The sequence below is a fragment of the Thalassoroseus sp. genome (genome assembly GCF_984380535.1).
On the sequence record NZ_CFHRBF010000012.1, the window covers coordinates 230,686 to 277,435 of the forward strand.

The following is a 46,750-nucleotide window of genomic DNA, read 5'->3' on the forward strand; positions in this document are numbered from 1 at the left end:
TCGACGGCTTTTCCGCCAAGCTGCGACGCATAAAAACGATCGAACCGGATCGGACGGCCACCACGCTGGGTATGCCCGACTTTCCGTGTGAAAATCGCACTCGTCGCCTTCATGTCCCGACGACGCGAAATGAAAAATTCATCGCCAAGACGTTCGCAAAGCATGGCTTTCAACGCTTCCGCAGCACCGCTCAAACGGACGTTGCCAGCAGGGTCGACTGAGAACGACTCGGCTCCCAGCATATTCCCCTGATCGTCTTCGACACCTTCGCCGATCGCGATGACCACGTGCTTCTGCATATCGTAGAGTTCGCGGACACGTGCCTCGACGTGGTCGAGATTCATCCGTGACTCCGGTAGCAAGATGATATCCGGCTGACCGTAGGCCGATCCGAGTGCAATATAGCCGGAATGTCTGCCCATGACTTCGACAATGGCAATCCGACGATGACTTTCCGCGGTGGTCCGAATTCGTGTGATCGATTGAGCCACAACATAAACTGCGGTCGCATAACCCGGAACTGCGAAGTTGATGATCTCGCCGAGTTCGATTTCATCCCGATCACACTCGTAAACGTAATCAGTGCGACCGTCCGGCGAGGTAACACGCCGCCAAGCATTGCATTCGTCGATGTAGTTCAGCCCGAGATCGTTATCGATCGTCTTAGGTGCCAACACGCAGGGGAAATACTCAGTGAGCGGTTGCATGCCGCTGATCGTGCCGTCACCGCCGATGCAAATCAGGCCTTCAAGCTCTAACCGCGAAAGCCGCTGCATCACCTCTTTGAGTTCCGACTTTTTCGAGGGGTCGATATAAGTTCGCGATGCCCCTAGTAATGTGCCGCCCAAATGCGGATCCAATTCGGGAATTGTCGAGTACAACGGATTTAGCCGAACGTGGGGAACGCGGCTGTCGAGCATGCCGCCGAAACCTTTGACGATTCCGTAGACTTCAATCTCAAGCTGATTGGCCCGCTCGACTGCACCGTGAATGGTCGCGTTCAAAGCTGGCGTATCGCCGCCGGCGGTCAAGATCGCGATTCGTCGCATGTTGTCTCTCTCGTCATTCAAGGCCGGAATTCAAGCGCTCGCTATTGCAACGGATATCGCACAGCATATCGGATTCCAGCGGGGCGCGTACAAGTGAGCCGCCAAAATTTGCTGAAAACGCCAAATCCACGCATGTCGATGTGGATCAGCCTTTGACGACGGGATTGGTCAATGTGCCGATCCCGGTGATTTCGATCGACACGGAATCACCGTCTTCCAGCGTGAATTCATCGGGCGGAATGATACCCGTGCCCGTCAGGAGAATTGCTCCCTCAGGAAAACTGTGATCGCGTCCGAGCCAATCCACCAAGCCTTCCAAACTCCGAGCCAACTCGCCGAGATTGGTGTTGCCCTGGAAGACTTCCTGTCCTGCCCGAGAAATCCGCAAGGTGATTTCTGTGCCGGCGAGGTTCAGCGGTTCGTCCGGGTCAGCCACCTGCACACACGGACCAAGTCCGCAACATTGGTTGTAGACTTTCGCTTGCGGCAAATAGAGCGGGTTCTCGCCTTCGATGTCGCGAGCGGACATATCGTTCCCGATCGTGTGCCCGACGATCCGCATATCGGGACTAATCACCAAAGCGAATTCCGGTTCCGGGACCGACCATCCACTGTCGGCTCGAACACGAACCGGCTCACCAGGGCCGGACACCAACCGCGGAGTGCCTTTGAAGAACAACTCCGGCCGGTCGGCTGTGTAGACGCGATCGTAATGCGACGCCCCGGATTCGGATTCCTCCATCCGGGCTTTCTGACTCCGCTGGTAAGTCACGCCAGCCGCCCAGACTTCCTGACGATCGATCGGGGCCAACCATTGCACATCTCCCCAACCAACCGCATCTTCCGTTTGATCGATGAGAAACTTCGACAACCCGATCGGATCAGGGGCGTGCAGCACGTCACTGAAAGAACGCACATGGTCGACTTGGGTAAGATCAAGCAAACGCAGATGATCGTCCTCGACCACCGCCATCCGCAACTCACTGCTCGCAAGCAGCACCTTCGCTAATCGCATGTCATATTCCCCAAACCGGGATGTAGGCTTCAGCTGTTGTGTTCGGAAGCATACGACATGCAACGCCGCTCCTCAACCAATCGCCAACGAGTTCCCAGGAACTCCGCGTTACTTGGCGGCGGATTCATGCGAGACCTGTTGAATCTTCGCTTGCGACGTCAGGTAAGTCTGTCGCGAATGTTCGAGCTTCTGGGCAAATGGCACGACTTTGGCAAAGCCATCATGTCGACCGACCAACTCCGCTTGGGGACTCAGGACAATCGTCGCAGGAACGGCATGCACCCCGAGAATTTTTGCGACTCGTTCGTCTTGATCCAAATCCAGATGGACGGGAACGAACATGGAATTGACGTAGCTCGCCATCCGTGGGTCGCCAAGGGTTTCATCTTCCAACTTGTGACAGAAGTGACACCAGGACGCGCCGAACACAAGTAACATCGGTCGCCCGGTTTGCTGCGACAGTCGATGTGCCGCCTGAAGATTCGGCTGCCACTGGACGGTCGTAGGAACAGCGTTCGGAATAACTCCAACGGGTTTGGCGACAGCCACTTGCCCCGAAACTGGTTGGGGATTCGAAACGGTTTGAGCGAACGCGGACTGAGTCGTAGCGAACAGCGAGACCGTCAGCCCGGCGAAACAAATAGCGCGAACGGTTCGTCGATCCATGACGAAGTCCTTCCAGGGAGAGATGAGATTTTCGGAGATGAGAGAGACGCGAAGTCTACCCAGAAAATGCGAATTATGGCAACAGGAATTTTCTGTCCCCAGAACACGAAATATGCTCGCTAGTCGGGACTAGCGAGCATAATCGAAGTTGGTTCGCGGCGGGTGGAATCAGTTGCCACCTGGTCCGAAATTCAGACCGCCAGGCAGTCCGCCACCCGGAAATCCTCCGGGAAAACCGCCGCCCGGATTGCCAGTTGGCGGAGTCGCTGGCTTGTCGGACTTCGCTTGCACAAGTTCGTCCCGTGTAAATTTGAGCTTGTCGTAACTCTCGTTCGAAACGAGGTAGTACCAGTCCGCAAATCGTTTATTCATCGTCTCGGCTTCTTCACGCAAGCCGGCTAATTTTTCTTCGAACGTTTTTAAGTCTTCTTCGTAGCGTTCGACATCCTTTTGATACTGCTCCATTTGTTGCTGAGTCGGTTTGGCATCGGACTTTTCAGCAACGGCCGGTTCACCCGGATCTTGTGCCGGAGGCGAAGCTTTTGGTTCCTCGGGTTTCGTTGGACGACCCGGAACGAGCGACGGATCGAACGCAACCCGCACCATCAGATAACGACTGAGCGACGTTGGATTCTTCGGGTCTTCGTCGGCAGCAGGAGTGTCGTCATCGGCATCATCAGCCTTGGAGTCTTCATCAGGGGTGTCGGTAATGCCGACGTCCTCGTCTTCGGTCGCAGTGCCGGTCTCACCGACTTGAATCTGCCGACGGGTCCCGCGGAATGTTTTGCCGAAGTGCAGATAGTACTTCAAGCCATCTTTTGTCCCGACAACCAACTCCCCTCCCTCGCCATAGATCGCAAATTGCAAATCTTCCACGTTCTGAGGATTGTCAGCCGTATCAAGCAATACTGTATAGCCTTTGTCCTGCAACTGAGGCAACAAACCGCCAGACAGGAACCGAATCACCTCCTGCATCCCCACACCTGGCGGGAGAATCTCCTGATCGATCTTCAGATCTCCCGTCAGTCCGCCAGGTTTCCGACGAACACCTTCGTATTCCAACCCAGCCAAAGCCGAAGTAATGGTGTTGACGGCTGTGGTTTTGAGTTCTTTTTTCGGATCGTTCAGCCCTTCCAACTTCCACTGGCTGTTTTCTTTGTCGAGCGTAATGACATCTTCGTCGACTTTCTTAGGCATGACCCGTCCCGCCCCGACGGGAACCATATCGATCTTGGCATCTTGCTGAGAAATCAACGTCAAATCGCTGGATGTCAGTTGCAACAGATCGGGGTCGATCCAGTCGGCGAACTTTGTCGAGATGTTGTCCAATTTCAGTTCGACAAGGTACGTTTCGTCTTCATCAGGCCGACGAAGATAATACAGGCGATCGTTGTCGGCAGGATGTTTTCCGATGATATAGTCGGCGAGCAAATTCCCGTCGGCATCGGTCAGTTTGATCCGCTGCCCGCGACCGACGAGGACCGTCATGTCTTCGGTCAGTGGATCGACCACGCCATACCGTCGATGCGAGTTTTCCAACCGACCTGCAAGTGCTTCCCGTTTCACACCAATAAGCGAAGCGGCGACCTTGTAGAGTTCGTCCTTGGCTTCGGCGGGGTAATTGTTGTGGGACGGAATTCGCCAAACGCCGTCTTCGTATTCAATTTTGAAGCGGCTGATCGTCGCGAGGTTCTCGTCGTACTCGAAAATCTCCAGAGACTTCGCAGCGGTTGGGTCGTCAAACTCCGGGTAAAACTCTTGCCCGACTTTGACGAACCCCGCCACGTTTGTCGTTTGAGATTGCGTGTACGCACCGTAGGCAATTGCCGCACAAACGAGTGCGACACCCACATAAATTGAAGTTCGAACGCTTTCTTTCATTGCATGAATTCCTGGAAAGCTGCGTTTTGTTTTCTCGATCGTAAGGAGCGTCCGGCGATACGAATCGCTCCTTCGAATGAAATACCGATTGTTCGAGCGTGTATCCCTCGTGGCTTGCGTCCGACTGTTCTTAGAGTCGGCGTTGGTTGGGAATGTCTTGTCGTTCCCCCATCACTCGCAGGCCAAGGAAAATCATCCCGACAAGAATCGGCGGCACGACGGACATGGCAATGGCGTATGCCCGGAAGATGTTTTCGGTTTCGCGGATGCGACGTTGGTAGTAAGCCGTGATCCGTCGCTGCTTCGCTTGCATTTCCTGATCCGCTTGAGCACTCGCCACTTGAATTTCCCGATTCGCGTAGGCTTCGATCCGAGCGGATTCGTCTTCCTTCTCCAACTGCGACAGGTTCGGGTTTTCTTTGATCGCCTTTTGTTGCTCCTCGAATTGCTTCTTGATTCGATCGATCGTTTTCTGTCGATCTTTCTGAGCTTTGGATTCCGCATCCTGCTCGGCTTTGCGAAGTTTGGCGACTTCCTTCTCGATTCGCGTCAGTGTCGGTTGTTTCGGTTTGCGACGACGGATCGGAATTAAGTCCTCGACACCCGCCAACTCATCGACTGCGTTCAGGACGAAGGTCACGTTGTCGAAACTCAGTTCCGAGTTTTCTCGCCGCATTTGAAAGAGCCAATCGCCGATGACGTCGGTATCTGCGACGAAAATGGCGTTGACCTTGGATTCGATGTTCTTCTTGGAATCTTCTTTCGGTTTGCCTTTGACGCGAACGGCAAGTCCGTGCCAATGCCCTTCGTCGAGGACGTAGTTCACCGGACGCAACCCCCGAGCGAACTCAGGGTCACGCGGGTTTCGCAAAACGGTCATCGGTTGTCGTTGTAATGGCGAACCGACCTGCTCCGTGTACTCGTCCCACTCCAATACACCCGACTGACCGCTGGTTGCGATCAGGTAGTCCACCTCGACATCCTTTCGCCCCGCCAACGGCACAACCGTTCCCGAGTACGCCAGGAAAACCTGTTCCAGACCCTTCGTGATTTCACTTTCCGCATTCAACGAGAAGGCGTGAGCACGGGCATCGGCGAAGATGTATTCCACCGGCAGGACCTGTTCTGCAAACCGCAACGGGTTGTGCTGGTCCCAAACGAGTTCACCCGGTTCCCAACTAATTCCAAGCAACTCAAGCAATGGCTCGATTCGTCCGTATTGCACGGGTGGTTGGCCGGGCTGCGTTGGGGGTGCTGGCGGAATCATCGGCGACATTTGCACGACCGCCCGTTGTCGCATCGTAAAGTGTTCGCCATCCGGACCGAATTCCCGTTGGACAATTGGCCGAGGATAGACATACATCGCCGGAATTGGGTCATCGAAGATCAGTGTTGCCCCGCCGTTCTGGACCCACTCCGTCAGGTGGTTCAACGCGGGCTGTTCCAACATCGAAGGCATGACCGCGATGATGACGTCGTAACGTTGTCCGTAGACGTCCAACGCAACTTCCGATTCGGCTTCCTTCGACTTGTCGTCGGACTCTTCGTCTTTGGAATCATCATCCGCGACTTCAATTTCCTTCTCGACGGTATATTCCCGATCGTTCGACTCATCGAGAATCTTCCATTGCTCGCCCTTAGTGACGACATCAATGGTTACCGAGTCCGAGAGGAAGATATCGTTTTTGTCGAACTCCTGCCGAATTGTATCGCTCAGTTCCTTTTTATCGAGCGATTCGACGGCTTCAATATCGAGTGTGAAAAGCTTCTTAAGTCTGTCGATTTCTTGCGAGGCATCGACAGCTTCCACGTTGTATTGACGGCGGAGTTCCTGAACGATTTGTGAAGTCGGAATCGACCGGCCGCCGGGCGAATTTTGGCCCATCAACTGCAGTTGTGTATCGAGAATGCCAATCGTCAAACGCGTGGCATTTGAAACCGTTGCCAACGAGCGGGTGATCTCGTACTCCAACGGAGTCGCCCCGTCGCCAACGAACGGGAGCGTCACAGTGTCGTAACTACTCTCGAAGACCAAACCGAGATAAACGTCGCTTTGACTCACGCGACCGTCTTTTCGGCTGGAAACCGTGACCGGTGTAATGCCGAATCGCTCGGCTTGTTCGACCTCTTCGCTGAACGGCTCGACATCAATGAACTGCACATCGATTTTACCGCCGGCGGCTTTGTCGATCTGGCGAAGCAATCCCACGAGTTGTTTCTTCGCGGGCAGGTACTCACCGGGAACTTCCGGCGAAAGAAATGCTTGAACAATCACCGGGCGTTCGGCTTCGATATTTTCGATCACATTTTCCGTGCCCTGACTGAGCGTGTAATACTTCTGCGGGGTCAGGTCGGCTCGCACAGCAGCTTGGTAGCCGATGACATTCAAACTGACAATCGCCACCGTTACGGCGACAGCTCGGACCGCGTACTGGAATCCCATTCCCATGGATTGCCCGCGACTCCACAGTCGTTTACGGATCACGATGTAATTGAGGTACAGCATGATCGTGGCGAACGAGATGAAGTACAGCACCGACGACAAGGGAATCATCCCCAGACTGAAGTCGCGGAGTTGTTCTCCCACGCTCAGTGATTCTGCCAGTTGAGCATCTGGGAAAAGGTAGTTCGAGCTGAGGTGATATTCCAAATCGCCGGAGATGCCCGGAATAAACCGGTTCCAATCCCAGACGGCGAGCAGGCTGGTGTAGATTTCAGGCAGGTAAACGGGAATTGCACAAACTGCTGCCCCGAGCAAAAACGCCACCGGCGTGCTGCGAGTCAGCGACGACGCAAACAACCCAGCCGCCAACATTGCCACGCCCGCGAGCCAATACCCGAGGTATGTGGTGAAGAACAACCCAACCGATGGCGAACCAATCCAGGCGAGCATCACCCAAATCATCTTCGCGAAACCGAGCACAATCGTGTAAACCGCCAACACGGCGAGGTATTTGCCCAGAAGAATTTCCCGGTCGGTCGAGGGGATCGTGAAAAGCAATTCGTCGGTGCCGAGTCGACGTTCCTCGGACCAAGCGGTCATCGTGATGGCTGGCACGATGAAGAGCAGTAACTGCGGAAACTGTTGCGAAAGTTGGTCGAGCGTCGCCAGGTTATTGGCGAAGAACGTCGCATCGAACGCCAACTGTGCGGCGACGAAACAAAACGCGACAATAAAGAGGTAGCCAACCACACTGAGGAAGTAGCTCATCGTGTTTCGCAGGAAAACGGCCCGCGTCACATGGCTTTTCACCAGCGATATCACCACAAAGGCGATCGGCACCACCAATGCGGCGATCACCAAAGTCGAACTGAGTAAACTGAGCACGTTCATCGCAAACAAGACTCCGTCGGCTGACAATTGGGTCGGCGAAGAAAAAGCAAAGCAGGAAGTCATTCAGAGATTAGGGGGCGGTCAATTCGCGGAATTTCGATTCCATCGCCGCCGGCGCATCGCCAAGTTCCGTGGTTGGACCGTCGAAGATCACGCGGCCATCGTTGACGAGTAACACTCGCGAACACATTGCCTGCACTTCACTGAGAATGTGAGTCGAGAGCAACACGGTCTTCGATTCCGCGAGACTGCGAATCAAGTCGCGGGCATCGTGAGTTTGATTCGGATCGAGTCCGCTGGTTGGTTCGTCGAGAATGAGCACTTGCGGATCGTGTAACAGAGCCTGTGCCATGCCGACCCGCTGGCGATATCCCTTCGACAACTTTGAAATCGGCTTCGACCAGACGGAACGCAAACTACATTTCTCGGTCACGAATTCCGTGCGATCTCGCAATCGACTGCCGGACATTCCGCGTGCCAACCCCATATATTTCAGAAACGACTTCGGTGTCATCTCCGGGTACAAAGGGCCGTTCTCCGGGAGATAGCCGATCAGCTCACTGGCTTGAGCCCGTTCGACGCCGACATCAAAACCCCCGATCCGGGCGGTTCCCTCTGTCGGTGCGAGAAACCCGGTGATGAGTTTCATCGTCGTCGATTTTCCTGCGCCGTTCGGCCCTAGAAATGCAGCGATTTGCCCCTTCGGCACCTCGAACGACACGTTTCGAACCGCGACAAACGGGCCGTAGAACTTGGAAAGCCCGTCGGCGGAAATCATCGCTGTGGATTCGCTCGTCATGGACATCCTCTGTGCGCTATTGTCGATTGTATTGCATCAAAGCTCGTCAGGTCGAATTCCGCCCGCCGGGTGTAATCGGCAACCCGCTCACCAGTGCAACACGGGTGATCGGGTTCGAAATTCGTCTTCCCCTGACAACCGATTGCCAAGGTCAAGATGCGTTGTGAAGCTCCCCCTCGATTGCCGAGAGCACTTCCATCAATCTTTTCCTATTACGCCTTTCTTTACTGGGCGCGTTGGCGGAAGTCCAGGGACTCCAAAAAAAAACCGGACGTTGTTTACGTCCGGAGTTGATTGATATGGTGTATCGAGCACCCGTAGCCAAGAGTCGGACCGCTTCGCCCCGATTCTCTCACGATGACTTTCGATTCGCACCTCTTGATGATTCCAAGGCAGCCCGAACTTATTCGGCTTGATTGACGGGAACCATCACATCGAGGCTGTATTGTTCGTCAAAACCACGCAGCCAATTTCCGAGCATTTCGCCTGCTTCGCTCGATGCAACTTGCTGCATGCCTTGTAGCCGCACGCGTTCTTGCGGAGCGTCGGCTTGGAAGTTGATAAAGGCTTGTCGGAGCGCTTCACGGTCCGTGGGTTGCGTGTACGCACGGGAATCGACTTTGGCCACATAAAACGCGGTGACATCCGCATTTGGAGCAACGCCGACGTCCCCCGGTTCCAGGTCCTGGAACACGGTTTTCATGAAACGTGGTCCGGCCTTGGGCACGGCATCCAGTTGGCTAATTTGCGGAGGAGACGCTTGAGGACTCCGCATGTTGAACGGCGCTGGTTCCATCCAAGCGAATGACCCGGTCGCGGTCACTTTGACCGGTTCACCACCGAGCTTCGTCTCAGCCAGGACCTCTTCCATAGCGGCATCCTTCGCATCACGGACTTTCTTCGCCAATGATTCGGCTTCTTTCTCGGCGGGTTCGCGGGCTTCGAGCATCTTGAATGCTTGAAGGACCTGATCGCGGACGTCAGCAAACTCGGGAACGCGACCTTCGGAATCGGCAATCTTCCAATAAGCGTAGCGACTTCCCTTTTCGACCGGTTCCCGTGTCACCAATGGCCCAGGCAAACCTGGGAAACTCTGAACACGCTTCGTGGAGTCGATGGCATGATGCGGCATATACAACGCCGTTGGCGGTTCTCGGAAAACCCGCGTGACGACAACCGGCCCCTCTTGCCGAGTGATCCGCAGTTCCGTCTCGATGCCTTCGACAAAGGAATCCGTTTCTTCCACTTTGGGTTGGATGGCCAGTGAAAGCGATTCCAACTGTGACTGCAGTTGACGCGGTTGGAGAAGTGGTGTCTCTCGGTAAGTCAGCCGATTTTTCTTGGCGAACTCTTTGAGTTTGCTGGCGATGGCGTCATGATCGGCTTCCTCACCGGCATCGACGGCCCGCGTAAACTCTTCTTGCAGGTCTTCCATCTCGTCTTCGACGGATTCCATCACTTTGTCGATTTCCCGTCGTGCCGCAATCGCCGCTTTGCGTTCGTTGATGTCTGTGAGGGTCGCTTTGATTTGTTCGCGAACCTCGGACAACGGCAAGAACGCCGGGACTTCAGCCATAGCCGGTCCGCCGGGGTTGCCTTTTCCAGCACCTCGCTCGGCGACCGCTGGACCATTGAACGGAGTTGCGTTCTCGGCTTGCTTACTCGCACTGCGTGGATTGCGGTACTTGGAACGATTTGCTTCGTAGTATTCGTTAATTTGTTCGTCTGTCACGCTTTCCGTCTTGCCGACAAAGTCTTCGAACTTGGCTTCCAGGTAGGCCAATTTGACACTTCGCAGCCGACCGAATTTCGGTTCGGGGGTCATCAGTTCCACTGGTTCGACCCACCCCAAATCGTCGTCGAAATAGCCGCGTGGAAATTGAGTCTTGTACTGTTCGAACAAGGCCGACAAACGGTCGTCCGTCGGTGTTTTTACAGATTTCGCAAACGCCGACACCGGCACTTCCGCGACGGTCAACGTTTGCGTCACCGCCATTCGCTTGTAGTAGTCCCACAATTGGGCCGGCGTAATTTGCGGTTCAGGCTGAATCAAACTCGCATAGAGCTTGGCTTTGATTTGGTATCGCAGGATATCGAACAAATCTTCATCGCTGATCTTCAGTTGCTTCCGAGCTGCGATAAAGTCTTCTCGAATCTTCTTGCCGAAATTTCGTGAGAGATAATCCGCGACGGCGGCATCCGAAATGCGAATGCCGATTTCGTCCGCTTCCTGAGCCATCACGAACTGACGGCCAACTTCTCGACGTTCCTCGGCTGGAGACAAATCACCGATCGGGCCGAAACTGAGACTGCGAACCATCCGTTCCCATTGTTGGGCCTGACCTTGGCCGGGGCGTCCGTAGACTTCCTCCGCCATAATCATAATGAACTGGTTGGCAATTCGGCGTTTGGCCATCAGGTCCTGCAGTTCGTCTTCATCGAGCGTGCCAACCGACGAGGACACCGCATACTGTTTTCCGAGCAGGGTCGGCAGGAAAAAGGCGAACAACAGCCCGACGCCCGCCCCCACGGCGGCATACAGCGATCCGTTTCCTTGCGGCGTGCCGAAGACCCAGAAAATCAACGCTCCCGCAGCCATCGCCAGCACGAACGGCAGATAAGTCAGCAGCGACCCACCGCCACCTTGGCCGTTGGGAAGAGCGTCGGCAATGATGAACGCGAACATCGCCAAAGCGGTCAGAGCAGCCATCAAAATTTTGTTTGTGCGACTGCCACTGCGGAAGTAACGGAAGGGCATCTTGAGTTCCCTCTCAACGAATCCGAGGAGCCGGATTCCGAGCGTAATGTGTGATCAACGAAGGGCGAACGTTAACGTAACCTGGAAATTACGTTGACGTACCGCCCAGGTCTCCAAAACGTGATTGTAGCTGGGATGACAGATGAAACAAGGGACATGCAACCTGCAGAACACGCAGAACTTCTGCACATCGCGAGGCCATCGATCAGTCCCCGAAATAATTGCTCTTGAAGACGATCGCGATAACAACCAATGCCACACCGAACAACGCAAACGCAATGGCAATCGGATTCCCGTCGAGCACGAGACCGATCATATCGACGAGAAAGGCCGGAACCACGCGATCTGACAAGACGTGCATCACTCTGCCTTACTCCCGTTCGTCTTCGTCGATGTCTTCATCCTTCGCCATCATGTTCTTGATCAGCGGAATGCCAAACACGACGCCAATCCCCAACGCAAGACAGCCAATCGCCACTGGATCGCCCTCGAAGACTTTCCGCAGAAGATCGCCTCGACGCGCAAACACAAAGGTAGCCGCAGTCATCCACATGATCCCAACCTCGCTGCTGAAGAGAAAGAGACAGACAACAACGCGAGTCAACTACTGGCGCTGCGATAGCTGCGAAGCGCCCGATGGAAGACCCACCGGGATAAGAGTAACCCGAACAGTGATGCACCGAAAGTCACTGCTGTCAGCCAACTCGGATTGATCGCCTTCGAGAGTAATACACGAGCGGGAATCGTGACGACGAGGAGAATCGGAACCACATATGTGAACGAGACTTGCAACACATCGCCGGCTGTCCAATCGGCGGTATCGGAAGGGGTGTCACCATTCGGTCCGCTGCCGTAAATGCTCCGGGGATAACGTGCGAACACGGTCAGATAAAACCAGAAGTCGTACAGGCTCTGATTCCGCCCCAACCAGATACTCGTGCTGGCGAGGATGATCATCAAACTGTAAAAGAACGCCACTCCGTTCCCAATGAGCAGCAAATACAACGCGACCTCCGTGAACCCAATTGGTTGGGGCAAATCGCCTTTTTGATCCATCAAAACAATCGAATAGACCAGCAAGCCGATCGCCAAACCGATCTGCCCGAGCATGGCGATGTTGATTTTCTCAAAGCTGATTAGAAACTGGGTGTCAATCGGTTTCAGAAGCGCAAAGTCGAGGTTGCCGGTGCGGATGAGTTCGCTGAAGTTCGCACAGTTCGGCATAAAGAAGGTTTCGACGATCGCGTTAATCAGCATTCCGGTCGCCATGAAGGCGTAATACTGTTCACGAGTCCAATCGTTGATCGTCGCAACTTGGCCGTAGATGATCTCGAACAATGCCAACTGCGCGACGAACCAGAACGCTCGTGTGATCAGCGTGATGACGAAGTTCCCCCGGAACGACATCTCCCGCAACAGCGAATTCTTGAAGAACGTCCAATAGACGGAGCCATAGTGTGGATGCATGTCGGGATTATCGAGGGCGACGACGGGAGCGTCAAGGAGATGATGTAGAGCGTGGAGGGTTGAGAGTAGAGCGTCTTTTCTGCCATCCCCACTCTCTACCCGCTACCCTCTACGCAAAAAACGCGGTGCCCCGTGGCGTTCACGGACGAACGTCAAATACGGTTCCAACCGCTCCAACTGTTCCTCATCGTCGCCTCTCAGTTTGTTCGATTGCAGACGACGCAGGCTGCGGTTGTAGTCTTCGATGGCCGTCGCTTGTTGTTCGGGGTTCCAGCGATGCCAGGGAATTTGTTGAGTATGAGCGGCGAACCAATCGTAAGCAGCGTTTCGACTGCCGGTAGTTCGCCAACCGTGATATTGCGACCACAGACTCCCCGGAATATACGCCAATCCGCCGTTCTGGTACTGCCAAACGTGACCGATCTCGTGAATCAACACGTACAGGCCGTTTTCGGTCAGATCGAGCGAATCGCCCATGAAGTGTCCCCAATCGGACTTCAAATGGACGGTGTTTCGCACGCCTTTCGGGGCACCGACAGAGACTAAGCCATCCCGCGTGATACGGATCTTTTCGAGGTTCACGCTGTCATGAAAAATTTCACGGGCGTACTCGGTTTCGAAGTCGGTCAGCTTGCGACGGGCGGTGATGAGGCGATCGCCAATGGCCGTTCCACCCACTAACCCCGCTGCTCCGACCGCGACACTTCCCGCAAGACCGGCGAGTAATCCGCCCGCAATCGTGCCGCCGGTTGCCAGACCCGCCCCCGACGTGAGACCGAAGAACACCGAACGACGTGTGGGGCTGGGCATAGCTGCTGATGATGGTGTGACGAGGCCTAAGGTGATGGGATGACGCAAGGTCTTATCATAACCATTGCGTGAGCTGGATGCATCAACGACCTGACACCTCAGTCTCCCCTCGTTGCAATCCGCATTGTGATTTCATGTCTTTTTCGATGAAGACGTTTCCATGGGACGCAGGACAAGAAAATGATCGTAGTAGTACTTCACAACGATGAAACTCAACGCGAGCCCTGAGAGGAAACCCAATTCCCACCAACCGCTGCCGATCTCACCAGAGAGGAGAAAGCCGCAAAAGGAACACGTGGTAACCGTCAAAAAAGCGATGCGGACCCAAAGCATCAGAGAGTTAGGATACTTCAAGGAACAGTAGCACTTGCGACACGTGAACCGTCCTGTCGCCAGCAGATACCGGTTCCAAGTCAATCGAAATTGATGGTGACAACTTGGGCATTGCATATTCTCCTCAACGTGATTCACGTTGAGAGTTCAACTAGAACTTTTCCTTGGAAATCGACGACTTCAATTCCGGCGACTTCATTGCGTTTTTTTTCTCGTCGTAGATTTCCATGATCGCAACGTGATCGGTGAAGTGCTTGATCGTCGAAAGCGTGACGAAGACCCCTCCAAACTCAACGAGAAACACAGCGAAAATGGGATGGACGTTGCCCGGCAACCCAAGGAGGCAGCCGAACCCGAAGCAGGCGAGAACAATGGTCAGCTGAATTCCAAGCGAATTGGAAGGTTTAACCTTCAACACCTGATAGCACTTCGGACATCGGTAACATGATCCGACACTTCGCAAGAAGCGGGACCACGTTAGCGGGAATTCATGGTTGCAATTGGGGCATCTCATGTCCCGTTAAACGTGATCCGCGTTCGAGATTCAACAACTATAGTAGTTTACTTTTGATCATAGCGGTTTCTGTCTCGTGGCGGTCGGAAAACGAAGGCTTTTCCGCGATCTTCACGGACACAGAAGACCGTAATACGGTCTATTCGCCGGCAAGCTGTTGGGCCTTTTTGGCGAGTTCGACGAATTCGCCGCGGTAGCCGTTGACGTCGGCCCCGGCGTTGTGGTCGGCTCGATTGATGACGTGCTCGTAGTGTGCTTCCTTAGCGTACTCGGAGTGCCGTAGTAGCAGACCAAATTCAGCGACGGCAGCGGCGAATTGGAAGTCGCCACTAGCTTCGTCGAATGTTTGACCTTTGTCGGTGAACGGTTCGCGGAACTCGGTGCTGGTGTCGCCTTCGGGTTCTTTGTACCGCAGACGCACGGTCAGCATTTCTTGACTCGCCGCTTCGTCATCATCGGTGGCTTGCTTCGGAACTTCCGCGACGGCCGGTTTCGCGGTTGCGTATTTCGACGCGTCGACAGACTTCGTCGGTACAGCCATGCCGGCCGGTACAATTTCATAGAGCGCGGTGACACTGTGACCGGCTCCGATTTCGCCGGCGTCTTTCTTGTCGTCTTTGAAGTCTTCCGCCCGGAGCATGCGGTTCTCATAACCGATGAGTCGATAAGCCGCGACGACGTTCGGGTTGAAGTCGACTTGAATCTTCACGTCCTTGGCGATCGTCACTAGTGTGCCACTCATCTGTTCGATGAAGACCTTCTGAGCTTCTTTCTCGGTGTCGATGTAGCTGTAATTTCCATTGCCGGCGTTGGTGAGTTTCTCCATTTTGGCGTCTTGATAATTACCCGACCCGACGCCACAGATGCTCAGAAAGATATCCGATTTTGCTTTCTTCTTGATCATCTCGACCAATTCGCTGTCGTTGCTGATGCCAACGTTGAAATCGCCGTCTGTGCAGAGAATCACCCGGTTCGTGCCGCCGGGAATCAGGTTGCGGGTGGCTTCGTCGTAGGCCAGTTGAATTCCCGCCGATCCGTGTGTCGAACCGCCGGCTTTCAGGGAATTAATCGCAGCCAAGATCGTGGTTTTCTCGTCACACGGCGTCGAAGGTAACACGACACGCGTGCCGTCGGCGTAAATAACAAGACCAACGCGGTCGTCCGCACCGAGTTCCCGCACCAGCATACTCAAGGCCGATTTGACCAGATTCAACTTATTGGAACTTCGCATCGAACCAGAGACGTCGACCAGGAACACCAAATTACTTGATGGGCGTTGGTCGCGTTCGATTTCCCGGCCTTTCAGACCGATGCGGACCAAGCGGTGATCCGGAGCCCATGCACAACCTGCCGCCTCCACATGCACGGCGAATGGAGCTTTACCATCGGTTGGCGGGGTATAGTCGTAGGTGAAATAGTTGACCATTTCCTCGATCCGCACCGCTCCGGGCGGGGGAATTCGACCTTGGTTCAACAGGCGACGCACGTTGCTGTAAGAGGCAGTATCGACATCGATCGAGAACGTCGAAAGCGGTTCGCGTTCCACGAGATGGAACGGATTTTCGACGATCGAGTCGTATCCTTCGGTGTTATGTTCGACCGGAGGTTCTGCGGAGTTGACCAGCGGAATTCCAAAGGCATTATCCGCATCGGACTTTTTGCCGCCTCGACTCAATGCGACACGATTTTCGACATCACGAACTCGGGAAAGTGGCATCTCCATCGCTCGGCCGGGTACTGCCGGTGAGTTGGCAACCGTTTGTGTTCCCCCTGCCGGCGAAGCCGTTGGAGCGGGTGCCGCTGCACCTTCCATCGGGTGGGATTCAGACTCAGCTTTTCTCGCGTAGGATTCGTCAGTTACTGGAGTGGAGGCGTCCATCGGCATATCACCGCTGGCAGGAGCCGATCCCACTCGCGCGTCGCCCGCTTCTTCCATTGCGGTCGCGTTTTCTCTGACAGCCTGGGCGTCGCCGGCCCCTTTTTCTCCGCAGCCGGTGATCATCGCACAGCAGACCAGCAGCACAGCCCCATGAGCCATCGATGTCTTGAGACGTGACATCTTCATCGCAAACCCTCCTCGAATGTGGGTCGTCAAAGACCGCCGATACGGAGGGCGATGGCGGCGGCCTGATTGGGATCGAAATACCTACGGAATCGAAACCGGATAGGACGCCCTCACCCACAGAGATGCGCCCGGGCCGCTGAAAATTCCCGATTATTCCCGAAAGTTTGAGATTCGATCGGGAGCATTCTTTATTTTCGAGTTTGAATGACTTTCAGCGTTTCGTTGGCGTCATAGTAGGTCGCTTCGATGACCTGGAACGTTTGCAGATCGATCAACGTTCGCATGTTCGGATACAGGACGTTCTTATTCGGCGACGCCAATCGCCAATCGAGTTCCACGGTCTCTTCGGTTTTTGAGAGCACGTCGATCCGAAAATTTGCCAGGATTTCATCGGGCGTGGCGTAAACCGGAATCGGTGACATGGGAAACGGCAAGCGAATGATATTCGGAGTCGTGCCAAGAGTTTTGGCAGAGGCGGGCGTGATCTTTCCCTGCATGAGCAACTGCGGGCCCGGGTACCAATGCGGCGTTCGATAGTGAATGTTCTTCTCGATATCATTCGCAAACGCCTGGAGGACCGAGGATGATTCCTGATGCCTTGCAGCCCAGGCGTCGAGGATCTCTCGCACTCGTGGATCGACCGTGGGTTTCTTCGGAATCGGTTTGGCTTCCGCGTCGGCTACGCGAATCAATCGGGGTGCGTTCTCGGCGACCATCACCGGAGCGGCATCGAAGCCGGGAGTGAGGGGGCTGGCATCACTTCGCCAGCGACAAACCACAGTGAGTGATTGCCGTTTCGGCTGACCAGCGAGATCAAAAAACTCGACTCCCACCGGCAACGGATTATCCGCCAGAAAAACGACTTCCACACGACTGAAGAACAAACCATCGACCGGATCAATCGGTTCGGCGGCGAGTCGAGTGGTGTTTTCATCGTGACTAACGCACTCCCAACGGAAACGGTCTGTCAGGTCTTTCGCATCGACGGGGCCGCTGAAACTCAGGACGGCATCAATTTCATGAGCCGAGTGCTCCGGGCCGCCGACTCGCAGGAGATGCTCGCGATCCAATCGGCCGGGTTTGCGTGTCTCCGCGGCGGCTTGTTCCCACTTCGTGAGGAATTTCTGCACGGTGAGTGGGGCATCGTCCGCGTATGCCAAGTTCGTCGGCAAAACGAAAACGGCAAGCAAACCGGCGGCAATCCATTGTCGCATGTGAGCACCTGTAGCGGTAAAGCTGAGGCAAATTTGGCAAGATAGGGCAATGTGAAATCCCGGTCCGGTCCCTGGACGGAAAATCGAGCGGCGGGAGTGTAGCGATGTTCCCGAAATGCGCGAATGGCATTTTTTTTCCTCAAGTTCCCGAAATTGCTTTTGAGTTTCCCATTGACCCGCAGTCTAACCCCCAGAACCTGTCCACAAACACGTCGTCCGACACGACCGGCGACACTTCCGGAGCGATCATGAGCGAGCCAGCGTCCGCCCGCGAATTCGATCGTCTGGTGCAAACCCATTTGGAGGCCACCTTGAGAATGGCCATCAGACTCACCGGCGACCTGCACTCCGCAGAGGATGTCGTTCAGGAATCACTCGTGAAAGCTGCGAAGTATTGGAAATCATTTCGCAAGGAAGCCTCGTTTCGCACGTGGTTGTATCGCATTGTCATCAACACCCTGCATGACTTCCGAGTCGTGGAAGGCCGAAGAAATCCCGTATCGCAGAGCTTGTCCGAACAACCGGTCGATCGGGCAAGAACCAATCCCGATCAACGCCTGTTACAGAACGAGTTGGCCGATGTGGTCGCCCAGCAAGTTTCCGCGTTGCCGCCGCGACAACGGGAAGTCCTGGTGCTAACGGCTTACGAAGGGCTCTCCATCGCCGAAACCGCCGCCACGCTCGAGATGTCGGAAGCCAACGTGAATTCCAATTTGCACGCAGCTCGCAAACGACTGCGAGAAGTCCTTCGTCCCTATCTTCAAGAGAAAGCGTGAGCCGATGAACGCCGAACATTTTGAAGATTTCGAAGAACAACCAACGGCCGATCGCGACCCGCTCGACGATCTACTTGCTGAAGCCCATTGGCCGGAACCGACGCCGCTTGTGGAAGAACGGCTGCAACGACATTGGCGGACACTCCGTCCGCGAGAATCTCGGTTCGATCGTCGCTGGCTTGTCGCCGCTGCGGCTGCGGTGCTCATCGGTGTTGTCTGGTGCGCTCGTTCGCACTGGAATGCTGCGAATCGCGTTCGCGTTCCGATCGCTGTTCCTGATCCGCTATCGCAACCAACTCCGCCACCGCCGCCGAAAATCGTGGGAACACCTCAGGAACTGCCGCCGCAATATTCGACAAGTCGACCGGCGAACCCAATCGAAATTGCCGTCTTGGATCGCGACAAAAAGAAGACAAAGAAGACAAAGAAGATCCGGAAGAAACGACCGATTGATCCGCTCGTCGTGGCAGCGAAACAAATGGAGCGATACCCCGGAGCGGTCATTGCGGAGAAACCGGAGACCACCATCAAAGACCACCGGGCCTTCGAGAGCCGGTTGCTTGCCCTCATCCCGAGAAGCAATCCCCAGCACCAACGGACTTTGTTGCGTCTCTTAAATTCGGTGGCGTCGCCACGTTCGACACCGCTGTTGTTAGCCTGTCGCACTCGCCCCGATCTGCAGCCCATTGTCGAACCGACATTACTACGAGTGGCAGATGCCAACACGTTGTATCGGCTTTCCCAGACAGAATTCGTCGCGACTCGTCAGGCGAAGTTTCTTGAACCATTATTGACTCACGACGATCCCCAGGCACCGGAACTGTTCCTTCAAGCGGTGATGTCGCCTCAAACACGACACGTGGCATTCGAGTTGGCGGCGATAACACCAAACCCGCCAACGGAAGCGTTTTTCGAGGCTTTGAATCACCGCCGGGCCGATGTTCGCACGATCGCTGCGTTAGTGCTAGGACGTGTCCTCGATGACACCGTCACACCACGGCTAGTGCAATGGATTCATCGTGAGCCCAGCCGTCACGAACTTTGGATCGCGTTGCTAGACCGTCCCGAACCACAAGTCAGAACCTTCATCGCCCAAGCCTGTCGTTCCCGACAAGTGTTTGCAACGGTGTCGTCGGCCGAACTTATGCGACAAGCGTTTGACCGCCCGGCCATCAAATCTCCGGTTATTTCCAACCGCCGCTATCTCCCAATCAGCCCCAGTTAAAAGGATGAAACCATGCGAATTCCCAGAATGACAGCGTTCGCCTTACTGACTGTTAGTCTCATTCAGTCCGGAGACTTGGCAAACGCTCAAGTCGACGAAAAAGCCAAAAAGAATGCAACGTCGAAGAACAGTTTCACCCCGTTCAGCGCTGGGAGTGAAGAACAGAGAGAAGGGTCGCTCGCAATTGTCCGCGTTTACAACATTGCGGATCTGCTGTCATCTCCGCCAAATTATCCCTATGAACCGGGTTTGCCGACGACAGGCAATGCACCTGCCGCCGCGGGCCTTGGCGGTTTTGGAGGGGGCGGCTTTGGAGGAGGAGGTGGTGGCGGAACTGGCGGTGGTGGCCAAGCTGCTGGCGGTGGTGCTGGCTTCTTCGCCGTCCCGACGACCCACCATCAATTCGGTGGCGGTGGACTTGGTGGCGCTGGTGGATTGGGTGGTGGTCCGGTAGAAGATGAAACGCTCGCGTTAGAAATCCTAATGGACCTGATCTTTGAAACGGTCGGCTCCAATTGGGGCGAAGAAGATGCCAACGGACGGGCCTATGAAATCCGAGACTACAAACAGATGCTTGTCGTTTCCCAGACCGCGAGCATGCACGAGCAGATCGAATCGTTCCTGCAAGAACTTCGCAAGCATAGCGGGGCAGACACGATGCTCACTGTGCAGGTCCATTGGCTCCCTATGGTCGAAGGCGAGACCATGGAAGAATTTCAGCAGGCCACCGAGGCATTGCGTCAGAAAGATGCTAAAGCGGCTGATGAGCAGCAAAAGTTGATCGCCGAACAACTCAAAGACGCCAGTTATTATGGCCGAATCACCTGTCATAGCGGGCAAACCGTGCATTTAGCTTCCGGCTCGCGACGGATGGTTATTCGAGGTGCGACTCCTAGTGTCGGTTTTGGTTCCGCCGCCTATACACCAGAAGTCGCCTACCCGCATATCGGCACGATCGTTCAAGTCAAACCATCCTTGAACGCTGAGAAAAACACGGTTTCGTTGGACATCTGGAGCACCGTCACCGGATGGGAAGAACCCGGCGAGCCTGTTCAACTCACGGCTGAATTCAATCGTGTCAAGAGCGATCAAGGCGAGACCGGCGGCGGGAAAGCTCAAGCGATGATCGACCGTGTCAATATGCCAACCCGGCATCTCGCCACCTCCGTTCGCTTGCCTCTCGGTGTACCCACGATTATTGGCACTCTGACGAACGATCAATCGCCAAGCAACAACGAGAAGCCGTCCACTCGGCAACTCGTGTTAGTTGTCGAAGTCACCGCGAGCGACTCGAAGTAAGCGTCGTAGCCATCTCGGTTGCGGCATGAGCATGAAGCCTGTTCAATGGGGAGAAACTTACGCCAGTTTCTTCCCATTTCTGATATGTGAGCGTTCCGTGATGAACCGACAAATCGTATGCACAACTTTGATCGCAGTGTTTTGCTTGTCTGCGACTCGGCCATTATTAGCCGACGACACGCGTGTGGAAGTCACCGCGAAGAAGCCACCGTCGACCACTTTGAACGGTTTGCCTTTGGTTTACCACACCGATTTTGAGGAGAACGCCGATCATTGGCATCCGACAGACCCGGAAGCTTGGAAGTTACAAGAACTCGATAACCGAGCGGTTTTCGCTTTGACCAAGAAAGTCAGCGACTACAAACCCAAAGTTCGCTCACCTTTCAATCAGGCCATTTTGCAGTCGGTCACCGTGACCGATTTTGTGCTGGATGTGCAACTCAAGTCCACGGAACCCGACTACAATCACCGAAGTCTCTGTCTATTCTTTGGACATCAAGATCCCTCGCACTTTTACTACGTGCACTTCGGCAAGAAGACCGACGACCACGCCAATCAAATCTTTATCGTCAATGATGCACCACGAACCAAGATCTCGACGAAGACAACACCCGGTACGAATTGGGACGATGAATGGCATCACGCGCGAATTGTCCGGGATGTCGAGAGTGGTTCGATCAAGGTTTACTTCGACGACATGGAAGAACCCGTCATGACAGCCACCGACAAAACCTTCAAGCACGGAAAAGTCGGTATCGGGTCCTTTGACGATCGTGGTGTTTACAGTCGTGTGACACTCTATGGCAAAAAGAAAGATTAAGCCGAATCTCATGCCCATTCGTCTGACCGAATGGGCATGAGTTCGAATTTTGGCTTCGTTCGCTACGGCTTGATGACCACTTTGACGCAGCCGTCTTGTTTGTCACGAAACGTTTGATAGGCTTCCGGTGCCTCGTCGATCGGAATGGTATGCGTGATGACAAAGGACGGATCAATCTCACCGTCGACGATTTTCTCGAGTAGCGGTTCGAGATATCGCGGCACATGCGTTTGTCCCATGCGGAACGTGAGACCTTTGTTCATTGCCGGCCCGATCGGAATGTTGTCGGCCTGCCCGACATATACGCCGGGAATCGAAACAGTCCCGCCTTTGCGACAACAAAGAATCGCTTCACGCAAGGCTTGAGGGCGATCGGTTTCCATGCCGACCGCGACTTTCACCTTATCGAGGAAGGCACTCAGGTCACCACTGGCATGGGCCTCCGCACCGACGGCATCGATACACCGATCCGGGCCGCGTCCTTTCGTCATTTCGAGTAGACGCTCTTGGACATCTTCTTTGCTGAAGTCGATGGTCTCCGCTTTCCCATGCTGCCTGGCCATTTCGAGACGTTCCGGGACTCGGTCAATGGCAATCACACGACCGGCACCGAGCATCCAGGCACTTTTGATCGCGAATTGAGCGACTGGTCCGCAGCCCCAGACGGCGACCGTGTCACCTGGTTCGATGCCACAATTCTCAGCCGCCATGTAGCCTGTCGGAAAGATATCGGAAAGAAACACGACCTTCTCATCCGGAATGCCAGCCGGAACCTTGATCGGCCCGATATCCGCAAATGGCACCCTCAGATACTCAGCCTGCCCGCCGGAAAATCCACCGAGCATGTGCGAATAGCCAAGCAAACCGGCCGGCGATTGACCCATGTTTTCGCGGGCGATTTCCGCATTCGGGTTGGAGTTGTCACATAAGGAATACAACTGCTGGTCGCAGAAGAAACACGAACCACAACTCAATGTGAATGGCACAACCACCCGATCGCCGATTGCGAACTTCGAAATCGCAGACCCAACTTCGACGACTTCTCCCATCGGTTCATGACCGATGATGTCGCCTTCTTCCATCGTCGGGACGTATCCATCATACAGATGCAGATCAGACCCGCAGATCCCGCTTGCAGTCACCTTGATAATGATGTCGCGCGGGTCTTCGATTCTCGGATCAGGAACGGTATCTACACGGACATCAGATTTTCCGTGCCAGCAGACGGCTTTCATGGTGTTTCTCTCCATGGTGTTGAACGAAATCGGTTCGAGGCACAAAACCTCTACCAGGAATCATTACAACGACACATGGATTGACCATCGGGAACCCTTGCCCATTGAAACGGGGGATTTCCCCAGGTGCTGCCGATATCCCATCAATCAGCGGCGATCACGTTCGAGTTTCTTGAGGTGTTCCGCGTATTGCTTGTCGAGTGTCTCGGAACCGATGCCAATCAACTGGGGCAACGTCGCGGGTGGTTCATACCGTCTCGGGTTGATGTTGTAGAGTTGCGAAAGATGCTCGACGAGGGCATCCCGATAACGCCCCCCATCATAGTGCATAAAGAAGTGCGCAAGCCCAGACGCCTGACTGTAGTTCCAACCAATCTGCGGTTGCGGAATCGATTGAAACTGTTGCATACCCATCGCCGAGAACTCATCGAACGGCACATAGTATTCGTCGACGAAGAACCGATACCGTGCCGCCGCGAAACGAATATAGTTTGGGTCGCCCAAACTCATTTGCCCGTTTTCGTTTCGATAGGACTCCATATAGCAGGCGATTCCTTCGGTGATCCAAAAGTGGGCCTGTTGCCCGACATGTCGCAACGCGGGGAGTGTCTCATACAGGAACTGATGAGTCGCCTCGTGATAGATGACCGAGTCGTCGGCTTCCTCATCATAGTAGAAGTACGCCACTCGATCGCCGTAATGATAAAACCCGGTTGTAATGCCGATTTGTGGTGTCCGAGCGATCAATCGGTCAACGTATTCTTCTCGCGATTTATAATAGTGGACCACAAACGGTTCTCGACTTCGCGGGGCGCGTCCGCCGGAACTTTCGACGAACAACTTCTTGAGTTGATCCGGCGAATAGAAATATCCCACAAACGTTTGCTGAAAGAACTCATAGAACTCTTCCAGCTTCGTCGCGATTTCAACGCCACGTTCGAGACTATGATTGGTTTTAATCAGGAAGTGCTCGGTGCGAATGTCCCAGGCGTGTCGGAAGTCTCGTCGAATTTCCGATTCTTGATCGGCAGACATCCATCGGCGATAGAACCGTTCGCCGTTTTCGTAGCGTTTAACGTCTTCGATCCGCAACCAACCGTAGGTCTCGTGCCACACTCGACGCTCGCGGGCCATTTTCGCAGCGAACGGTGTGACCCAACGATTTTCCAAGCGGACATAGCCTAACAAACGTCGTGCCTGCCGATGGTCGGGGAAGATTTCGGCCGTCTCTCGGACTAATCGGTAGGCAAAACTGGGGAACCCGGCATGCAACGCCGTCCGCGAGAGGCGATACATGTCGTCGCCAAACTTCTCGCGAGTGGTCCAAAGTTCGCGTCGCCAGACCTGCTCCTCTTTCGGAAGGTCACGGGAAATTGCCGGCGATACTTCGCTTGGCAATTTCGAGAACAGTAATTGCGAGGAATCGACAGGCTTCATCAGTCGCTGGATTTCGGCAACTGCGTTCGAAGCATTTCCCGCTTCGGCTTGCGGGAGAATTTTCGATAAAGCCTCCGCAAGTTCGTCTCGCAATCGTTGATGTTGCGAACGAAGACCGTCCAACTTTCGCGACGCCAGCGTATTGTCCGCATGAACCAGGTCGGCGACTGTTCCAAAAGCGAGCAACAGTAACGAGATACGAGCGAATGCAGAATTCATGGATTAATTCCGGGCTTTCGCGGAGTGCGGAGAATCGAAACAGCCCCAGACACTGCAATAATGACGCAAGACCACTGATCCGCTCACACAAATTCGGCTAGGTCTCAGTAAGTGTTGGGCACTGGGAAGTTCGTCGCATCTGATCGATATTCGTGATTTGACGAAATTTCACGTGGGATGCGAACAGGTTCGCCCCTGAAACGAGACAACCCACGTCGCCAAGTCGATTGCGGGATCGCCAACTCTTGACGTGTGTTCGTCCGAGGGACCTATCTATTCTACGTCAAGCCACGGATCGTCGGAACCCCGTTCCGAAGCGGGCGGTTCAGCGTGTTCCCAGAAGTTGTTCTCCGCAGTCGGCCCACCGCCGAGCCACCATCCCCACACAAGATAGTGAAACGCACCGATACCGAAAACAACAGCCACGACATAGAACAGTTTCGGCGTGATCATCAACCCCACGACCAACGGCGCTCCGACGACCGCGAGCAAGACCATCAACGCGAAAGGCGTCCCCGTGCGACTCTTGGCACGTTCTCGCTCACGACGACGGCGAGATTCACTGGGACGACGTGGCGGTCGCGGACGGTCGGGTGAATTCATGCGGATTCCATTGTCTTTTTCAGCTCGCCATGACTGTATTCCAAACTCTTCTTCAGATTTTCGCGGATTCGATCCTCGGTGAGCATCATCCCCACCATGCCCCCCGGCGGTTGAAACTCCACTCGATCCCGCAACTTCACGCCCCCCTCAGTGGGTGTCACGGAGTGCTCGTGCACATATTTTTTGAACAGCCCCTTGGTCTGTTGCTCGACAAACCGCTGATCGGGCTCGAATGCGATGATCTCGTGAGTAAACTCCTGCGTCATGCCAAAGGCTTCCACTTGAAACCGGATTACGCTGCCCAACTCGATAATCTCCGGGGTTTGCAGAAGGGTGATGTTCATTTTGGGCGGCGAGAGTGTGTAGGCTTGGTGTGGTCGAATGATGAATTCGAACAACTTGGACGCTTCACACGCAATGATGGTACTGTATTCAAACTCAGCCATTTGACGGACTCTCGCGACAATGTACGGGCGACTCATGTTGGCAGGACCTGGCCAACGTCGCTGGATCGATTCGGGTTCTCGGTGGTTCTTCAACCAGGTTAATCTGCCTGCAGGCTTCCGATTGGCTCGGGATTCGCCAAGTTCGGTCGCACACCCTCTGAAGGAAGCAAGCTGGTCGTTATATTAAGAACCAACGTCGTCTGATGAAAGCCCTTGTATCGACTCGGGCGTTCCACTTGAGCCTACCAACAATGCAAATTGATGCTTCGATCATCCGTACCGCTTGGTTTCTAGGCGGGCCCACCGCTTGTGGCAAGAGCGCTGTGGCGATTCATTTGGCTCAGCTTATCGGTGCGGAAATCATTGCGTTGGACTCGATGTCGCTGTATCGCGGCATGGATATTGGCACGGCGAAGGCAACTCCCGAGCAACAAGCCGCCGTGCCGCACCACTTGATCGACATTCTCGATCCACACGAAGATTTCAGCCTGGCGGAGTACGTTTCAGCTTCCGATCGGGTTTGTCGTGACATTATGGCACGCGGACGGATCCCGTTGTTCGTCGGGGGAACTGGGTTGTATCTGCGGGGACTGTTGCGAGGCGTGTTTGATGGACCGGCCGCGGATCTGGAGTTCCGACAACGCATCGAAACTCAAGCCGCCTCTGCAGGTTCGGAATGGTTGCATCGTGAGTTGGCTCAAGTCGATCCAGAGTCGGCAGCGAAACTCCATCCGAATGATACCCGTCGAATCGTTCGGGCTCTCGAAGTCCATCACGTGACCGGAAAACCGCTTTCGGCTCAACAACGACAGGCCGCATTACCACCAGAGCAACGACCGCAACACGTCTACTGGTTGGAACCACCGCGTGATTGGTTGCATCAGCGGATCAATCGACGCGTGGAAATGATGATTGCCGAGGGACTGATCGAAGAAGTCCGCAACTTACTTGAACGCACACCACCACTCAGTCAAACGGCGGCACAGGCACTCGGGTACAAAGAGGTGATCGCTCACGTTCAAGGCGAGCAATCACTTGAGGAAACAATTGATCTAATTCAACGTCGGACCCGGCAGTTCGCCAAACGACAACACACCTGGTTTCGCAATCTCGAAGAGTGCACCGCCATCCCGATCACCGGGCAAGAAAGTCCCGAAGAACTTGCTGGCCACATCGCCCGACTAGCTCCGGCTTCGTGACTTTCATCCCGTGCATTATTCGTCGTCGTCGCCGCCACCCGCTTCGCCGGACTGAATTTTCTCCAGCCGTTTTTGCACGTTGCGGTAGTTGTAGTCGATTTCGAGAATGTTGCTGTAATGCTCCTCGGCTTGCTCGAGGTTCCCGGACTCCTCTTCCAAACGGGCAAGAGCATAGCAGGCGTCTTTGAACAAATCGGGGTCATCCTGTTTGTTCAACTTCGGCAGCGCTTTCTCAAATTGCCGTTTCGCCAGGGGCAACTTCTTTTCTTTGATGAAGCAATGCCCCAAGTGAACCAGGGCTTCCGATTCCAACCGTTGATCGGCGACCGATTGCTGGAACAGCTGAATTGCATCGGAATACTTCCCGACCTGTCGATACCGTTTGCCCAAGTCGAATTTGAGCTGCGAGTTCTTCGGGTAGCGTTTGACACGACCGGCGAGCACATCGATTTCGTGTTTCACGAGTTTTCGCAACGTTTTGTCACGGAACGCTTTGACCGCTTCGTCTTCCGGGTTTGCGTTCATATCGTCCGTGGCCTTGTCGAGTCGTTGCCGAAGCAATTCCAACTCGACATCTTCCACCAATTCCGCGACGGTCGGTTCGTCGCTCATTTCCGCCGCTTTGCGAGCGTACTTCAATGCCGATTCGTACCGTTTTTCCTTACGATGCAGTTCCGCCAACCGCACGTAGTTGTCGACATTGTCGGGATTCTTGCGAATCGCCATTTCCAAGTCTTTGATCGGATCGTCACCCGGATTGATGACGTCGGTGTTCTTGGACGACCGATCGCCCCGGGCTTGTTCGTATGCGGTTTTCTCGGTGGCGACGTCGCGAGTTCCTTCCGCCTCCCGATAGCCGCCTTTCTTGGTGGCCTTTTCCACCTGAATTTGCGAGCACTTCGATCGTGCTTCCCCATCGTGCGGGTCGAGTTCGTAAACCTTGCCCCAGAACAGGGCAGCTTCGTCGTAGTTCTCTTTTTCGAGATGCGCATCACCGAGGGCACGCAAATAATCGCGGTTTTCCTTCTCAGCTTTGACCGCCTCACCGAAGGCGAAAATCGCGACGTCCAGGAACTCCCGCTTCGAACAGGCCGTCCCCAACTCGAAGTTCAACGATGGTTCCCAAGGATTGACCTTTAACCCTTCCTCGGCGGCAAGGTCAACCGCATCCCAATCTTCCTTGGAGCGGGCTTTTTTGACTTTGCTTTTGATCCCCATCAACTTCGCGCCGGCCATACGAGCGCCTTTGCCATTGTCGCCGTACTTCTTGTGCTCGGCCCCGCGGAGAACTTGACGGTACATGAGATTGTCGGGAACCAGTTTGACGGCCTGAGCGAACATCTCGATGGCGAAGTCCCAATTCTTCGAATTGAGCGCTTCGGTGCCCTTCCGCCAACAATCTCGCGCCAATTGGCCCGCACGTTCCGGATCGAGCGATGGCATGGGTAACTTCCCTTAAAAACCGACTTGGGTTGAGTAGAGTCGCGTTCCATAAATCGACCAGAGAGACATCGATCGATCGGAAACGGCTTCGTTCTTCAGACTAACAAGCCCATCCACAGAAGACTTGCCCGAAAAAATGAGTTTTTTCCGAAAAAAGTGTAACTACGTGTGATGGAAGTTCAATCTATCACGAACAGACATACGGTGCCAGAACGTTCCCCGAAGCAAATCTGCTAATCCTTTGGGGCAAGACACCCACAATCCGCCGAAAAATCAACAGTTTTTGATGGAACTGGGCATCCGTTTCGGTACGCTAAGGTTGGAGGGCTCTATCAACGAGACCTCAACATTACCACCGAATTTGGTTGTTTGAGTCGCATTTTCCTCTTCCGGAGCGCAACCATGTGGGATTTCTTCAGTGGCCAACAACAATTCTGTGATGGAATCTCGCGACGGGGATTTCTGAAAATCGGTGGACTTGCCCTGGGGGGTCTGACTCTTCCCAAACTGTTGCAAGCCGAAGCGGCAGCCGGTGCGAAGGCGACCGGAAAATCGATTATCAATATCTATCTTTCGGGCGGTCCAACCCACATGGACACGTTCGATTTGAAACCACAGGCCCCGAAAGAATTCCGCGGCGAATTCTCCCCGATTGCGACGAATTCCCCTGGGCTCGACATTTGCGAACTCATGACGGACTTGGCGACTGTCGGCGATAAGTTTTCCGTCATCCGTTCGGTCGACGGTATGAACAACGAGCACAACCCGAAGCAATCTGAATCCGGTTGGCGACAACGCGATCTCGATTCGCTCGGCGGACGTCCGGGGATTAGTGCAGTGATGTCCAAACTGATGGGCCCATCACAGACCACCCCACACGGTACCGCCCCGACCGCCGTTGACCTCACCGGCTGGACAAAGCCAGGCTTTTTGGGACAAGTCAACGATGCTTACCGACCGGACAGCACCGGACGCTCAAATTTGCAACTCAACCGAAGTGTGAGTCTCGATCGTTTGAGTGGTCGTCAATCGTTGCTTGGCGAGTTGGATCGCTTGCGACGGGATGTCGACGGCAGCGGGATGATGGAAGCGATGGACAGTTTTACCGAACGAGCGGTTGGCATCGTCACCTCAGGTAAACTCTATGATGCATTGGACTTAAAGAAAGCCGACCCCCGTGCCATCGATCGCTATGGAATTAACGATCGCAACAATCGACGACGTCGCGACAACGAACGATTCCTAGTTTCACGTCGCCTGATCGACGCTGGCGTGCGATGTGTTTCGTTCTCCTGGGGCGGGTGGGACACTCACGGACAGAACTTCGACCGGATGCGTGAACAACTGCCCGCCTTGAGCCGTGCACTGACCGCTCTGATTGAAGATCTCGACGCTCATGGCCAGCTCGACGATACCCTCATCATGATGTCTGGTGAATTCGGCCGGACACCCCGCATCAACGGCAACGCCGGTCGTGATCACTGGCCGCGAGCAGCGTTCTTCTTCCTCGCTGGCGGTGGTTTGCAACACGGACAAGCGATCGGCTCCACAAACCGGCTGGGTGAGGAACCGCAAGACCGGCCGGTGCATTTGCAACACATTTTCCATACAGTCTACCACTTACTCGGTATCGACACTCACAATACGACCCTCATGGACCCGAACGGCCGTCCACAATACCTGGTCGACAATCGGGAACTCATTCACGAGTTGATCTAGAGCGATCCAGCACCGGGTTATCACCCGTGCGCTTTCGCATTTGTTAGCGTCAACGGGTGTCACTGTCGGCGTCATTATGTGCCACTGCTGGCTTGTCCAGCAGTGCTTCTAGCGACTCCCGGACGGCTGGTCACTCGCACTGCTAGGCAAGCCAGTAGTGCAGGAAATTGCATCGATTTAGCGTCGTGGGTGGCATGCCCACGGTTTTATGTGGGCATGATTGGACATTCAAACATCACTGGCCCATGCCCACCCCAAACGGTGGGCATGCCACCCAAGTGTTAACCGCATTGAATGTAACGTAATATTGTCTTAAATACATCCAGTTTCCTACAGTGGCACACAACTTCGTTCTTTGTGATCGTTTGTGTTCTTTGCAATCTCACAAATGCACAATCGCACATGCGAACTCCACAACAACCACAGAACCCGCCGGCGAACGTCGGTGGGTTTTTCCGTTGGCATCACACATTGACCAGTTTGCCGCATCACGCATAAACTCTCTGAAACGGCCCATCAAAAAAACTCGTCTTAAGCAGTTGTCAAGAAACCTGCGGTGACAACGAATAGTCATTTCAGTTAAACTGCGGGAAGATTGCGGGCTACCGGACCGAATTTTGGGCGGAAAACCCGAGTAGATTGCTACGATCAGGGATTCGATTCTTCAGGCAAAGTCTAGGCCATGTCATTTTTTGATACCGTCAGCGACGTTTTCACCGCCGGAACCGCCAAAGTCGAGCGGGCCATCACCCGCATGTTTGGGTCGTCCAACGAACGTCGAGTCGGAGATATCGGCTATAAACGCGATAAAGACGGCAACGTCGAGATCGTTCCCGGCTCCATTCTCGACCAAGTTAATCAGTTTGAGCCACAATTCCAGAAGCTATCCGACGAGGAACTTCGGCAGTCAGCCGAGAAGTTTCGTGCCCGACTCGCCAAGGGCGAAACGCTCGACGACCTTCTGCCGGAAGTGTTCGCCGCGGTTCGGGAAGCCGGTATTCGCTTCCTGAAAATGCGACACTACGATGTGCAAATCGTCGGGGGTGTGATTCTCCACCGCGGGATGATCGCCGAAATGGTGACTGGGGAAGGGAAAACCCTCGTCGCCACGTTGCCGACGTATCTCAATGCACTCGCGGGGCATGTGCATGTTATTACCGTCAACGATTACCTCGCCCGTCGCGATATGGAGTGGATGGCTCCCCTGTACAACGGTCTGGGAGTGACGGTTGGGGCAATTCAGTCCAACATGAATTCCTCAGAGCGGCAAAAAGCGTACGCCTGCGATATCACCTACGGGACAAACAACGAGTTCGGTTTCGATTATCTCCGCGATAACATGAAACCGACAAAGGCATTGCAAGCGCAAGGCCCACTTGACTTTGCGGTCATCGATGAAATCGACAACATCCTAATCGATGAAGCCCGGACGCCGCTGATTATTTCCGGTCCCGCGCACGATGACATCACTAAGTACTCCAAAGCAGACCGACTTGCACGGGAACTCAAACGCGACGAGCACTTCGAAGTCAAAGAAAAAGAACACAGTTGTCACTTGACCGAAGACGGTGTGCATTACGCCGAACAACTCGCCGCCAAACATGGCTACATCAAAGAAGGTGACAGTTTCTACTCTGCTGGCAACATGGAGTGGCCCCACCTGATCGACAACTCGCTCAAGGCTCATCATCTTTATAAAAAAGATGTGAACTACATGGTGCGAGGGCAGGAAATCATCATCGTCGACGAACATACCGGCCGGGCGATGGAAGGGCGACAGTGGAGCGACGGTCTCCATCAAGCCGTCGAAGCGAAAGAAGGCGTGAAGATCAAAAGCGAGAACCAAACACTCGCGACAATCACGCTGCAGAACTTCTTCAAGCTCTACAAAAAGCTTGGCGGTATGACCGGGACCGCGATGACGGAAGCATCCGAGTTCTGGAAAGTCTACAAGCTTGATGTGGTCAGCATTCCGACGAACCGACCACTCCAACGAATCGAGCATCCCGACGTCATCTTCTGTACGGAAGAAGAAAAGTGGGATGCGGTCATCAACGAGATCAAAGAGGTTCACAAAACTGGTCGCCCGATATTGGTCGGGACAGTGTCGATCGAGAATTCCGAATTGCTCTCTCGAAAACTCGATCGCGCGGGCATCAAGCACAACGTACTTAACGCGAAACATGTCGAGCGAGAAGCGGAAATTGTGGCTCAAGGTGGTCGTTGGGGGGCCGTCACCATCGCGACGAACATGGCCGGTCGGGGGACCGACATTATCCTCGGTGGTAACCCGGAACACATGGCGTGGGATGAGCTCAAACATACCTACGAAAGCCGAATCGATGTGCCGAAAGCGGTCTGGGAGGAAACCAGCAGACGCATCGCCAAAGAAGAAGGCATGGAAGAGGAAGGCAAAAAGGTCGCCGAGGTTGGCGGTCTCCATGTGATTGGTACCGAACGACACGAATCGCGGCGGATCGACTTACAACTTCGCGGTCGATCCGGTCGACAGGGTGATCCCGGTAGTAGCCGGTTCTATCTGTCGCTCGAAGACGACCTGATGCGGATTTTCGCGGGCGACTGGGTCAAGAACGTCCTTCAACGATTGGGGATGGAAAAAGGCGAGTCGATCGAAAACCGCTTCGTCAATAAGCGGATCGAAGGCGCTCAGAAGAAGGTTGAAGAGCGCAACTTCGATATTCGGAAGAACTTACTCGAATACGACGAAGTGATGGATGACCAGCGGAAGCGGGTTTATTCCTACCGCCAACGCATTCTCGATGGCGAAAATTGTCGTGGCTTGATTCTTGACATGGTCGACCAACAGGTCGAGAAATGGGTCCCGGAGTTTCTCGACGATATGTATCGTTGGGAGTCGATCGCCAGTTGGGTCGGACAAGCCTTTGGGATCCTCGTCGAACCGAACGAGGTTCGAGGGATGGATCGCGAACAGCTTGACGACTTCCTTCGTGATCAAGCACAACGACAAAGCGAAGAACTCCTCCAAGACCAAATCGACGAGAACCTTCCCGGCGGCGAGGAGAACGAACGCGAGTGGAATTGGACCGCGTTGTCGAAGTGGGCCAATCGTCATTGGGGATTGAACACGAACGACCGCGAACTCAAGAAAATCGGTCGGGATGACATCTTCCGCTATCTGATGGACCGGGCGAATGAAGTCATCGCCAAACTCGATTTCAGCTTGGCTGATGAGTTTCTCGCCGAAGACTACCCGCGAAAAGCACTGTCCGGGTGGTTGAATCAACAATTCACCGTGCAGATTGACCCGAGTGAATTCGACGGTCTCGAAGTTCATGAAGCAACGACATTGGTCCACGACAGAATTCGTGCCCTCTATCGCGAAAAGGAAGTGACATTCCCTGTTGCGGTCGGGATGACGAACTTTCTGCCGGAGACTCCGCAGCAGACCGGTGGCGAAAAAGTCGCTCGGGAACGACTCGTGCAGTGGGCTTCGGATCGGTTTGAATCCAGCATCGACCCGGAACAACTCCAGGGCAAATCTCGGGCGGATATTGAGAAAATCCTCACCGAACGCAGCCGGGCGTACATGATCGATCCGGAGATCCGTGACGAACTCGAAGCGTTGTTGGACGAAGCCTACGGTTTTGGCGGCAAAGAAGAACGCAACGGTCACCCGATCGATAAAAACGCGTTGCTCAAGCTCTCCAGTTTCGCGGATGACAAACTCGATGTGGATATCGAGCGATCCGAGCTGGAAACTCTGAGCAAAGAAGAAGCCCGCATTCGGTTGTGGGAAGGTATCGAGAAACGGTATCGCCCGGAAATTGCCCAGGCGGAACGTTCGTTGTTGCTCGAGGTGCTTGATCAGTCTTGGAAGGATCACTTGTATTACATGGACCATCTGCGGTCCACAATCGGTCTGGAAAGTTACGCCCAGAAGGACCCCAAGGTCGAGTACAAACGACAAGGCCGCACTGCTTTCGCTGGCGTTTGGGACCGTATTGGTCAGCAAGTCACGCAGGCAATCTTCCGACTCGAGAAGCAAAGCCCCGAGTTTGTCGGTTCATTGTGGACCATCACGGGAACCACGCACGCCGCTGCCCCCCAACCGCAACAACAGGGCGGTCAGCCAACCGAAGAAGGCCCGCTGCCAGGTCAGGAATCACAAGTCGTGGATCCCATCGTGAATCGTGGCGACAAAGTCGGTCGTAACGATCCATGTCCGTGTGGCAGCGGCAAGAAATACAAGAAGTGTCACGGAGCCATGTAGCAGACGAGACGACAGGATTGCGGTCCTCGAATCTCGAATGCTTGTCCCAAAGGAGTACGTGCAACAACGAATTCGCAGCGAGACGAAATAGTCCCTGCGATTTCAATTTTGCACAGGCGGGAAAGGATGCCCGATGGGTTGGTTGCTGAACGGCATCTATTCGGTTTTGGCGATTTGTATCGCTCCTGTGATCTTGTGGAAACGATTTCGCACGGGGAAATACCGCGACGGTTGGAGCCAAAAACTTTGGGGTAGTTTGCCGTCCCGAACATCGACTCGGGAGTGCCTCTGGTTTCACGCGGTGAGCGTTGGCGAAGTCCTGCAGTTGCGGACAGTTCTCCAACAACTACTCACCCGGCATCCCGACGTCGACATTGTAATTTCGACTACAACTTCAACCGGCCATTCCGTCGCGCGGGAACAATTTCCGCAGCATACTGTCTGCTACTTTCCCCTTGATTTCACCTGGTCGGTGCGGCGGGCGATTCGACGAATTCAACCGTCAGCGATCGTGTTAGTCGAACTGGAACTGTGGCCGAACTTTATTCGGACTGCTTCGGCCATGCAGGTTCCGTTGGCGTTGATCAATGGGAGAATCAGCGAGAAGAGTTTCCGGGGTTACAGACGTATCCGTGTTTTAATGCAACGCTTGTTCGCACGTTTCGAATTGCTTGCCGTCCAAGATGACACATACGCCGAACGCCTAATTGCACTGGGTGCACCAGAGGATGTCGTGCATGTGACCGGCTCGGTTAAGTTCGATGGCGTCAAAACGGACCGCAATAATTCGCTAACGCACTCCATCCGAGAATCGCTGGGACTGAAGACCGACGAAATCGTGTTCCTTGCCGGCAGCACACAGTCCCCTGAGGAAGAAGTCGCAATTCGAATTTGGCTTGAACTCCGAGAAACGTTTCCCAATTTGCGATTGGTTTTGGTTCCTCGACATCAGGAACGCTTCGAGGACGTTGCAAACCTAGTCAAAAGATTCGGATTGCCATTGGTCCGTCGGAGTGTTGTTCGCGACGCCCGTACGAGTTCGCTGGCTCAAACCGATGAAACTCCCGTTGTGTTGGTCGATACACTTGGCGAGCTGAATGCTTGCTGGGGGTTCGTGGACCTCGCGTTTGTTGGCGGGACTTTATCCGTCGGACGCGGCGGGCAGAACATGATCGAACCAGCCGGTTACGGAGCGGCGGTTGTCGTCGGTCCAGACACTAAGAATTTTCGCAGCGTTGTCGACCTGCTGATTACGGGAGATGCGATCCGCGTTGCTCAAAATGCCGACGAACTTCAAGCCGTTATTACAGGTTGGTTGCAGAACCCGGCAGAAGCTCGGGAAATGGGTCGGCGTGCACAACAATTAGTCCTCACACAACAAGGTGCCACAACTCGGACTTGTGAGCTCTTACTGCCATTATTGGACGGTCCGAAGAGGTGCGGTCACTCGACAGCAGCGTAAAGGAGAAAAGTCTGCTCATCTTGTGCCAAATCGCCGAGAGGCCTAGAATTTCCTAGGTTTATTCGTAAAGATCGAGCATCGGCGTCGGCACAATCCCTCACAAGTGGTGTGAAGGTCCGTCGTTCCGGGAATTTGAAGGCGGCGGTCCACACCGACAGGTCTTCTTTTCAAACTGATATTGAATTGGCAAAAGAGTAGGAGTTTTGGATGTCCCAGTATGCGTTCACGAGTGAATCGGTCAGCATGGGCCACCCGGACAAGGTTTCGGATCAAATTTCCGACGGTGTTCTCGATGCTCTGTTGGCTGGCGACCCGCAGTCGCGTGTGGCTTGTGAAACCCTTTGCACTACCGATCTCGTCGTGCTTGCCGGTGAGATCCGTTCGAACACGGAAGTCGACTACGAAAAAATCGCTCGGGAAGTCATTCGCGACATCGGATATGTCAAGGAAGACGAGAACGATTCCGACATCGGATTCGATGCCGATACTTGCAAAGTGCAAGTCGCCCTTCACAGCCAAAGTGCGGATATTGCCCAAGGCGTGGATGCCGATGGTGCCGGCGACCAAGGCTTGATGTTCGGTTACGCATGCACGCAGACCGAAGAACTGATGCCGTTGCCGATCGCGTTGTCGCATCGCATTATCAACCGCATCACCGAGCTTCGCAAAGAAAAGAAAGTGGACTGGCTTCGCCCTGATAGCAAAAGCCAAGTCACTGTGAATTACGAAGGGACCAAACCTGTGGCGGTATCGGCTGTGGTGGTTTCCACGCAGCACCGGGAGTCGGTATCTCAGAAAGAGATTCATGAGTTCGTCATCGAGGAAGTCGTGAAGCCCTCGATTCCGGCCAACATGCTTTCCGCAAACGTGAAATACCACATCAATCCGACGGGCAACTTCGTGGTCGGTGGACCGCACGGGGACTGCGGCTTGACCGGACGAAAAATCATTGTCGACACATACGGTGGTTGGGGTCGGCACGGTGGTGGAGCATTCAGCGGCAAAGACTCGACCAAAGTCGACCGATCCGCCGCTTATATGGCACGGTATGTGGCCAAGAATGTTGTCGCCGCCGGATTGGCAACGGAATGTGAAGTTCAACTGGCCTACGCCATCGGTGTGGCCGAACCGGTCAGCGTTCATGTGGAAACCAACGGAACGGGTGTGGTCGGCGACGATCAAATCGCCAAGGTCATCCGTGAAATCTTCCCGTTGACTCCACAGGGAATCATCAATCACCTCCAACTTCGTCGTCCGATCTTCCGAAAAACCGCCGCCGGTGGGCATTTCGGTCGCAGCGACAGCGACTTCAGTTGGGAACACACCGACAAAGCGTCCGATCTTCGCACGGCTGCTGGGTTAGGTGCCGAGGTACCGAAAGTGCAGCCCGCAACCGTGTAGATTTTTTCACCGCGCCCCGGAGAATGATTTCCGGGGCCTTTCAGTCAAGGAATGAGCACGATGCTTGGGATGGCGTCTGTGTTGCCGGAATCTCGGCGGGATTGGGTCCAATTGGCCGCGAACGGCCTTTGGTTCGGACCAGCAGTAATCGTGTGCGTCCTCGCGTGTCGCCGTCTGGCTGGTGCGTTTTCGGAGGGAATGGCCGACGCTGCGATCTGTTTCGTGGCCAGTGGCATCAGCGTTTTGGTGTTATTATCGGTCACGCTCGGTCAACTCACTCGTGACGAGAACCAAGACTCTGACACGTTTTGGCAGTCGACCGCTCTCCATCTCTCTCCGGCAATGATCGTCGGCTGGTTGCTGCTGGTTTCGCCCTCGGTGGCAACGATTGCTTTCTTGACGGTTCAAGCCATTACAGTCGGGGCGGTTGGGTGGGCAGTGACTCGCATTCGTCCTGATGTGCTGGCCGAAATGGTTCGCGAGTTTTCCGCCGACGCCACTTGCAACCCGCTTTCGCTGGAACAGCCGGCTCTCAAAGTCGCCACCGATTTGACCACCCCAGACGAAGACGACGAGCTATTCCATGAAATGACGCGTCGGCATCTGTTCGAAGATGAAACCGGCTGGGATGTGCTCCAAGGCGTGCTAACGGTGGACTTCCAACCGAACCAGCGGAAAGTCGCGTTGCATATTCCGATTTGCCCGCCGATGGACCACTTACCCGAAACGGAATGTGCGGTCCTCGGTGATGAGATGGCCGACGTTGCTGTGAGTTCCGTCCACCCTTACGGTGTTCGCCTGGAAGTGCGTCGCCCTGCCACGGACGGAACAACTCGCGTTCGGCTCGAGTATACAATCGCAGGGGAAATCACTCCCGCAACCAAACACGTTGCGTGAACGGTTCAATCGTCTTGGGATTGGATCTCGATCGTGACACCTTCGAAGTCACCATAATCTGATTGCAACCTGTCTTCCGGAATCGTCAGTTCCATCACGAATCTGTTATTGGGTTGTAGCAGCTGGGTCACGTCGAATCGGATTGCTTCAGATAAAGCGGATTTCAGAACGATCTCCTGCTCGTTCAGTAACAATCGCACTGTTTCGAACGGGATGGGCGAAAGCACAAGGCAAACTTGATCGTCATCGCCTAACCGCGTCGGACAATTAAACCGACGCGAAAGACAAATCACGCCACGCGTGGTTCCCAAAAGATTCTGCCAGCTGTCCGGAACGCTGACTCGTTGTTCCGATTGAGCCTCTTGATCATGGACCACGAGATTCCACGGCCCACGCAGACGAATACGGTGACAACTCATTGAACCCTTGTCTTAGACCGTGCTGCGGTCTTCTATGTCCCAAGCTTGACGAGGCAAAAACCGCCACGCTTCAGAATCGCTGGCTTTGGTACGAGCCGCACCGACATGTAATGAAAAACCGAGGGAAAACCAAGCCAACCGGCCATTTCAAACGCATGATGTTTTCGTCGTCGGCATTTGTGGTGGAATCATTCTCCCTGCTGATTGGTCGGGCGTCGTCAGGCGAAACAGGAAATTGCTTGCCAAAACTCTCTAAATTGACTTTCGTTTCCAACCCGAAGAACCCGTTCGTGTTAATACATTTGATTGCAAGCCGGTTTCAAGAGGATTTTCTCGCTAGTTCTTCTAGGGTAAAGCCGGTATACTCCGAACCGTTGACAGCGTCCGGTTGAATTCTCGTCTGGATTTTCGAGAGTTGGACGCTTCCACTCGGAACACGTAGGGAACACCGATCCGATGGCTACGACTATTAGGCCCCTCAAACGCTTATTGAACCGACCCATCGCCGATTGCCCGTCTCTGTACGGTTCCGCTACGCATGATGAATGGCGTCTTCGTACGTCGTTTATCATCCCAACCCTCTTCGACTGAATCCATCCGCGGAATTGTTCAACCATGCCGCATTCGAGTCCTCATTTCCCGCCAAATCGACTGGATGACCAGTCGGAGGCGGTTAACCATTCGACTGCCACCAAAGTCGCGATTGCGTCCGACTCTACGGTCAATCTGCATAAGAATCGATCGGGTGGTCCGCACATTCGCCCGAATGTCCCGATCGAGAAGCCGAAAAAAGACGGCCGAAAACTGTTTCGCAGCAGTCCGCGAACACAGTCGCTGACGGGAGTTCAAATTGTCGGCACCGGGAGTTATGTGCCCGACAAAGTCGTTACGAACACCGAACTCGAAGAACAATACGGGTTCGAGAAAGGTTGGATCGAGCAACGCAGCGGGATCCTTACGCGTCGCTATGCAGGACCGCATCAGGCGACGAGTCACCTGTGTGTCGAGGCTGCTCAACAGGCGATTCGAACTGCGGGCGTTTCGACGAAAGATATCGACTTGTGTGTGGTCGGCACGTTCACGCCAGATTATCCGTGCCCTTCCACCGCATGTCTCGTGCAGAACGCACTCGGTTTAGATGCCCCTGCATTCGATGTGCAGGCCGCCTGTTCGGGTTTCGTGTACGCCTTGGTGACGGCAGCTCAGTATGTGGCCTCGGGCAATAGCAAACTGGCTTTGGTGTTGGGCGGCGACGTTAATAGTCGCATCGTACAACCCGATGACCAACGCACGGCTCCCTTATTCGGCGATGCCGCGGGTGCCGTCTTGCTGGCAAAGGGTGACGATCACCAAGGGTTAACGTGTTACCAACTTGGAGCCGACGGCAGTGGCGGACCGTTACTGACTGTTCCCGCCGGCGGAACCGCGCGACCGATGACCGTCTCCGACTTGAACGTCGGTGAGCAGTACCTGCAAATGGATGGTCGCAACGTGTTCAAGTGGGCGATTCAAGCTCTCACGGAAACGATTCAGTTGATTCTCGATCGTTGCCAGATGGAAGCCAACGACGTCGACTATTACTTGCTTCATCAAGCCAACGTGCGAATTCTCAATCATGCGACTGATACGCTGGGAATTGCACCAGAGAAGATCGTCAATAACCTCGCCAGTTACGGCAATACCTCGGCGGCATCGATCCCGTTGGCACTCGATGAAGTTTACCAAGCAGGCCGCATCAGCCAAGGCGATTCCCTGCTCATCAGCGGATTCGGAGCCGGTTTGACCTGGGGCACCGCGATGTTCCGCTGGTAATACGTTGCCAAACCGTTCCAGCAACTCCAATGAAAAAGCGGGACTCGCCCAGCGAATCCCGCTTTCTTATTGTCGAAATTTGTCAGCGTTATTGAGCTTCGCGGAACGGGAAGCCTTGGTTCAACGGAATCAATGGGATCGGTGCTGCGGCTCGTTGACTGTCGCTGTAAGGGAAGCCGTAGGCCATCACCATGCCGCTGTTGAGTTCACCAACGTAGAGCACGCCAGTCGACATTTGAATGCGTCCCTGATTCGGCAAGTTGGCTACGCCCGTTGTGACGGCGTATCGGGCAGTCGCTTGGGGATCGAGATTGAAATCCGAAGCAACCGATCGCAGATAAGCCGTTGTGAACTGTCCGGTTCGAGGATCAAGGACGGCTCCCCGCAATTGCCCGGTCAAGAAGTCCAATACGAAAATGCCGTCGAGTGAATCTTTCACACCGGCAAACTGCACGTCTTTCACCGGCACCGTGATCATCGCGAACTTTTCGTCACGGTCGACGGTTGCAGCGTGCATTGGCTCGTGCGGCCACATCCAAGAAATACATAGCCCCAAACCAAGCCCGGCGACAATCCACGGCAAGCGATTTGTATTCGGCTTCGATGTCGTCATCCATCTCTCCTCGATAGGTTTCACAAGGGAAATTCGTGTTCCGTGAGTCTACCACCGAACGAAAAAACTCGCTAGACCGAGCCGTCTTGACATCACTAGAGAAGGGTGGCTTCCAACTCGGGGCGAAAACCTTCGACGGATGGCGTTTCCAGACCAACAACCTTGGCGGCGTCGTCCCAACGACGAAGTTGAACCGCAGCATCAGAGAACGGATTTTGCTTGAAGACAGCAATTTCCTCGGCTGTCATGGGTCCGCCTTGCAAATGCAAACTCTGCACCGATGGCTCACTGAGAAGCTGAAAGTAATCCCGATCGACGCCGCACAAGAAGCGTTTCGCCGGCACATGGAGAGCAACCGGTTGCCAAACGTCTGGAACAAAGTGCTGTTGCAACCAGCGCGCCCCGATGGTCTCGTGCCGATCGTCTATGCCGTTGTCTGGGGCGTCATCGGGCAACGCGTGCAACACATGCCCGATATCATGAAGTAACGCCGCTGCGACAAGTGTCGGCGATGCCCCCGCTTCCCTGGCCAGCATTGCGGTTTGCAACGCATGTTCGCGTTGCGTGACAGCTTCGCGGCCGTACTGCGAGTCTCCCCGTTCATGCCAGAGCCGGAAGATTTGCTGGACAATCATGGCGTCTCACGCTGAATCTTTAATTCATGACGGCGTTTGGATTCATCGCGTTTGAAGATCGGCCCAACTTCGACGCGGCAATGTTCGCCGTCGGCTACGACTTCAGCACAGTCCGGGGAACTGGTTACGCCACTTCTCTCAGACGGATAGAACGCAGTCGCTTTCTTCAGGTCGATCGGGCGACCATTGATTCGGGGCCAACCAAAGGTCACGTTGACTTTGGGAATGTTCGACTTCGGAATTTTGGCCGTCGAATACACTTCCACAAACGCTGAATGCCGTCCCCAGAATGTGAAGTCTTCGCCTTCGAACAACAGACTTCCGACTTCGACCGGCTCACGACCGGCGTGGTCCCGAACCGAACAGGTGAACCAAGTGGCCGGTTTGCCCTTGTGCGAGATGGTCTCCGCTCGAGTGATACTCCACGTGTAGGTGCCCTTCTTCCACACATAGGGTCTGCGGACACTCGCGAACTCGCCTTCGTATCCGGCACTCTCAACGAGACAATCTTTATCGGCAGTTCGCACGTGATCGAGACCGATCGGAGTTTTCTCATCGGCCGACCAGCGGGAAAAGATTGCACCATGCCCTCGGTGGACTCGCGTGTGATCCTCTTTACTGGGCCAACCATTGATGTTGGTTTGAATGCCCCCGTAGAACTTCAATCCATTGATTTGAGCAATCCCACACGGCGAAATGTACAGGTTGTAGGAGTCAGGCACGTCGCGATCGATCGTGATATCCATTTCCAGCGATTGAAATTTGGGAGTGGGACCGGCCAGTTCCCACCAAACGTTAGCCACATGCCAAGGTCGTCGGGGCAGCTTGACGCCCACGTCGGCGGCCATTTCCTCAGGTGACGGCTGAGCACAAGGATCATCCGCCGCCTCGAGAGTTGTCGGAAGGAACAAAAGGGCTATGAGAACAGCTCGTATCAGCACGTTGGACTTCCCAAAACGAGTTATCAAACTAAAGACGGTCGCTCTTCCAATCAGAGCAGCCCCAGTCTAGTCCACCGCGCCAGAAAAGTTGAGTTCCCCACTGGAATATCGTGCCGGTTCCTCGTTCATCGTGACTTCGGTTCAATCTTCCGCCCGGCTGTTATCGCCACACATTTTGACGATTCGCGGATTGAAACGCCCCACGATTTCCACCAGGTCCGCCTGTTGCTGCATGACCGTGTTGATGTCTTTGTAGACGCCGGGAACTTCGTCTGCACCGGCTGAGAGGATGTGAATCCCCTTCTTCTCCAAGTCGTTGCGGACGGCACCGAAGGTGAATTTGGCCTTGGCTTTTTTGCGACTCATCTGTCGACCGGCCCCGTGCGAAGCCGAACGCAAGCTAGCTGCGTGTCCGGTTCCGCGAACCACAAATGCGGGGTCGGCCATCGAGCCAGGAATAACTCCGAGTTCGCCTTTTGAAGCCGGTGTCGCCCCTTTGCGGTGCACAATCACCTCTTTCCCGTCGTGAATTTCTTTCCAAGCGAAATTGTGGTGATTCTCCACACCACTAATGATTTCCACCCCAAGCAGCTTCGAAACCAGCCGATGAATGACGTCGTGATTGGCGGCCGCGTAATCGCCCATCAAATTCATCGCGTTCCAGTAGTCTTGTCCCTCTTGCGAGCCGAGGTCCAACCACGCGAGGCGGCCGAGATGATTGTACTTCCGGGGCAACCGCGATTGCGCGATTGCAGAATACGTCGAACAGACCGATGCCCCAGTTCCCCGACTGCCGCTATGCGTCATTAACGCCACATACTCACCGGCATCGAGGTCCAGTTCGTCATCGCGAGCGGGCAGCGTGAAGATGCCAAACTCGGCAAAGTGATTCCCACTACCGGATGTGCCGAGTTGTTTCCACGCCTTGTCCTTGTTCTCGCGGGTCACGCGCGTGATCGACCAGTCCGCGTCCATGACGGCGTGATCTTGTGGTCGTTGATGTTTTGCACCGATGCCAAATCGCGTGCCTTTTTCCAATGCGGTTCGGTAATCCTCGAATTTGCTTTTCAATGTCTCAGTCGGGATATCCAGAATCGACAACTTCATCCGGCACGCGATATCGACGCCCACCGCATACGGAATCACCGTGTTCTCAGTCGCCAACACCCCACCGATCGGCAAACCGTAACCGACGTGAGCATCCGGCATCAACGCCGCCCCAACGGCACTGGGCACCGAACACGCTTGGTGCATCTGTGTGTGAGCGGCCTGATCAATATCTTCGCCCCACGTTTGATAGTCAATCGGTTCGGCGGGTTCGAATTCTCGATCCTCGATAATCGCGGACGCCAACGCACCAAAGTGAGGGTGATCGGTGTGCTGCTCTGGTGCTGCAACGATTTCACGCAGGAGTTTCTTGACGTTCAGCGATTTCAACTCGCCGGCTTTTGCCGCTGATTGAATTGCGGTCAGCGCTGCCGCAACACAATCGTCAGGGACTCCAAGTTTCCGAATTTGGTTGTTGTTCATAACAGCCAGACATCAATTTCCGCGACAGGTTCGGCATGCGAGAGTGATTAATACTCCCGTTGAATTTGTTTCTCGTCGTAAAGGACAAACCCAGCTTTCTGGTACATCGGCAACGCAGCGGGATGATCGAAGGTGCAAGTATGCAACCAAAATCGCTGGACCGATGGATTCCAAACGTGATCGATGACCCACTTCAAAAACCACGGACCAATCCCGCGGCCATGCCAATTCGGGATTAAGCCGAACTGCACGAGTTCGACATTCCCCAGGTCGTGTCGACTCAGTTCCGCGAACCCGATCGGTGTGCCATCGAGATGCAAAACCTGAATCTCGTCGAGTGGGTCTTGAATGATCTTCGCAAGTTCCTCATCGGAAAGTTTGCGACGACTCAACCAGCGATAGTCTTCACCGACAGCATCATACAGGAATCGATAATACGCCACCGACGGAGACTTGGCATGAATCACGCTGAGTCCATCGCATGGTGGTTCCAATTGAATCTGCGGGCGAGCTAACATTTCAAGGTAATAGACCGTGACATTGTGTAACGTCGGCGTGTCTGGTTCGGTCATTGGGGTCGTTATTTCGATAATTGATGAGGGTCTAAGTATTCTGGAATTGTTACCATTGCTTTTCTCTCGGCAACTGATGTCTCGGCAATCGATGTTTTGGCCCCCAACAATCGACAACTCCCGTCGACAATCCCCAGATGCATACCTTGATCGTGTGGGAAATTGAATTCCTCGGTGACCCCAGTGAGATAGCTGCCGTCGATATCTTGGGGGGACATCCAATGCACGGCGTCGTCGATCGCAACTTCCAGCACCATGCCTGTGTCGCCAAAGCGGTCGCCGAATTCGTCGATCGTCCGCCCGCGTGTCGGGTGAAACGCATGGTGCTGGCCTGCAATCCCCAGATACGTCGTATGAAACGCAGGAAGTTCCTCTTCGTGCGATGGACAGCGGTAGTACCGGACATCCAAGTTCGGTGCAACGGAGTTGGCGGGATCATTCCAAGGCTTCGAAAGGTCCAAAGATTCGTAGAGATTGCCTTGTTCAAAGAAGGGCAGAATCAATGTTCGCCAACTGTGTAATGGTTTGCCATATTCGTCGGTGGTGTACGCCGGCGGAAAGACGCCGTGGATGTCCAAATAATTGTGTAGTGCAACCGAGTGATGCTTGAAGTAGCCCCGACATTGCGTTCGTCGAGCCGCTTCACGGGCATCGGAAACCGCGGGAATCAGTAACGCGAACACGATACCAATGATCGCCAGCACGACAATCAATTCCAAAATCGTGAAGCCATGTAAAGTTGAAACCGAACGTGGTCGCCGTGCGAGGAATTGAAAGCGTCTCATCCGTTTTCTCCACCACTGATTCAGTAGTCTTCAACCTTGTCACCGGCAGCGATCGTCGCCAGTGCTTGGCGAATCTCGGGCGACAAATTCAGACTGATAAACCGCACGGCCCCGTCCGCCATTAGCGTTTCCACGCCGCCTGAGTGTACGGTCTCGGTTTCTTCATTCAGGCTTACGAAGGCGATCCCATCGATGTCTTGCGGAGACCGCCAAGGCACCGTGGTATTGACGTCTAATTCGGTAACCATCACAGTCGTGCTGGTACCATCAGTGATCTCAGAGAACTCACGAATCCGTCCGGGATGGAAGACATGAGAATTGCCAACGAGTCCCAAATAACCAGTGAATGCGGGCGATAGATTCGTCGAAGGACACTGAAAGAAACCAACGTCGAAATTCGGTGTTAGTTTATTGTCAGGATCGTTCCAGGGTTTCGAGAAATCGGTCGTATCATACAACGTTTGATTCTCAAGTTGCGGCAGAAGTAAGGTTCGCCAACTGTGTAGCCGCTGGCCCTCGTCATTGGTCGTGTAAGCCGCTGGCAAACCTTGATGAGTCTCATGATAATTGTGGAGTGCAAGTCCCAATTGCTTGAGATGGTTCCGGCATTGTGTTCGCCGAGCCGCCTCCCGAGACCGTCGAGTCGCAGGCAATAACAAGGCAATCAGGATCAAGAGGATCGCAATGACCACCAAGAGTTCTAGCAATGTAAATCCGGCCCGACGTGACTTGAATTGAGAACTGTACATCCGAGAACTCCACACAAAGAAACGACGGACTTCGCCTTCCTGTCCTCCTACTATAACAACTCTCGCAATATTCTGATCATGTGGTATCTCGCCGAATGAAAAAAGTTGGGGCGCGAAGTTTTCGACAACGAGACCCTCGCTGGAATGGCCACACGAGAAAAACTAGAGAGTTTGTACGGATTATGCCGATTTCTGGGGTACGGGCGATTCGAGTTGGCTGACAATCCGCCATTGATCTCGCGGAAAGAATTCAATGGTGTCCCTGCGACCGCAAATCGGCGTTCTCATCGGCTGGGCGATCGTCTGGGTCTCGATCCTGCTTGGCCCTGCCATTGGGTTTGCAGAAGATACAGAAC

The 46,750-nt window shown here is 54.4% G+C and carries 39 protein-coding genes (1 of these 39 cut by a window edge); 12 read left to right on the plus strand and 27 right to left on the minus strand.

What is annotated here, in order from left to right:
• The 6 genes from AC5DDB_RS17935 to AC5DDB_RS17960 form a co-directional block, all read right to left on the minus strand.
• Positions 1 to 1,049, minus strand: the 5' portion of a protein-coding gene (locus AC5DDB_RS17935; RefSeq protein WP_491741121.1) for a 6-phosphofructokinase. The gene continues 331 nt to the left of window position 1, outside the view; 1,049 of the gene's 1,380 nt are visible here — the first part of the coding sequence; it begins with the start codon at positions 1,047 to 1,049; the stop codon falls past the left edge of the window.
• A gap of 145 nt (positions 1,050 to 1,194) precedes the next feature.
• Positions 1,195 to 2,064: a fumarylacetoacetate hydrolase family protein gene (locus AC5DDB_RS17940; protein ID WP_491741122.1), complete on the minus strand. Its 870-nt coding sequence runs from the start codon at positions 2,062 to 2,064 to the stop codon at positions 1,195 to 1,197.
• 108 nt (positions 2,065 to 2,172) lie between these two features.
• Positions 2,173 to 2,730 (minus strand): thioredoxin family protein, encoded by a 558-nt coding sequence (locus AC5DDB_RS17945; protein ID WP_491741123.1) that lies wholly within the window; start codon positions 2,728 to 2,730, stop codon positions 2,173 to 2,175.
• A 168-nt stretch (positions 2,731 to 2,898) separates the two neighbouring features.
• Entirely contained in the window at positions 2,899 to 4,611 is a 1,713-nt protein-coding gene (locus tag AC5DDB_RS17950; RefSeq protein WP_491741124.1) for a DUF4340 domain-containing protein, read from the minus strand.
• A 130-nt stretch (positions 4,612 to 4,741) separates the two neighbouring features.
• The gene (locus AC5DDB_RS17955) at positions 4,742 to 7,945 is read right to left on the minus strand and encodes a DUF7088 domain-containing protein (RefSeq protein WP_491741125.1); all 3,204 of its coding nucleotides are present in this window, start codon (positions 7,943 to 7,945) and stop codon (positions 4,742 to 4,744) included.
• 70 nt (positions 7,946 to 8,015) lie between these two features.
• Entirely contained in the window at positions 8,016 to 8,744 is a 729-nt protein-coding gene (locus tag AC5DDB_RS17960) for an ABC transporter ATP-binding protein (RefSeq protein ID WP_491741126.1), read from the minus strand.
• Positions 8,745 to 8,755: 11 nt separating this feature from the next.
• Here AC5DDB_RS17960 and AC5DDB_RS17965 point away from each other — a divergent pair, with 11 nt between their 5' ends.
• The gene (locus AC5DDB_RS17965) at positions 8,756 to 8,911 is read left to right on the plus strand and encodes a hypothetical protein (RefSeq protein ID WP_491741127.1); all 156 of its coding nucleotides are present in this window, start codon (positions 8,756 to 8,758) and stop codon (positions 8,909 to 8,911) included.
• Between the two features lie 236 nt (positions 8,912 to 9,147).
• Here the strand turns inward: AC5DDB_RS17965 and AC5DDB_RS17970 are convergent, their stop codons facing one another.
• The 8 genes from AC5DDB_RS17970 to AC5DDB_RS18005 all read right to left on the minus strand — a co-directional run bounded on the left by AC5DDB_RS17970 (position 9,148) and on the right by AC5DDB_RS18005 (position 17,905).
• Positions 9,148 to 11,454 carry a hypothetical protein gene (locus tag AC5DDB_RS17970; RefSeq protein WP_491741128.1) on the minus strand — a complete coding sequence of 769 codons (2,307 nt, stop codon included), beginning with the start codon at positions 11,452 to 11,454 and terminating at the stop codon, positions 9,148 to 9,150.
• A 253-nt stretch (positions 11,455 to 11,707) separates the two neighbouring features.
• The gene (locus tag AC5DDB_RS17975) at positions 11,708 to 11,863 is read right to left on the minus strand and encodes a hypothetical protein (RefSeq protein ID WP_491741129.1); all 156 of its coding nucleotides are present in this window, start codon (positions 11,861 to 11,863) and stop codon (positions 11,708 to 11,710) included.
• 9 nt (positions 11,864 to 11,872) lie between these two features.
• Positions 11,873 to 12,049: a hypothetical protein gene (locus tag AC5DDB_RS17980; protein ID WP_491741130.1), complete on the minus strand. Its 177-nt coding sequence runs from the start codon at positions 12,047 to 12,049 to the stop codon at positions 11,873 to 11,875.
• A 53-nt stretch (positions 12,050 to 12,102) separates the two neighbouring features.
• Complete coding sequence (locus AC5DDB_RS17985; RefSeq protein ID WP_491741131.1) at positions 12,103 to 12,969, minus strand: ABC transporter permease; 867 nt, start codon at positions 12,967 to 12,969, stop codon at positions 12,103 to 12,105.
• Positions 12,970 to 13,071: 102 nt separating this feature from the next.
• Entirely contained in the window at positions 13,072 to 13,827 is a 756-nt protein-coding gene (locus AC5DDB_RS17990) for a hypothetical protein (RefSeq protein WP_491741132.1), read from the minus strand.
• 436 nt (positions 13,828 to 14,263) lie between these two features.
• Positions 14,264 to 14,530 carry a hypothetical protein gene (locus AC5DDB_RS17995; protein ID WP_491741133.1) on the minus strand — a complete coding sequence of 89 codons (267 nt, stop codon included), beginning with the start codon at positions 14,528 to 14,530 and terminating at the stop codon, positions 14,264 to 14,266.
• A gap of 235 nt (positions 14,531 to 14,765) precedes the next feature.
• Positions 14,766 to 16,691 carry a vWA domain-containing protein gene (locus AC5DDB_RS18000; protein ID WP_491741134.1) on the minus strand — a complete coding sequence of 642 codons (1,926 nt, stop codon included), beginning with the start codon at positions 16,689 to 16,691 and terminating at the stop codon, positions 14,766 to 14,768.
• 188 nt (positions 16,692 to 16,879) lie between these two features.
• Positions 16,880 to 17,905 carry a hypothetical protein gene (locus AC5DDB_RS18005; RefSeq protein WP_491741135.1) on the minus strand — a complete coding sequence of 342 codons (1,026 nt, stop codon included), beginning with the start codon at positions 17,903 to 17,905 and terminating at the stop codon, positions 16,880 to 16,882.
• 248 nt (positions 17,906 to 18,153) lie between these two features.
• Here AC5DDB_RS18005 and AC5DDB_RS18010 point away from each other — a divergent pair, with 248 nt between their 5' ends.
• From AC5DDB_RS18010 to AC5DDB_RS18025, 4 genes are read left to right on the plus strand one after another with little or no spacing between them, the layout of a single operon-like run.
• On the plus strand, positions 18,154 to 18,681 hold the full coding sequence (locus AC5DDB_RS18010) for an RNA polymerase sigma factor (protein ID WP_491741136.1): 528 nt from the start codon (positions 18,154 to 18,156) through the stop codon (positions 18,679 to 18,681).
• 4 nt (positions 18,682 to 18,685) lie between these two features.
• On the plus strand, positions 18,686 to 19,906 hold the full coding sequence (locus tag AC5DDB_RS18015) for a hypothetical protein (RefSeq protein WP_491741137.1): 1,221 nt from the start codon (positions 18,686 to 18,688) through the stop codon (positions 19,904 to 19,906).
• Positions 19,907 to 19,918: 12 nt separating this feature from the next.
• Positions 19,919 to 21,205 carry a hypothetical protein gene (locus AC5DDB_RS18020; RefSeq protein ID WP_491741138.1) on the plus strand — a complete coding sequence of 429 codons (1,287 nt, stop codon included), beginning with the start codon at positions 19,919 to 19,921 and terminating at the stop codon, positions 21,203 to 21,205.
• 31 nt (positions 21,206 to 21,236) lie between these two features.
• The gene (locus tag AC5DDB_RS18025; protein ID WP_491741139.1) at positions 21,237 to 22,025 is read left to right on the plus strand and encodes a hypothetical protein; all 789 of its coding nucleotides are present in this window, start codon (positions 21,237 to 21,239) and stop codon (positions 22,023 to 22,025) included.
• A 62-nt stretch (positions 22,026 to 22,087) separates the two neighbouring features.
• Here the strand turns inward: AC5DDB_RS18025 and AC5DDB_RS18030 are convergent, their stop codons facing one another.
• From AC5DDB_RS18030 to AC5DDB_RS18045, 4 genes are all read right to left on the minus strand, one after another.
• Complete coding sequence (locus AC5DDB_RS18030; RefSeq protein ID WP_491741140.1) at positions 22,088 to 23,260, minus strand: zinc-dependent alcohol dehydrogenase; 1,173 nt, start codon at positions 23,258 to 23,260, stop codon at positions 22,088 to 22,090.
• Between the two features lie 147 nt (positions 23,261 to 23,407).
• Positions 23,408 to 24,916: a hypothetical protein gene (locus AC5DDB_RS18035; RefSeq protein WP_491741141.1), complete on the minus strand. Its 1,509-nt coding sequence runs from the start codon at positions 24,914 to 24,916 to the stop codon at positions 23,408 to 23,410.
• Between the two features lie 273 nt (positions 24,917 to 25,189).
• A complete protein-coding gene (locus AC5DDB_RS18040; RefSeq protein ID WP_491741142.1) occupies positions 25,190 to 25,519 on the minus strand; it encodes a hypothetical protein in 330 nt (109 codons plus the stop codon).
• Positions 25,516 to 25,965, minus strand: coding sequence for an SRPBCC family protein (locus AC5DDB_RS18045; RefSeq protein WP_491741143.1), 450 nt, complete (start codon positions 25,963 to 25,965; stop codon positions 25,516 to 25,518). Before AC5DDB_RS18045 ends, AC5DDB_RS18040 begins: the two co-directional genes overlap by 4 nt.
• Before the next feature lie 251 nt (positions 25,966 to 26,216).
• Between AC5DDB_RS18045 and miaA the strand changes: the two genes are divergently transcribed.
• Positions 26,217 to 27,164: a tRNA (adenosine(37)-N6)-dimethylallyltransferase MiaA gene (gene miaA / locus AC5DDB_RS18050; RefSeq protein ID WP_491741144.1), complete on the plus strand. Its 948-nt coding sequence runs from the start codon at positions 26,217 to 26,219 to the stop codon at positions 27,162 to 27,164.
• Between the two features lie 15 nt (positions 27,165 to 27,179).
• Here the strand turns inward: miaA and AC5DDB_RS18055 are convergent, their stop codons facing one another.
• The gene (locus AC5DDB_RS18055) at positions 27,180 to 28,607 is read right to left on the minus strand and encodes a tetratricopeptide repeat protein (protein ID WP_491741145.1); all 1,428 of its coding nucleotides are present in this window, start codon (positions 28,605 to 28,607) and stop codon (positions 27,180 to 27,182) included.
• A 402-nt stretch (positions 28,608 to 29,009) separates the two neighbouring features.
• Between AC5DDB_RS18055 and AC5DDB_RS18060 the strand changes: the two genes are divergently transcribed.
• From AC5DDB_RS18060 to AC5DDB_RS18080, 5 genes are all read left to right on the plus strand, one after another.
• Positions 29,010 to 30,326, plus strand: coding sequence for a DUF1501 domain-containing protein (locus AC5DDB_RS18060; protein WP_491741146.1), 1,317 nt, complete (start codon positions 29,010 to 29,012; stop codon positions 30,324 to 30,326).
• 682 nt (positions 30,327 to 31,008) lie between these two features.
• Positions 31,009 to 34,578, plus strand: coding sequence for a preprotein translocase subunit SecA (gene secA, locus AC5DDB_RS18065; protein ID WP_491741147.1), 3,570 nt, complete (start codon positions 31,009 to 31,011; stop codon positions 34,576 to 34,578).
• A 133-nt stretch (positions 34,579 to 34,711) separates the two neighbouring features.
• The gene (locus AC5DDB_RS18070; protein WP_491741148.1) at positions 34,712 to 36,040 is read left to right on the plus strand and encodes a 3-deoxy-D-manno-octulosonic acid transferase; all 1,329 of its coding nucleotides are present in this window, start codon (positions 34,712 to 34,714) and stop codon (positions 36,038 to 36,040) included.
• A 207-nt stretch (positions 36,041 to 36,247) separates the two neighbouring features.
• Complete coding sequence (metK, locus tag AC5DDB_RS18075; RefSeq protein WP_491741149.1) at positions 36,248 to 37,441, plus strand: methionine adenosyltransferase; 1,194 nt, start codon at positions 36,248 to 36,250, stop codon at positions 37,439 to 37,441.
• A gap of 60 nt (positions 37,442 to 37,501) precedes the next feature.
• Positions 37,502 to 38,338 carry a hypothetical protein gene (locus AC5DDB_RS18080; protein ID WP_491741150.1) on the plus strand — a complete coding sequence of 279 codons (837 nt, stop codon included), beginning with the start codon at positions 37,502 to 37,504 and terminating at the stop codon, positions 38,336 to 38,338.
• 5 nt (positions 38,339 to 38,343) lie between these two features.
• On the opposite strand, the gene AC5DDB_RS18085 is transcribed toward AC5DDB_RS18080, so the two are convergent.
• Positions 38,344 to 38,757 (minus strand): hypothetical protein, encoded by a 414-nt coding sequence (locus tag AC5DDB_RS18085; protein WP_491741151.1) that lies wholly within the window; start codon positions 38,755 to 38,757, stop codon positions 38,344 to 38,346.
• Positions 38,758 to 39,372: 615 nt separating this feature from the next.
• Between AC5DDB_RS18085 and AC5DDB_RS18090 the strand changes: the two genes are divergently transcribed.
• On the plus strand, positions 39,373 to 40,569 hold the full coding sequence (locus AC5DDB_RS18090; RefSeq protein WP_491741152.1) for a 3-oxoacyl-ACP synthase III family protein: 1,197 nt from the start codon (positions 39,373 to 39,375) through the stop codon (positions 40,567 to 40,569).
• An 88-nt stretch (positions 40,570 to 40,657) separates the two neighbouring features.
• Here AC5DDB_RS18090 and AC5DDB_RS18095 read toward each other — a convergent pair whose 3' ends face one another.
• The 7 genes from AC5DDB_RS18095 to AC5DDB_RS18125 form a co-directional block, all read right to left on the minus strand.
• On the minus strand, positions 40,658 to 41,182 hold the full coding sequence (locus tag AC5DDB_RS18095; RefSeq protein WP_491741153.1) for a hypothetical protein: 525 nt from the start codon (positions 41,180 to 41,182) through the stop codon (positions 40,658 to 40,660).
• A 95-nt stretch (positions 41,183 to 41,277) separates the two neighbouring features.
• On the minus strand, positions 41,278 to 41,817 hold the full coding sequence (locus AC5DDB_RS18100; RefSeq protein ID WP_491741154.1) for a phosphonate degradation HD-domain oxygenase: 540 nt from the start codon (positions 41,815 to 41,817) through the stop codon (positions 41,278 to 41,280).
• On the minus strand, positions 41,814 to 42,758 hold the full coding sequence (locus AC5DDB_RS18105) for a DUF3472 domain-containing protein (RefSeq protein ID WP_491741155.1): 945 nt from the start codon (positions 42,756 to 42,758) through the stop codon (positions 41,814 to 41,816). The genes AC5DDB_RS18100 and AC5DDB_RS18105 overlap by 4 nt, the downstream gene beginning before the upstream one ends.
• A gap of 141 nt (positions 42,759 to 42,899) precedes the next feature.
• A complete protein-coding gene (locus tag AC5DDB_RS18110) occupies positions 42,900 to 44,288 on the minus strand; it encodes an RtcB family protein (protein WP_491741156.1) in 1,389 nt (462 codons plus the stop codon).
• A gap of 47 nt (positions 44,289 to 44,335) precedes the next feature.
• Positions 44,336 to 44,860, minus strand: coding sequence for a GNAT family N-acetyltransferase (locus AC5DDB_RS18115; RefSeq protein ID WP_491741157.1), 525 nt, complete (start codon positions 44,858 to 44,860; stop codon positions 44,336 to 44,338).
• An 8-nt stretch (positions 44,861 to 44,868) separates the two neighbouring features.
• The gene (locus AC5DDB_RS18120) at positions 44,869 to 45,645 is read right to left on the minus strand and encodes a DUF1559 family PulG-like putative transporter (RefSeq protein ID WP_491741158.1); all 777 of its coding nucleotides are present in this window, start codon (positions 45,643 to 45,645) and stop codon (positions 44,869 to 44,871) included.
• 20 nt (positions 45,646 to 45,665) lie between these two features.
• Complete coding sequence (locus AC5DDB_RS18125) at positions 45,666 to 46,394, minus strand: DUF1559 domain-containing protein (protein ID WP_491741159.1); 729 nt, start codon at positions 46,392 to 46,394, stop codon at positions 45,666 to 45,668.
• Between the last annotated feature and the right edge of the window lie 356 nt (positions 46,395 to 46,750).

Excerpts from the sequence above, each read along its gene's own strand:
- AC5DDB_RS17940 (WP_491741122.1), bottom strand. The coding sequence starts at position 2,064 with ATGCGATTAGCGAAGGTGCTGCTTGCGAGCAGTGAGTTGCGGATGGCG.
- AC5DDB_RS17945 (WP_491741123.1), bottom strand. The coding sequence starts at position 2,730 with ATGGATCGACGAACCGTTCGCGCTATTTGTTTCGCCGGGCTGACGGTC.
- AC5DDB_RS17950 (WP_491741124.1), bottom strand. The coding sequence starts at position 4,611 with ATGAAAGAAAGCGTTCGAACTTCAATTTATGTGGGTGTCGCACTCGTT.
- AC5DDB_RS17955 (WP_491741125.1), bottom strand. The coding sequence starts at position 7,945 with ATGAACGTGCTCAGTTTACTCAGTTCGACTTTGGTGATCGCCGCATTG.
- AC5DDB_RS17960 (WP_491741126.1), bottom strand. The coding sequence starts at position 8,744 with ATGACGAGCGAATCCACAGCGATGATTTCCGCCGACGGGCTTTCCAAG.
- AC5DDB_RS17970 (WP_491741128.1), bottom strand. The coding sequence starts at position 11,454 with ATGGCTGCTCTGACCGCTTTGGCGATGTTCGCGTTCATCATTGCCGAC.
- AC5DDB_RS17975 (WP_491741129.1), bottom strand. The coding sequence starts at position 11,863 with ATGCACGTCTTGTCAGATCGCGTGGTTCCGGCCTTTCTCGTCGATATG.
- AC5DDB_RS17980 (WP_491741130.1), bottom strand. The coding sequence starts at position 12,049 with ATGACTGCGGCTACCTTTGTGTTTGCGCGTCGAGGCGATCTTCTGCGG.
- AC5DDB_RS17985 (WP_491741131.1), bottom strand. The coding sequence starts at position 12,969 with ATGCATCCACACTATGGCTCCGTCTATTGGACGTTCTTCAAGAATTCG.
- AC5DDB_RS18000 (WP_491741134.1), bottom strand. The coding sequence starts at position 16,691 with ATGAAGATGTCACGTCTCAAGACATCGATGGCTCATGGGGCTGTGCTG.
- AC5DDB_RS18005 (WP_491741135.1), bottom strand. The coding sequence starts at position 17,905 with ATGCGACAATGGATTGCCGCCGGTTTGCTTGCCGTTTTCGTTTTGCCG.
- AC5DDB_RS18010 (WP_491741136.1), top strand. The coding sequence starts at position 18,154 with ATGAGCGAGCCAGCGTCCGCCCGCGAATTCGATCGTCTGGTGCAAACC.
- AC5DDB_RS18015 (WP_491741137.1), top strand. The coding sequence starts at position 18,686 with ATGAACGCCGAACATTTTGAAGATTTCGAAGAACAACCAACGGCCGAT.
- AC5DDB_RS18020 (WP_491741138.1), top strand. The coding sequence starts at position 19,919 with ATGCGAATTCCCAGAATGACAGCGTTCGCCTTACTGACTGTTAGTCTC.
- AC5DDB_RS18025 (WP_491741139.1), top strand. The coding sequence starts at position 21,237 with ATGAAGCCTGTTCAATGGGGAGAAACTTACGCCAGTTTCTTCCCATTT.
- AC5DDB_RS18030 (WP_491741140.1), bottom strand. The coding sequence starts at position 23,260 with ATGAAAGCCGTCTGCTGGCACGGAAAATCTGATGTCCGTGTAGATACC.
- AC5DDB_RS18035 (WP_491741141.1), bottom strand. The coding sequence starts at position 24,916 with ATGAATTCTGCATTCGCTCGTATCTCGTTACTGTTGCTCGCTTTTGGA.
- AC5DDB_RS18040 (WP_491741142.1), bottom strand. The coding sequence starts at position 25,519 with ATGAATTCACCCGACCGTCCGCGACCGCCACGTCGTCCCAGTGAATCT.
- AC5DDB_RS18045 (WP_491741143.1), bottom strand. The coding sequence starts at position 25,965 with ATGGCTGAGTTTGAATACAGTACCATCATTGCGTGTGAAGCGTCCAAG.
- miaA (WP_491741144.1), top strand. The coding sequence starts at position 26,217 with ATGCAAATTGATGCTTCGATCATCCGTACCGCTTGGTTTCTAGGCGGG.
- AC5DDB_RS18055 (WP_491741145.1), bottom strand. The coding sequence starts at position 28,607 with ATGCCATCGCTCGATCCGGAACGTGCGGGCCAATTGGCGCGAGATTGT.
- AC5DDB_RS18060 (WP_491741146.1), top strand. The coding sequence starts at position 29,010 with ATGTGGGATTTCTTCAGTGGCCAACAACAATTCTGTGATGGAATCTCG.
- secA (WP_491741147.1), top strand. The coding sequence starts at position 31,009 with ATGTCATTTTTTGATACCGTCAGCGACGTTTTCACCGCCGGAACCGCC.
- AC5DDB_RS18070 (WP_491741148.1), top strand. The coding sequence starts at position 34,712 with ATGGGTTGGTTGCTGAACGGCATCTATTCGGTTTTGGCGATTTGTATC.
- metK (WP_491741149.1), top strand. The coding sequence starts at position 36,248 with ATGTCCCAGTATGCGTTCACGAGTGAATCGGTCAGCATGGGCCACCCG.
- AC5DDB_RS18080 (WP_491741150.1), top strand. The coding sequence starts at position 37,502 with ATGCTTGGGATGGCGTCTGTGTTGCCGGAATCTCGGCGGGATTGGGTC.
- AC5DDB_RS18085 (WP_491741151.1), bottom strand. The coding sequence starts at position 38,757 with ATGAGTTGTCACCGTATTCGTCTGCGTGGGCCGTGGAATCTCGTGGTC.
- AC5DDB_RS18090 (WP_491741152.1), top strand. The coding sequence starts at position 39,373 with ATGCCGCATTCGAGTCCTCATTTCCCGCCAAATCGACTGGATGACCAG.
- AC5DDB_RS18095 (WP_491741153.1), bottom strand. The coding sequence starts at position 41,182 with ATGACGACATCGAAGCCGAATACAAATCGCTTGCCGTGGATTGTCGCC.
- AC5DDB_RS18100 (WP_491741154.1), bottom strand. The coding sequence starts at position 41,817 with ATGATTGTCCAGCAAATCTTCCGGCTCTGGCATGAACGGGGAGACTCG.
- AC5DDB_RS18110 (WP_491741156.1), bottom strand. The coding sequence starts at position 44,288 with ATGAACAACAACCAAATTCGGAAACTTGGAGTCCCTGACGATTGTGTT.
- AC5DDB_RS18115 (WP_491741157.1), bottom strand. The coding sequence starts at position 44,860 with ATGACCGAACCAGACACGCCGACGTTACACAATGTCACGGTCTATTAC.
- AC5DDB_RS18120 (WP_491741158.1), bottom strand. The coding sequence starts at position 45,645 with ATGAGACGCTTTCAATTCCTCGCACGGCGACCACGTTCGGTTTCAACT.
- AC5DDB_RS18125 (WP_491741159.1), bottom strand. The coding sequence starts at position 46,394 with ATGTACAGTTCTCAATTCAAGTCACGTCGGGCCGGATTTACATTGCTA.